We start from the raw sequence: 57671 nt of genomic DNA, 5'->3' as shown, positions 1-57671 counted from the left end.
TGAATTATGGATTAAATACTAGCCTGTAATCTTCCGTTACTTTGTTTGCACTTTAGTAAAAACATTCTTACGAATAAAGTCGGTTGTTGCATCTGGCAGGGGCACATACTCTAATTCGGTAGCCATTTTCTTGCCATCTTTAAAAGCATAATCAAAGAACTTCAAGACTTCTGCTGCATTTGTTTTATTTTCAGGATTTTTGTAGACCAAAATAAACGATGCGCCAGTGATCGGCCACGATTTCGCGCCAGGTGCGTTGGTAATAAAAGTGCCCATTCCAGGAATCTTCGCCCAATCGGTACCCGCTGCTGCGGCTGCAAAGGTCTCATCATCTGGCTCAACATACTGCCCTGCGATATTTTTCAGCGAAATATACGTGAGCTTATTTTTCTTAGCATAGGCATATTCAACGTAGCCAATCGAATTTTTTACTCTGGTTACATTAGCGGCAACACCTTCATTACCCTTACCACCAACGGTGGATGCTGCAGGCCACTTTACAGAAGAACCCGAACCTACAGCATCTTTCCAAAGCTTACTAGTCTTGGCTAAATAGTCCGTAAAAATTGCGGTGGTGCCTGAACCATCGGCACGGGTAATCACTGTAATGTCACCTGCAGGAATTTTTACTCCTGGATTCATAATGGCAATACGCTTATCGTTCCAATTGCTAATATTGCCTTGAAAAATATCCGCTAAAGTGGGGCCATCCAATTTAATTTGACCCGACTTCACACCTTCGACGTTAATTACTGGCACTACACCGCCAATAATGGCTGGAAACTGCACCATGCCATCTTTTTCTAGCTCTTCAAATGCAACAGGGTTGTCAGTTGCGCCAAAGTCAACGGTTTTAGCCTTGATTTGCTTAATGCCGCCACCCGAACCAATTGACTGGTAGTTCATGCCATTGCCGGTTTTTGCTTTGTACGCTTCGGCCCATTTCGCGTAGACAGGGTAAGGAAAGGTTGCGCCGGCGCCAGTGATATCAAGCGCGAAAACAGGCACTGAAAAGGCGGTGGCAGAAACCACTGCACCTACTGTGATGGCTTTTTTGAGCAAAACATTCATTATTAATTAGTCCTTTAGAAGAGCTTAAGTGAGCAGATGAGGTTGAATCTTCTCAGTGAGCATAAGACTTCTATATGACCTTTTTATGACAGCCAAAACAAAATTGCTTCAATCGATAAATAGGTATATAAATCAGTTATTTATCGTTTCATCTTAAAATATTTTTTAGCTTGCCTTAGGCACTACAGCAGCAATCTGTTCAGCGCTACTTTGCGCCAGAGAAGCATCTTGCGCCTCCACCATGACCCGTAAAACCGGCTCGGTACCCGAGGGGCGGATTAAAACTCGCCCACGCTGACCCAAGGCAGCCTCAGTTGCAGCAATCTTCGCCTGTAGTTGCGTATCGTCTTGCCAGCGGTAATTGGCTGGGGTGCGAATATTGATCAGTACCTGCGGAAAAATTGATACTGCACTCAGTAATTGAGCCAAGCTTTGTTTCTTTTGCCGCATCGCTGCCAAAACCTGCAAAGCTGCAATCGTGCCATCGCCAGTAGTATGGTGGTCTAAACAGAGCAAATGGCCCGAACCTTCCCCGCCTAAGAGCCATTTTTTTTGTTTTAGCTGCTCTAACACATAACGATCGCCAACTTGCGCTCGCTCAAAATCAAGGCCCAAAGTCCGCAGGGCATTTTCTACGGCTAAGTTTGTCATAAGGGTTCCAACCACCCCACCGACCTGCATACCCCGCTCAAGCCGATCCTTGGCCAAGACATAAAGTAACTCATCGCCATTAAAGAGACGCCCACTAGCATCGACCATTTGCAAGCGATCGGCATCACCATCAAGGGCAATGCCAATATCAGCGCCGGTCTCGCGCACCTTGGCGATTAAAGCAGCCGGTGCAGTCGCGCCACAACGATCATTAATATTGCGACCATTAGGCTCAATGCCAATAGAAATCACTTCTGCGCCTAATTCATGAAAGACATTCGGAGCTACATCGTAAGCAGCACCATTAGCACAGTCGACCACAATTTTCATACCGCGCAAATTCAAATGATTAGGAAAGGTCGACTTACAAAATTCAATATAACGACCAGCTGCATCGCGTAGTCTAAATGCCCTTCCTAAATGCTCTGAGCTAACGCACCCCATCGGCTCTTCTAATAGGGCTTCAATTGCCAATTCAAACTCATCCGATATTTTGTCGCCCTGGGCAGAGAAAAATTTAATGCCATTATCTTGATAAAGATTATGCGAAGCCGAAATAACAATGCCTGCTGAAAGGCGTAAGGCATTCGTTAAATAGGCAACAGCAGGGGTAGGCATAGGGCCGCATAAACTGACATCGACACCAGCAGCAGAAAAGCCTGCTTCAAGAGCGGCCTCGAGTAAATAACCAGAAATTCGCGTATCTTTACCAATTAAAACGGAACAACGCTCGCCTGGCGCAAGATCACGACTAAGCACCTTGCCAGTAGCATAGCCCAAGCGCATCACAAATTCAGGGACGATAGGAAATTGCCCTACTTCTCCACGAATACCATCGGTACCGAAATATTTCTTTTTCATAGATTGATTATAAAACCCGCGCCGCTTCCCATAAGCGAAGTGCATCAAAGGTTTCTGGTACATCGTGAGTGCGAACCAGCGCTGCGCCCTGCTCAACCGCCATAATCGTCGCAGCAATGCCGGGGGCTAAGCGCTCATGCACTTCCTTGCCGCTAATTTTACCCAGCATCGATTTACGGGAAATGCCCAATAAAACTGGGTACCCTAACTCGGTAAATGAGCCAAATTCGCGTAACATGCGTAAATTATGCTCAAGGCTTTTACCAAAACCAAAGCCAGGATCGAGAATAATTTGCTCGGTACTAACCCCTGCTGCCTCTACTTCTTTGGCCCGTTCTGCTAAAAATAATCTCACATCTGTAACAACATCTAAATATTCAGGATTAAATTGCATGGTTTGCGGGTCGCGTTGCATATGCATTAGCACCACCCCACAGCCCGCTTGATGAACCACTTCTAATGCCCCCGGTTGGCGCAGAGCCCAGACATCGTTTACGCAATCGACACCTAGCTTTAAGGCCTCTAGCATGGTTTGTGGCTTATAGGTATCGATTGATAGGGCGGTGCCACAATCGCGCAATGCTTCAATGATGGGCAGTACCCGCTCAAGCTCAATATCTACTGGCACCGCTTCAGCACCAGGGCGGGTTGATTCGCCACCAATATCAATAATGTCAACGCCACTGGTAATCATATGCTCAGCTTGACGCAAAGCGGCATCACGACTAGCAAAACGCCCCCCATCTGAAAATGAATCGGGTGTCGCATTCAGAATCCCCATGACTAAAGGACGCATGCGTTTCTGCCAGTCAAAAAGAAAACGCCCACAGCGCCAAGCCGTGGGCAGATTTTGCACGTACATTACAGCGTAATTATTTCTTAAGCTGGTGCTGGGGCATTATCAGCTGTAGGACCTGATGCCCCACCAGCTGAGTTTCCAAAAGCGCTGGTAATTGGGGGTGGCTTAGGTGCCCGTGGTGGACGACCTGCCATGATGTCATTAATTTGCTCAGCATCTAAGGTTTCCCATTCCAACAAAGCAACTACCATGGCCTCTACTTTTTCGCGATTTTGCTCCAATATTGCTTTGGCTACACCGTACTGCGTATCGATGAGGGTACGTATTTCAGCATCGACTTTTTGCTGCGTCTCTTCAGAAACCGTTTTCACATTCATGCGCCCAAACATATTGTCTTGTTCGGTATCAACATAGACCATGGTGCCCAAGCTATCGCTCATGCCATAACGCGTCACCATATCACGCGCCAGTTTTGTCGCGCGCTCAAAGTCATTAGAGGCCCCAGTACTCATCGAGTGTAAGAAAACCTCTTCGGCGGCACGGCCACCAAACAAAATAGCCAGCTCTTCCAACATCCGATCTTTATACATATTAATGCGATCAAACTCAGGCAACTGCCAAGTAACGCCTAAAGCCATACCGCGCGGCATGATCGTGACTTTATGCACTGGATCGGCTTTGGGCAAGGTTTTCGCCACCACTGCGTGACCCGATTCGTGATAAGCCGTATTGCGCCGCTCTTCTTCACGCATAACTGCCGATTTACGTTCGGGACCCATATAAATTTTGTCTTTAGCGTCTTCGAAGTCTTGCATATCAACTGAGCGTTTATTACGGCGCGCAGCAAATAAAGCCGACTCATTCACCAGGTTCGCTAAATCGGCACCAGAAAATCCGGGAGTGCCACGCGCAATTACTGCTGCATCGACATCGGGGTTAATCGGTACTTTGCGCATATGTACTTGCAAAATTTGTTCACGGCCCCGAATGTCCGGCAAGCCAACGTGTACTTGGCGATCGAAACGACCTGGACGCAATAAGGCCCGATCGAGCACATCTGAGCGATTAGTCGCAGCAACGACAATTACGCCGCTATTACTCTCAAAGCCATCCATTTCAACTAACATTTGATTGAGGGTTTGTTCGCGCTCATCGTTACCACCGCCCATACCAGCACCACGATGGCGACCAACGGCATCAATTTCATCAATAAAAATAATGCATGGTGAATGTTTTTTAGCGTTATCAAACATATCGCGCACACGCGATGCGCCCACACCAACAAACATTTCCACAAAGTCGGAACCCGAAATCGAAAAGAACGGTACCTTAGCTTCACCAGCAATGGCGCGCGCTAATAAGGTTTTACCTGTACCTGGAGGGCCAACCAATAACACACCATGCGGAATTCGCCCACCCAGTTTTTGAAATTTTTGCGGGTCTTTTAAGAAATCGACTAATTCAGATACTTCTTCTTTGGCCTCATCACAACCCGCCACATCATTAAAGGTCACGGTATTGCTATTTTCATCAATCAAGCGCGCCTTCGATTTACCGAAAGAAAAGGCACCGCCCTTGCCGCCACCTTGCATTTGGCGCATCATAAAAAACCAAAAACCAATAATCAATAAAGTGGGTCCGAGGTAATACAAAGCAGATACCAATAAATTTGGCTCATCTTCCGCTTTACCGGTTACTTGCACGCCAAACTTCATCAAGTCGCCTACCATCCAAATATCGCCAGGCGAAATAATCGAATACTTAACGCCGTCGCTAGGCGTTACTTGAAGGGTACGGCCTTGTACATCCACGCGTTTAATTTTGCCGCCCTTGGCGTCATCCATAAATTGCGAGTAAGTAACCTGCTCTTGTGAGCGCGGCTTATCAAATTGCTTGAAAACGGTGAATAAAACCAGACCCACAATGAGCCAAACCCCAATTTTCTGGAACATATTGCTATTCAAATGCACACCTTTGCCGAATTAATTCGGGAGTAAAAACCTATAAAACCCCAATAAACACCGTAAACCCCATGAATACCCTATGTATATGATTCTACTACTCCCTATATTCAAGGGCTGAGAACAAATAAATCCAATAAACTACTGTTGTTATTAGGGTTAATCAAGCCCTAAGTCCCTGAGGATATAGCGGCAGGCTTTAAATTTCGACCCAAGAGAAAGGTTTCAGCCGATTTATCTCGCGAGGCCTTAGGCTTTCGAGGGGTTACGGTTTTAAAGACCTTTTTAAAAGCCTCGACAATTTGGCTGTAGCCACTGCCATGAAAGCTTTTAATCAATAGAGCGCCATCGGGCTTTAAGCGTGCCACGGCAAAATCAAGGGCTAATTCAGCCAAATACGCCATGCGGGCAGCATCGGCAACCCCTACCCCTGATAAATTGGGCGCCATATCAGACAGTACCAAGTCAACCTTGCTATCCACTCCCCCCGGTAGCAAAGCAGTAACGGCAGCAATTCCCGCGTCTTCACGAAAATCTCCTTCGATAAAACTAACATCAGCAATGGCTTCCATGGGCAGCAAGTCAATGGCAATGATGCAGCCGTCCGGCTTGCCCGACTCAATTTTGGGATTGCTTTTGCCTAGCTCAACTAAGCGGGTACGTACGTATTGAGACCAGCTGCCTGGAGCACTACCTAAATCGATGACCACCATACCTGCTTTAATTAAATGATCTTGCTCGTCAATTTCTTTAAGCTTATATACCGCCCGTGCGCGATAGCCATCTTTTTGGGCCATCTTTACATAGGGATCATTTAAATGATCTTGTAACCAGCTTTTATTAAATTTATTTTTTGCCACGATGGGCTATTTTCGCTGATTTCTTTGTAGCAGTGCAAATGCGTGTAATTTCGAATGCACTATCATCGCAAGCTATGACTAAATTAACCATTACCCCTGCCCAACGCAAATCGCTTAAAGCCAAAGCCCATGATCTTAATCCTGTTGTCATGATTGGCAATGCTGGCTTGAGTGCCAACGTCATCAAAGAAGCGCAATTGGCACTTAAAAGCCATGAGCTGATTAAAATTCGGGTGCTGGGCGATGATCGTGAATTACGTGCCGAGATGTACGCCAAGCTTTGCGACGCTTTGCACGCAGCTCCAGTACAACAGATTGGCAAACTATTCGTAGTCTGGCGCCCCAAACCTACTGCCGCAGAAGATGAAGCTTTTGCACGCTCGGCTAAAAAGACCAAGAAAAAAATTCAAGCCCCACGAACTGCGCTCAAGACAACGCGCAAGACCGCAAGCAAAAAAGTCAGCACGCCACCAAAAACAGTTGGCAAGGGCTCGAAAGCGCCGGTACGTGAATCTAAAATTGGCTGGACTTCGGCAGGCTACACCTCGCGCAAATTAAGCGCGCCAGCACCAAACCCTAAGCGGCGCAAAGTGCGCCAAAGCAGCACTAAGAAAAAATTATTGGGGTAATACAAATGGTTTAGCTGAGTTTATTGGTTTAGCTGAATCTATTCCGCTTTTCCACTCAACCGCCATACCAAGACTAAACCCAAAACACTTTGGCATAAAAATAAAATGCTCGACATGCCATGAAGCCTACTAAATAAAGTAGCTGATGGTGAAAGCATCACTGGCATACCCTGCTGTAAAGCCTGGTCGCGTATCATTTCTAACCAAGGAATGAGAATAAATGTCGCGCATAAAGTACAAATCAGCATGCCTAGTAATAACCAGCGAACGAGACGAAATTGATTCAAGCCGCGATTGATCAGTAAATTGGCAAAAACCAAAAGCCCTACAGATGTCACCAAACTTACATAAGCCTCGACCCGGAAAATTGCGCCAGCCATCATGCCAGCGGCTTGCCGATCAAAGAGTTGGGAAAAAATAGTTGGAGCGACCAAGTAACCGACGGTTAATATACTGCCAACCCATAAATTGCTGAGTATCATGAATAGGCGCCGTGCACCAGCATAGCTTGAATTTACTGGTACCACTTCGACCATCGGCATAGCTGAAATAAATTAAATATACCGTACAGCTAAAATTTCAACTTCGCGATTGCCGCCAGGCGCTTGCACTTTAACCACGTCGCCCTCTTCCTTGCTGATTAAAGCCCGCGCAATAGGTGAGCTAATAGAAATTTTATTGACCGCGATATCAGCCTCATCATCACCCACAATTTGGTAGGTAAACTTCGTGCCATTTTCTAAATCTTCTAAATCGACCGTGGCTCCAAAAACAACTTGCCCATTGACGTCTAAGGTAGCAGGATCAATAATTTGGGCGGCGGCTAATTTACTTTCCAGATCTTGAATCCGACCCTCAATAAAACCTTGCTTTTCTTTTGCGGCATCGTACTCGGCATTTTCAGAAAGATCGCCTTGGGCACGGGCTTCTGAAATTGCGTTAATCACCGCTGGGCGCTCGACGTGCTTCAAGCGCTGCAGCTCTTCTTTCAAAAGTTGCGCGCCAAGCTTAGTTAATGGAATTGTGCTCATAACCCTAATTCTAAGCTATGGCAGTGAGCGGTGTAAATCCTGCAAGGAATAGACCGCTAAAGCATCTTTGCCGCTATCTGAACTCTTACTAAAACTTAATAAACCTTCCATGACAGCTCTAGCTGCGCTAATGGTAGTGTAGTAAGTCACATTATTTGCCTGGGCACTGGTGCGAATCGAGCGAGAATCGGCAATGGCGGTACGGGTTTCATCAACGGTAGTAAAGACCAAGGAGATTTCCCCGTTTTTGATCATGTCAACAATATGGGGTCGACCATCTTTAACCTTATTCACCATCCGCACAGGTAATCCAGCAGCCGTAATTGCTGCGGCAGTACCTTTGGTCGCCACCATGGGAAAGCCTAATTCATGCAAGATATGGGCCACTTCTACTGCAACTGCCTTATCGCTATCTTTCACAGTCAATACGACCGTGCCACTTTTAGGCAACTTAATACCAGCGCCTAATTGCGATTTAAACAGCGCTTCACCAAAAGTTCGTCCTACCCCCATTACCTCACCAGTAGAACGCATCTCGGGGCCCAAAATAGGGTCAATACCAGGAAATTTATTAAAGGGAAAGACCGCTTCTTTAACTGAGAAGTAAGTTGGAATAACCTCGGCCACAATACCTTGCTGAGCTAATGTTTGACCAACCATACAGCGCGCGGCAATTTTTGCTAATTGCAGCCCTGTGGCCTTCGATACATAGGGAACAGTGCGCGAAGCACGCGGATTCACCTCCAGAACGTAGATGACATCTTTACCAGCTACATTCTGAATCGCAAACTGCACATTCATTAAGCCCACTACATTGAGGCCTTTAGCCATCGCTGCAGTTTGACGTTTTATTTCAGCGACTGTTGAGGGTATTAAGGAGTAAGGCGGTAAAGAGCAGGCGGAGTCACCCGAATGCACTCCAGCTTGTTCAATATGCTCCATCACCGCGCCAATAAAGACTTGCTGCCCATCGCTAATACAATCGACATCGCATTCAATCGCATCATTTAAAAAACGATCTAGTAAAACCGGTGAATCGTGCGAGACCTTCATCGCTTCACGCATATAGCGTTGTAAATCGCGGCCATCATGAACAATTTCCATTGCTCTACCACCCAATACATACGATGGCCGCACCACCAGAGGATAGCCAATTTCTTCAGCTAATATCAAGGCTTCATCTTCAGCGCGCGCGGTTCGATTTGGTGGCTGGAGCAAACCTAGGGTTTGCAACAATTTTTGAAAACGCTCACGATCTTCAGCCGCATCAATCATATCGGGTGAGGTACCAATAATTGGCACGCCGTTCGCCTCTAGGTCTAACGCTAGCTTCAACGGCGTTTGGCCGCCATATTGCACAATGACACCTAGCGGCTTTTCTTTGGCAACAATTTCTAATACGTCTTCTAAAGTAAGCGGTTCAAAGTACAAACGATCGGAAGTATCGTAGTCGGTTGACACGGTTTCAGGATTGCAATTCACCATGATGGTTTCATAGCCATCTTCACGCAAGGCTAGCGCCGCATGCACACAGCAATAATCAAACTCAATCCCTTGGCCAATCCGGTTAGGGCCACCACCTAGCACCATGATCTTGTCACGTTGACTTGGGTTAGCTTCACATTCACCGTGCTCGGCCTCATAGGTAGAATACAAATAAGCAGTATTAGTAGAAAATTCGGCAGCGCAAGTATCGACCCGCTTATAAACTGGCAATACTTTTAAGCGCTGGCGTGCGGCGCGCACCGCAGCAGTATCGACTTGCATTAATCGGGCTAAGCGACGATCAGAAAAGCCTTTTTGCTTTAAGAAACGTAATTCGGCAGCCTTTAGGGAATCAAGCTGGCGCAGCTTGACGTCTGCCTCTAGCTGGATGAGTTCCTCAATTTGTTCTAAAAACCAAGGATCAATTTTAGTTTCGTCATAAATTTCATCAAGGCTCATGCCTAATCGAAAAGCATCGCCCACATACCAAATACGCTCTGGGCCAGGTTCACCAATTTCTTGAATGACCTCCTCTAATTCAGTCGATTTTTCATCGAGTCCGTCGACCCCAACCTCTAAGCCACGTAAGGCTTTTTGAAATGATTCTTGAAAAGTGCGGCCAATTGCCATGACTTCACCAACCGATTTCATTTGCGTCGTTAAGCGTGAATCGGCTTGGGGAAATTTTTCGAAAGCAAAACGGGGAATTTTAGTTACGACGTAATCTAAGGTAGGCTCAAACGATGCTGGCGTAGTGCCACCAGTAATATCATTTTGTAATTCATCTAAGGTGTAACCCACTGCTAACTTGGCAGCAATTTTGGCAATCGGAAAGCCAGTAGCCTTTGAGGCCAAGGCCGAAGAACGCGAGACCCGGGGATTCATTTCAATAACAATCATGCGTCCATCAACCGGGTTAATAGAAAATTGCACGTTCGAACCACCTGTATCAACACCGATTTCTCGTAAGACCGCAATTGAAGCATTACGCATCAATTGATATTCTTTATCCGTTAAAGTTTGCGCTGGGGCAACGGTAATTGAATCACCAGTATGGATGCCCATCGGATCGAGGTTTTCAATCGAGCAAACAATAATGCAGTTATCTGCTCGGTCACGCACCACTTCCATCTCAAACTCTTTCCAACCCAATAATGATTCTTCAATTAATAATTCATTAGTGGGTGATAGCTCGAGACCACGCTTACAAATTTCTTCAAATTCCTCGCGGTTATAAGCAATACCGCCGCCAGAACCACCCATCGTAAATGAAGGACGAATGACTACTGGAAAACCGGCACTATGGGTTTCAGTTTGAAGGCGTTGTTGCACTGCTAAGGCTTCTTCCATGGTATGGGCAATGCCTGATTTAGCCGAGCCTAGGCCAATTTTCGTCATGGCATTTTTAAACTTCTGCCGATCTTCTGCTTTATCAATCGCTTCGGGAGAGGCGCCAATGAGTTCGCAACCATATTTTTCTAAAACCCCGTGACGATGCAAATCAAGTGCGCAATTTAAGGCAGTTTGGCCGCCCATTGTTGGCAAAATGGCATCGGGCTTTTCTAGCGCAATAATGCGCTCAACTACTTCCCAGGTAATGGGTTCAATGTAAGTTACATCGGCCATATCGGGATCGGTCATGATGGTCGCAGGATTACTATTAACCAAAATAACTTTGTAACCTTCATCACGCAAAGCTTTGCAAGCTTGCGCACCAGAGTAATCAAACTCACACGCTTGACCAATCACAATCGGACCAGCGCCAATAATTAAGATACTTTTTAAATCGCTACGCTTAGGCACGGGTAACCTCCTGCTGCTTAGGAGCTTGCATTAAATCTATAAAGCGATCAAACAAGTAAGCAATGTCATGGGGTCCGGGCGATGCTTCAGGGTGACCTTGGAAGCAAAAGGCCGGCTTATCTTTCCAAGCTAAGCCTTGCAATGAACCATCAAATAAAGACACGTGAGTAATGCGCACATTAGCTGGTAAGGTTTTTGCATCAACTGCAAAGCCGTGGTTTTGTGAAGTTATGGCAACCTTGCCACTCTCGAGATCTTTAACGGGATGATTTGCACCATGATGACCAAATTTCATTTTGAGGGTTTTGGCCCCCGCCGCTAAACCCATGATTTGATGCCCCAAACAAATACCAAAGGTAGGAATTCCAGCGTCGATAATGGTCTTGGCAGCTGTAATGGCGTAATCGCATGGCTCGGGATCACCTGGGCCATTCGATAAAAATACGCCATCTGGTTTCATCGCCATCACTTCAGCGGCACTCGTTTTAGCTGGCACTATCGTTAATAAGCAGCCGCGCTCAGTTAGCATTCTTAAGATATTACGTTTCACACCAAAGTCGTAGGCCACGACATGTTTTAATTTGCCTATATTTTTTGGAGGTTTATCTTCATCAAGCAGCCGATAGGCTGGCTTACCAATGGGGCCATGCAATTCCCATTCACCTTCACGCCATTCATAGGCATATGGAGTGGTAACCACTTGCGCTAAGTCGAGACCAGCCATACCTGCAAACGATTTTGCTAACTGCAAAGCTTGTTTACTTAACTCCGCCACATTATCGCCAATACGACCGGCCACGATGGCGCCTGACTGTGCACCCTTATCGCGCAATAATCGCGTTAACTTACGGGTATCGATACCAGCAATACCCGGAACCTTGGCCTCTTGCAAATAATGTTCCAAACTATCTTCAGCACGGAAATTCGAAACCCGCCGCGATAAATCTTTCACTATTAAACCTGCTGCGTAAACCTGCGCCGATTCTGCATCTTGCGCATTCACCCCCACATTACCAATGTGTGGATAAGTTAAGGTAACAATTTGCCTTGCGTAACTGGGATCAGTCAAGATTTCTTGGTAACCTGTCATGGCGGTATTAAAAACAACTTCACCAGAAGTTTCACCAGGGGCGCCAATACTGTAACCAGCAAAAACGCTGCCATCTGCGAGCGCCAGTACCGCGGGAGGAAAAGAAGGAAGTAAGGGTGACAAAAATTCTCCAATCCCTACTGCCATCCGACCCTGCTCGCCCCAAAAGACCTACCCGGGACAATTTGCGGGAGGTGAGTGTCTTTAAGCGCTAGGGTAATTTATGAGTTACGAACCCCACTATCATACCAGCTTGCCTACAGACTAGCCGCGCTTTTGCTCAATCACTTCTTTAATATGCGCCAAAACCGCTTGGTCTTCCATAGTGCTGATGTCGCCAGGATCGCGCCCTTCAGCCACTGCTTGTAAAGCACGTCGCACAATTTTTCCTGACCGCGTTTTGGGTAAAGCATGAACGATGTAGACTCTTGCTGGGCGAGCAACGGCGCCTAACTGGGAATCCACTGTTTTCATCAGTTCGGCTTCTAAAGTAGCAGTTTGTGAAGCATCCTTCGGAATAGCAAAGCCAATCGCAACTTGGCCCTTCAATTGATCAGCAATACCAACTACGGCAACCTCGGCTAAATTCGGGTGACTAGACAAACTTTCTTCAATTTCACGTGTTCCTAATCGATGGCCAGCCACATTAATTACATCATCGGTACGCCCAAGAATAAAAAAGTAACCATCACTATCTTTAATACCCCAATCGAAGGTCGAATAAATTAACTTGCCAGGAATTGATTCCCAATAGGTCTTCACATAACGCGCATCATCTCCCCAAATCGTTTGCATACAACCCGGTGGTAAGGGGCCCTCAATAGCAATTACGCCTTTGGCGTCGGCGCCTAACTCAGCGCCAGTAGCATCATCGAGCAATTTCATGTTGTACCCAAAGGAAGGTAAGCCAGGCGAACCAAATTTATGGGGCATGACCTCAACTCCACTTTGAATTGCCAAAATAGGCCAGCCGGTTTCGGTCTGCCAATAGTTATCTACTACGGGTTTATTAATGGCGCCATGAATCCAATTCGCAGTGGGTTCATCAAGTGGTTCACCAGCCAAAAATAAATAGCGCAAGCTCGACAAGTCATATTTGCTTAAAAAACTAGGGTCTTGTTTCTTCAGCACGCGCACTGCCGTTGGCGCAGAGAACATCACCGAGACTTTATATTTTTCAACTAAACTCCACCAAATTCCTGCATCGGGTCGTAACGGCGTGCCTTCATACATGATGGTCGCCATACCGTTTAAAAGTGGTGCATAAATAATGTAGCTATGCCCTACTACCCAGCCAATATCCGATGTAGTAAACATCGTCTCACCTGGCTTGCCACAAAAAATATGCTGCATGCTCGCTGTAAGGGCCACGGCATAACCACCCGTATCGCGCTGCACGCCTTTCGGTTTTCCAGTTGTGCCAGAGGTATATAAAATATAGGAGGGATGCGTGGCATCAACCCATTCCACGGGAACTTGTGCAGCGATGTTTTTTTCCCGCTCGGCAGCGTAATCTAAATCGCGCCCCGCTACAGCTGTGTATGGAGTCAACCCCCGATTCACAATGAGCACCTTGGCTGGCTTTGATACAGCTAAAGCAATCGCCTCATCTAATAAAGGCTTGTAAGGTACGCCTTTACCCATGCGCATGCCAGCCTCAGCTGAAATAATCATTTGGGGTTGCGCATCATCAATTCGCGCTGCCAAGCTATGTGAGGCAAAACCCCCAAAGACCACTGAGTGAATTGCCCCAATTCGCGCGCAAGCCAGCATGGCAAAACAGGCTTCCGCAATCATCGGCATATAAATTAAAACGCGATCGCCTTTATTTACCCCATTAGTTTTTAAAATTGCTGCCATGCGATTCACTTCCGCATGCAACTCTTGAAAGGTGTAAGTTTTTTCTTGGTTGGTTTCGGTGGAAACTGCCACCAAAGCAATTTGGTCGCCACGTTGCGCTAAATGCCGATCGACTGCGTTGTAACAAAGATTGGTTAAGCCGCCCGCGAACCATTTACTAAAGGGCGGATTGGAATAATCCAAGACTTGATTAAACGGCTTTTCCCAATGAATAAGCTTGGCCTGCTCTCCCCAAAATTGAATTGGATCAGTAATTGAAGCTTGATGCACAGTTTTATAAGAAGTGTGTTGCTTGCTTGCCTGCACCATAGTAGTTCCGACCCCATTACGTTAGTTTTTAACAGTTACCTTGCCACTGCTAGTTGTCGCAGTTAAGGGCTTATTGGGTATATTTTTCGCAGATTTCGCTGTCTCTGTCGATGGGGATTTACGCTTAGTTGCCCCGTTTTGCGAGGCCGCCTTAGAATGCGTACCCGCTTTTTTGGGTTTTGGGGGTGGTGGCGGCTTTTCTAGGCTCAGACTTGCATTTTCAGCTAAATTCACAGAAATATCGCTGGTTTTATTGGCCAACTTTGGAACTAAAACCGTCGACCCCCCTTTAATGCGCATGCCCTTTGGAATGCCGTTTACCTCACGTAATTGCGTCACATCCACTCCAAGGGTCTTCGCAACTTGCTCGGGTGATTCTGATTTTGAAATAGTGACAGCCGTCCAAGATGCTAATGGTTTTTGATATTGTTTTAAATTCGCTTGAAAAATTTCAGCGCGACTAAACGGTAATAAAATTTGTTGATTAGCGGCGCTTAAAATAACTGGCTTATTAAATGAGGGATTTAAATTTAAAAACTCCTCAAGCGGCATCTCGGCTAAATTTGCCGCGAGTTTGACATCAATATCGCGAGTAACATCCACGGCCACAAAATACGGATGATTCTCTAATTGCGGCAAAACAATGCCATAGGCTTCTGGCTGCATCACAATATTGCGGTAGGCCATGAGTTTAGGTACATAGTTGCGCGTTTCATTCGGCATACTTAAATCGCTGTAGCCAATGGGTAAGCCCGCTGCCTGATTTTTACGAATTGCGCGTTGCACATTACCTTCGCCCCAGTTGTACGCAGCTAAAGCCAGTTGCCAATCGCCAAATTGTTTATATAAGCGCTGCAAATAATCTAGAGCGGCGTCAGTAGACTGCAATACATCGCGCCGTTCATCCCGAAATACATTTTGGGTTAACTTAAAGTCTTTGCCTGTTTTAGGCATGAACTGCCATATACCCGAGGCCTTAGCAACGGACTTAGCCTGCGGATTAAACGCGCTTTCCACAAAAGGTAAGAGGGCTAACTCTGTAGGCATGCCCCGTAAATTAACCTCTTGCACGATATAAAACAAATACCGCGATGAACGTGCCATTGAGCGCTGTACATAATCAGGGCGTGCCGCAAGCCAAACTGTTTGCTGAATGACTAATGGGCTTTCGAGCTCGGGCATTTGAAAGCCATTACGAATATGAATCCACAAATTATTACTAGGTGCCTCTAAACTACTAACCGACTGTTCATTTAAATTAATGCGCGGGGCTTTTGCAGCGCGCGGGTCTTTAGAAATTGCGCCTGTGGGCGTGTCAGAACTCCATTGGGGCCCTGTTGCACAGCCCCCCAAGGCTAGGGCAGCAAGGATTGCTAGCCCGTATAACTGTAAGCTATAGCCCGTTGCACTGCGCACTAAAACTGATCTTTCCAAGCACGAATCGCTGCTAACACAGTTGCCGGGCTTTTTAGAGCGGGTTGCTGAGCAATCTTGCATGCTGCAGCGATAACATCCGCTTGATCACAACGCATAAAAGGATTAGTTTTCATTTCTTGCGCAATGGTTGTTGGTACGGTGGGTAAATGTGCTGCTCGTAAGCCCTCTGCCCGTTTGGCCCAAGTAATTAAATCAACGTTATGCGGTTCAACTGCCAAAGCAAAACGGATATTCGAAAGGGTGTATTCATGGGTACAGTACACCAAGGTGTTGCCTGGTAAGGCAGCAAATTTTGCTAAAGATGTCTGCATTTGTGTGGGTGTGCCTTCAAATAAACGACCACAACCAGAAGCAAATAAAGTATCGCCACAAAATAGCCGTGGCGGCTCTGCTCCCTGCTGCGCATCCTCGCTGGCCTCTTGAACTTGTATTGCGGGGGCAAAGTAGGCAATATGCCCCAAGGTATGACCAGGCACCTCGAGAACCTGAAAATGAATCGCAGGTGCAGCGATGGCAAACTCATCCCCCTGCATTAAAGCGTGGGTTCGTTCAGCAATCACTTCTGCCGCAGGCCCATAAACTGGTAAAGCGTCGCCATTGGGAGTGGCACTTAATAAATCGGCAATCCCGCCGATATGATCAGCGTGATAATGAGTGATCAAAATTCCGCTTAACTGCAACCGATTTTTTTGCAGATATTGAATAACGGGGGCCGCATCACCCGGATCAATAATCAGTGCACTATGACCATCGTGAATGCACCAGATATAGTTATCACTAAAGGCAGGAATCGGCCAAACTTGCAATGCTGTACTCTTGACCATGAGACGAAAACCTCGGATACAAACAAGACCTAATGATATCAACTCCCCCACCCTCCGCGGCGCATGACGCCCCACCGTGGTCTTCATGGGAACAATGGCTAAACTCGCCACCGGGCCAATATGTCTTAGCTTGGGAAGAAAAACGCTTCGCAGCCGCCGTGGGTGATGTCTTTGGCTTTCATGCTTTGCAAATTGGCTTACCCCAGCTCGACGGCTTAAACGCCAATCGGATGCCCTTGCATGTGCTCTCTGTTAGCCCTGGTGAGGTTGGCATCAAAGCGCAGAGCCAAGAGTGGCATATCGTCGAGGGTTTACCTACCGAACTCCCATTTGCTAGTCAAAGTATTGATTTAGTGCTGCTGCCCCATGTGTTGGAATTTGCGGCCGATCCCCACCAAATTTTGCGGGAAGTCGATCGTATTTTGCTACCCGAAGGCCGGGTGATTATTTCAGGATTTAATCCAGCCAGCATTTGGGGTGTCAGGCAATATTTAAGCCATTTATTTGGCACACCCTATTTACCACGAACCGGGCAATTTATTAGTCTGCTACGCCTGAAAGATTGGCTAAAATTACTGGATTATTCAGTTGATCGAGGTCATTTTGGCTGTTATAAATTTCCCTTACAAAGTTCCGCCGGCATGACAAGAATGGATTTTTTAGAACCGATGGGGAATCGCTGGTGGCCTATTTTTGGGGCCGTCTTTTTGATTTCAGCTATTAAGCGAACTCCTGGCATGCATCTGCTTGGGCGCATTCCCGCCAAACGACTTAAAGCCCTTACCCAACTTACCCCCGCTGTCGAGCAGCACGCAAGGCCACCAGGGAATGAATAAAAAAACCGCTTTACCGCACATTACGATTTATACCGATGGCGCCTGCAAAGGCAATCCTGGTCCAGGTGGTTGGGGCGCAGTTTTACGCTCAGGGCACCATGAAAAGCAATTGCATGGCGGGGCTTTGCTCACTACCAATAATCGCATGGAAATTAGCGCCGTTATTTATGCGCTACGGGCCCTCAAACAAGCTAGTTCGGTTGCCCTTTATACCGACTCTCAATACGTGCAAAAAGGGGTTACAGAGTGGCTAGATGGGTGGAAAGCCCGAAATTGGCGCACTGCCGCAAAAGCCCCAGTAAAAAATGCCGATTTATGGCAAGAACTCGATTCTTTATTGCCAGAACACACCATTTCATGGCATTGGGTGCGGGGCCATAACGGCGACCCAGGCAATGAGCTGGCCGATCAATTGGCCAATCGCGGGGTTGAAGAATTTTTACCCTAGTCAGCCCGGAAACCACGATCTTCAGTAAATTCCAGCTTATGCGAAAATGTGGCGAACACTTGCTGGATAGAAAAAATAGGCACTGCAATAATTCAATTTGCCTTTACCTTTAACCAAGATATAAATTTAAAAACTGTGCTGCAAAAAAACTGGCTTTCCTCCACATTAGATGCTTTAGGCAAACGCACTAAAAAAACAGCCTGCGCAGTTTGGCAAAGTATTCAAGCGCTGCTGGCTCGCCCCACTGCTCAAGTACTGCTCGCGCGGTTTAAAAAAATTAATCTGGCTAGTGTCAAGGCATTTATTCGTCAATACAAATGGCGTCTTATTGCCTTGTTGATTTTGATTTACGTAGGCTCAAAAGCCTATACCTATTTCTTTCCGCCAGCAGATAAAGTAGGTGGACCACAAACCATTACCTCGGTTATTGTGCAAGCTAAAAATGTACCCTTGGTAATTGAAGCAACCGGCACCATTGTGGCAAACAGTATTGTCGATATTCGCCCCATGGTTACCAATACGGTAAGCAAAATTTTCATTAAAGATGGCCAAGAAGTGAAACAGGGTGACTTATTATTTTTGCTCGATGATCGTGTAGATAAAGCAAACTATGAAAAACTGAAGTCGCTCGCAGATGATGCGCAAAAACAATATTTACGCGCTAAAGAGCTAATGGATAAAAACTTTATCTCTAAAGCGGGGCTCGATACCTCTCTAGCCAATGCAAGATCGGCTCAAGCTGCTGCTAACGCATCACAAGTGCAGCTCTCGTTCGACTCGATTCGCGCTCCCATTAGTGGGCGCACCGGCATTATTAATGTTTTTCCAGGCTCATTGGTACAAGCCAGTAACACCGTAATCACTGCGACCAGCTCAACTGCCACTACCACCACTGGAGCCATGGTTACCATCACTCAACTTAACCCCATCAATGTGCAGTTTGTGATTTCGGAAAAAGACATTCCCATTATTCTAGAAACTCAAAGCGCGGGAACCCCTATGCAGGTTACAGTCACTGTAGGAGACTCAAGCAACAAAAGTTATGTCGGTAACGTTTTAGTGGTTGATAACCAAGTCGATCCTGTCATCGCAGCGGTACGTGTGAAGGCGCAAATCCCTAATGAAAAAGGGATCCTATTGCCAGGAGAATTTGCCCGTGTGAAGCTCAATGCTGGCGAACTGAAAGATGCATTAGTCGTACCTTCCCAAGCGATCATTATTAGCCCTAAAGGTCGCATTGTGTATATCGTTGAAGCCGGTGATAAAGTGGCTGTTAAACCCATTTCTGTGGTTTATGAATATCAAGGCCAGTCAGTTATTACTGGCGTTGCGCCCGGCAGCCGAGTGGTAGTTGAAGGCAAACAAAATTTACGTCCGGGCACCAAAATTCGTGAAGCTACACCAGCTACTGGCTCTACTCCAGTAAAAAGTGCTGCGCCTACCACAACCCCTGCCGCGCCTGTCGCCGCACCTGCTGCCGCTAAATGACACTTTCCGAGTTATGCATCCGCCGGCCAGTCATGACCGTCTTGCTATCCGTGGCTATCGTAATCGCTGGCGTCATTGCCTATTTCAAAATTCCAGTCGCAGCGTTGCCGAGTTTTAATACCCCCATTATTTCTGTCAGCGGCACCTTGCCAGGTGCTTCGCCAGAAAATATGGCTTCTTCAGTCGCGCTACCCTTAGAAAAAGAATTTTCAACGATTGACGGCATTAAAGTCATTAGCTCCAGTAATTTCTTAGGTGTTACGAACATTACCCTAGAATTTAATAACAACCGCGATATCGATAAAGCCGCTGTCGATGTGCAAGCTGCCCTACTACGCGCACAAAAACGCTTGCCAATTGAAATGACGGTGCCGCCCTCCTATCGCAAAATTAATCCTGCCGATACCCCCGTCATCGTCGTGCGTATGAGTTCACCTTCAATGAACCTTGCTGAGCTGAATGATTACGCTGAAAACTTACTTTCGCCCACAATCTCAACGATTACTGGGGTGGCACAAGTCTTAGTCTATGGAGCGAAACGCTATGCCATTCGAGTACTTGCTCGTCCTGATGCCTTAGCTAGCCGCAACCTTACCTTAGATGAAATCGCAATCGCTATAAATAAAGCAAACTCAAATAGTCCAGTGGGTGTTCTTGATGGTCCGCGTCAAGGTATTACGATTTATGCAAATGAGCAAATGCTCAAGCCCGAGCAATTTGCCAATTTAGTAGTTGCCCAACGGAATGGCCTACCGGTGTACTTAAAAGATGTAGCCAATGTCTTGCAAAGTTATGAAGATATTAAAACCTGGGCTACTGCCGATGGTGAGCGCTCGATTGCAATTGCAGTTTTACGGCAACCTAATGCCAACACAGTTGAAGTTGTTGACGCAGTAAAAAAACTGCTGCCCCAATTTCAACAACAGATGCCCGCTTCAATTAAGTTGCAATTATTAAACGATCGCTCGCTCTCAATTAAAGACTCAATTCACGATGTCAACCTCACCTTAGGCCTGACTATTTTTCTCGTGGTGTTGGTCATCTTTCTCTTCCTAAAGCACCTTTCTGCCACAATTATTCCGTCGATTAGCATGCCAATTTCACTCATTGGCGCTTTCTTTTTGCTTTATATATTAGGCTATAGCCTAGATAATATCTCGCTCCTTGGTATTACCTTAGCAGTGGGGCTCGTAGTCGACGATGCTATTGTGGTACTAGAAAATATCATGCGTTATGTTGAGAAAGGCATGGATCCTCTAAAGGCGGCACTCATTGGTAGCAAAGAAGTGGGCTTCACTATTATCTCAATCTCGATTTCTCTAGTGGCCGTATTTATTCCCCTATTCTTTATGCCAGGCCCCATTGGACTGTTATTTAATGAGTTTGCAATTGTAGTGACCTTATCCATTTTAGTTTCCGCCCTAGTGTCGTTAACTGTAGTGCCCATGCTTTGTAGTCGCTTTTTACCAAAACCAGGTGAGCACTCCATCGACAATGCCTTGTTGAGGCAATTTGACAGAATATTTGCATGGACGTTGAAGACCTACTTGCATTACCTTGATTTAGCATTACATCATCGTAAAATCGTCTTGTGGGGAGCGATCTCGACCTTTGTTATTACGGTGCTCTTATTTATGTATAGCCCTACTGGCTTTTTTCCTGAAGAAGATATTAGCCAAATTACCGCTACAACCGAAGCGGCAGAAGATATTTCTTTTACTGCCATGTTAGATTTACAAGATCGTGCTGCAGAAATTGTGCGCAAAGATCCCAATGTAGAGAGCTCAATTTCAATCATTGGTGGCGGCCTGAGTACTGGCACAAATACAGGACGCTTCTTAATTATCTTAAAACCAAAGGGTGACCGCCTCCCAATGCCTCAAGTACTTGAGGGCCTCAGAAATCAGTTTAAGCAATTACCTGGTTTAAATATTTATATGCGGCCGGTTCAAAATTTACAATTGGGTGGTCGCGTTAGTAAAAGTCGCTATCAATTCACCCTACAAAGTGTTGGGTTTGAGGGGGTTAACCAGTGGGCCGAAAAGTTACTTGAAAAAATGCGTAGTAATCCGATGTTTCGCGATGTTACTACTGACTCGCAATTAAAAGGACTCAATGTTCAAATTGACATTGATCGTGAAAAAGCAGCAGGGGCTGGAGTCAATATTGCTGATATTCGTACTGCGCTGTATAGCGCCTTTGGTCAACGACAAATCTCCACAATTTACAGCAGCGTCAACACCTACTACGTAATTCTTGAAGCTGCGCCCGAAGATCGCCAGTTTGAAACGGACCTCAATAAAATATTTGTGCGCGGGCGTGCTACCGATAAACTCATTCCACTTTCAAGTCTTGCTAGTTTTAAACGTACTATAGGCCCTACTGCAGTAAACCATCAGGGACAAATTCCGGCAGTCACGATTTCATTTAACTTGGCACCAAATATATTCTTAGGTGATGCGACCGATCAAATCGAAAAATACGTGAAAGCCATTGAATTGCCACCTTCTATTATTACGAGTTATGGCGGCGACGCCGCAGTTTTTAAAAATAATCAATCGGGACAAATCATTTTAATTTTGGCGGCGCTGGGGGTTATTTACGTACTACTCGGAGTACTTTATGAAAGCTATATTCATCCCCTCACTATTTTGGCAGGCTTACCCTCTGCAGCGATTGGCGCCTTACTCGCTCTACGCTTGTTTGGCTTTGAGCTAACGGTGATAGCTTCGATTGGTATCTTGCTGCTCATTGGCATTGTGAAGAAAAATGCGATTTTGCTAATTGACTTTGCCCTTGAGGCGCAACGTAACCATGGTATGACCCCCGAGCAAGCGATTCGTGAAGCTTGTGCCTTGCGCTTTCGCCCCATTATGATGACCACCCTAGCTGCTTTAATGGGCGCCTTACCAATTGCCTTTGGTTTAGGTGCTGGTGCAGAATTAAGACAGCCATTAGGCATTTCAGTAGCAGGCGGCCTCATTTTTTCGCAATTTGTTACTTTGATTATTACGCCCGTTATTTATCTTTACCTCGATAAATATGCTGGTACTGGGCCGATGGAAATCCCGCCTGAAGATTTGGTGGCTACTTAATCTTGCGCCAAGTTATTCTCGATACTGAAACTACTGGGTTGAATGCCGCAACTGGCGATCGCATTATTGAAATTGGTTGCGTGGAGCTAATTAATCGCCGCCTTAGTAATCGCACCTTTCATCGCTATATTAATCCTGAGCGTGAAATTGATGCGGGGGCCTATGCGGTTCACGGCCTATCACGTGAATTTCTGGCAGATAAACCCCTCTTTGCCCATATTGCCGATGAATTAATGGAATTTTTGGCTGATGCTGAAGTCATTATTCATAATGCCCCTTTTGATTTAGGTTTTCTAGAAAGTGAATTTAATCGCTTAAAGCGGGCAAGCTTTAAGGCGCAATTGAGCAATGTGATTGATACCTTGGTTGATGCTAGACAAATGTTTCCAGGTAAACGTAATTCACTCGATGCACTCTGTGACCGCTTTGCAATTAGTAACGAGCACCGCACTTTACACGGCGCTCTGTTAGATGCGCAGCTTCTTTCTGAAGTTTATTTAGCGATGACCCGTGGCCAAGAAGACCTCACCATCGATTTAATTGATTACGATAGTAAAACCGATGCTACTGGACAAGCCCGCGCACTACCCACAGACTTAATTGTCTTACAGGCTAGTGCTGCAGATTGCGAAGCACATCAAGTTGTCATGACAGAAATCGCTAAGAGCAATAAAAAGGAGCCCGTCTGGGGCAGCTAAATAATTACCCCCTAGCCCGCAATTAAATTGCTGCGGCTATTGCCTTGCCTAAATCTGCAGTACAAGCCTTACCACCTAAGTCGGGTGTTAATGGGGCATGGTTTGGTCCAGCCGCTAAGACTTTTTCAATTGCTGAGAAAATTGCTTTGCCCGCAGCGGGGTATCCCAAATGATCTAGCATCATCGAACCACTCCAAATTTGACCAATCGGGTTCGCAATATTTTGACCAAAAATATCGGGGGCTGAACCATGAACTGGTTCAAACAATGAGGGATAAAGTCCCTCAGGGTTAATACTTCCCGATGGTGCAACTGCAATCGTGCCAGTGCATGCTGGACCCAAATCAGACAAGATATCGCCAAATAAATTGCTTGCTACGACCACATCAAAGCGATCGGGATTCATCACAAACTGCGCCGTGAGAATATCAATATGATATTTATCCATCCTTACATCAAGGTATTTTTTAGCCATTGCTTCTACTCGCTCATCCCAATATGGCATCGTAATAGCAATACCATTCGACTTCGTTGCCGACGTCAGGTGTTTCTTAGATCGGCTTTGCGCTAGATCAAAGGCAAACTTTAAAATCCGATCGGTTCCAATGCGCGTAAAAACCGATTCTTGTACGACAAATTCGCGCTCGGTATCGGGGAACATTTTGCCGCCCACGCTTGAATATTCACCTTCGGTATTTTCACGCACCACAAAGAAGTCGATATCACCAGGCTTACGGTTGGCCAAAGGACAAGGTACACCGGGCAATAATCGTACGGGGCGTAAATTCACATATTGATCAAAACCCCGTCTAAATTGAATTAAGCTACCCCACAAAGAAAGGTGGTCGGCTAAAATATTAGGCATACCCACCGCACCAAAGAAAATAGCATCGTATTTCATTAAGGTATCAAACCAATCATCGGGCAGCATCTTGCCGTGCTTCAAATAGTAGTCACAACTTGCAAAATCAAAGTGATCAAACTGAAAGTTGATACCAAACTTACTGGCTGCGATCTCTAGGGCTCTAACCCCCTCAGGCATGACTTCCTTGCCAATGCCGTCACCAGGAATAATCGCGATCTTTGGATTTTGAATGATTTTTTGTGCGCTCATAATGATGATTAATTTTAGTAAGGTAGTAAATTAGGGAAGCATTCTTAGAGTAATAACAAATGCGGTGTAGAAATTATTGTTAGGATATTTTAGCGCTTAGCTAATGGCGCGTCGAATTTCATCGGGCTCTTGTACTAGCTCGGTAAGGGTGGTATTTTCAATTGTTTGAGGCATGGCCTCGACCATTCTGAGCGAGTCTTTTGGGCAAATCGGGGCGCCATAACTAGCCCACTTCTTCAGTAAAGTGACCTCGTAACCACATTGAGGGCAGGTAGCCTTATTACGGCTGGCGTTACTCGGCCGTGGCGGTGGAAATACGATAGCTTGATGTGGATAAGGGCCAAGCTCTTGACTAATCATCATTAAACGCACTACCAGGGCCTCATTCGCTTTTGCCATTCGCGCTGGTCCTTCAAGCCCTACTGTTTGGGCGATACCTTTAAAATCTTCGCCATGCCCGCTAAAACAATCATCAACAGCATGACATAACTCATGCACCAGTGTATCTAACAAAGCTACGGGTTCATCAATTTTGGGCGAGATAAAAATTTCATTAACACTAGCGCCCGAACGTTCCCGTGGCCAACATTGCCCTAAGGTCGTACGCGGGCTACTCGATGCCGGAAATCCGCATGAGACTCGCACGGGGGGAATGGCATAACCTGCTTTAGAAAAAATGGGCTCTAAATACTTCACTGCTGCTTCTAACCACGCTTCACGCAGGGTATAAGCCTGCGGATGTTCTTGCTGGGACATTGCTACTTCTTTCTATTTAATCAAGCTTAATATTAGCGGCTTTAATCACCTTGTTCCAATAGGGCAATTCTTTTTTCAAGAGCGCATCCATTTGCTGGGGGTTGAGGTAACGCACTTCAACGCCTGCGGTATCGGCCCGTTGCTTGACTTCTGCCTGCTCTAAACTTTTTTTCACTGCCTCACTTAGCTTGAGAATGACTGGTGCCGGAGTAGCAGCAGGAGCATACAAAGCTACCCACGACTCGAGCTGAAAGCTTGGCAAGCCAGCCTCAGCCGTAGTGGGTACGTTGGGCATCGAGGGGTGACGGGTTTTGCCCGTCACTGCTAAACCTTTTAATTTGCCACTTTGCACGTGCTGCATCACCGATGGCGGTGTCGTTATAAATACCTGTACCTGTCCAGCCAAGACATCTTGAATTGCGGGTCCAGAGCCTTTATAAGGCACGTGCACCATTTCAATTCCGGTGGTTTGTTTAAAAATTTCCGTACCAATATGTGAAACCGAGCCATTACCCTGCGAAGCATAATTTAACTTGCCTGGATTGGCTTTCGCATAAGCAATCAGTTCTTTTAAGTTATTTACTGGAATTGAGGGATGCACCGCAATCACATTAGTTGAGACGGTAAGTAACGCAATTGGCGCAAAATCTTTAAGCGGATCCCACGGTAATTTATCCATTAAGGCCGGATTACCAACGTGGTATCCCGAATAGGAAATCAACAAGGTATACCCATCTGGCTTAGCTTTAGCCACAAACTGGTAAGCTGTATTGCCACTTGCTCCAGGTTTATTTTCCACAATCACCGTTTCGCCAAGAACGCGGGCAAGGGGTTCACTCAATAAACGCGCCGATGTATCGACCAAGCCACCAGGCGGATTGGGCACGATTAAAGTAATGGCGTGATCAGGGAAAGATTGCGCAACAGCAGCTTGGGTCACTGCTAGCCCTACTAATCCGCTCAGACCTAGGCTGAAAATCATTGCTAGTCGCTTAAATAATGGCATATAAACCCTTTAAATAAAAATGCTGGTTATAAATTAGCGCTGGCCAATACGTACTGCGCCAAAAACAGCTTGCGCCTCACGCGGTAAACAACGCCAATATTGACTACTAGCAGTAACTTCACCTTGTAAAGCGGCGGCAGCTTCCCAAGCCCAACGCGGTTTATAGAGGAAGGCGCGAGCCAGCGCAATTAAATCGGCATCACCAGCTTGCAAAATCGCTTCGGCTTGATGGGGATCGGTAATTAAGCCCACTGCCATGGTAGGTAAGCCCGATTTTTCTTTAACTAATTTGGCAAATGAAACTTGGTAATTGGGACCAATAGCAATTTTTTGTAAATGCGAAACGCCCCCTGATGAAACATGGACATAATTACATCCTAGGGTCTTCAGACGCAAAGCTAATTCAGCGGTTTCTTCAGGGGTCCAGCCGCCCTCAACCCAATCGCAAGCAGAAAGGCGAATGCCTAAAACGCCTTGATAAGCTGCTCTGACAGCTGTGAATAACTCAATTACCAAACGAATCCGATTCTCAAACGAGCCCCCATACTGATCAGTGCGATGGTTGGCAATAGGTGATAAAAACTGATGCAATAAATACCCATGAGCACCATGCAGTTCTACTCCATCGATCCCAATCCGCTCAGCACGTTGCGCGGCAATGACAAACGCTTGGATCAAGTCTTGAATTTCATCTGGGGTGAAGGCGCGGGGTGGTTTTTCATTGGGCAGTTGCGGCACGGCTGAAGGCGCTGATGCTTGCCAGCCGCCAGCCCCCTCATCAATTAATTGGCCACCGTGCCATGGCGAGGCGCTAGAACCTTTGCGGCCAGCGTGCGAGAGCTGAATAAAAACGGGTACTGCTGGTGCTAACGCCCTGGCCCGCGTAAGCTTATCTTTCAGCGCGGCTTCGGTACGCTCATCCCATAAACCTAAGCACACTGGTGTAATACGCGCTTCGGGTAAAACGCCGGTAGCCTCAATAATAAAAAGGCCTGCACCACTATTTAATAAATTACCCCAGTGCATGAGATGCCAGTCGGTGGCCGCACCATCAGCGGAGGAATACTGGCACATCGGTGCCACAACAATCCGATTACTTAGCTCTAATCCGCCCTTGGGCGAGCCTAAGGTGTATTTAGAAAATAACAAACTCATATGCACTTTCAACAAAAAATTGGCCAAACCGATAGAATAACGAGATCCCCATGAGGGTTCTTATTTTCGCAGGTTTTTGCCTGTAAACCCTTCATTTCAACTCCATACAATAACTAGGGTAAAACTTGATGAATGCACCGCAAGCCTTTGAAATTAAAGAAGATATTGGCCACTTTGTTGGCGGTAAAATCCTTCAACCTGGAACGGGTCGCTTTGCAGATGTGTATAACCCCGCTACTGGCGCAATTGCCAGGCGAGTTGCCTTGGCTAACCGTGCCGAGGTTGATGCGGCTGTTGAGCTTGCACAAGCTGCTTTTCCTGCATGGTCGGATACCTCGCCCCTACGGCGCGCGCGCATTCTTTTTAAATACCTCGAGCTGCTAAATCGCCATAGCGATGAATTGGCCGCCATTATTACTGCTGAGCACGGCAAAGTCTTTACAGATGCCCAAGGCGAAGTCACTCGCGGAATAGAGATTGTCGAATTCGCCACAGGTATTCCCGAGCTACTCAAAGGCGACTACACCGAGCAAGTCTCGACAGGCATCGACAATTGGGTCATGCGCCAGCCTTTAGGAGTAGTTGCTGGAATTACTCCATTTAACTTTCCGGTCATGGTGCCAATGTGGATGTTTCCAATGGCAATAGCCTGCGGCAACACTTTCATCCTCAAGCCGAGCCCTACCGACCCATCGGCTTCTTTATTCATGGCGCGCTTACTCAAAGAAGCGGGTTTGCCTGACGGTGTCTTTAACGTCGTACAAGGCGATAAAGAAGCAGTTGATGCCTTGCTTGAAAATCCTCACGTCAAGGCCCTAAGCTTTGTTGGCTCAACCCCAATTGCCAACTATATTTATGAGCGTGGCGCCCATTTTGGCAAACGCGTTCAAGCCCTCGGGGGAGCTAAAAATCACATGGTCATCATGCCCGATGCCGATATCGACAAAGCGGTTGACGCCTTAGTTGGAGCTGCTTATGGCTCCGCTGGCGAACGCTGTATGGCTATTTCAGTTGCGGTTCTGGTTGGCGATGCAGCCGATAAAGTCATGCCAAAGCTGATTGAACGGACACGGTCCCTGAAAATTAAAAACGGGATGGAGCTCGATGCCGAGATGGGGCCGATAGTAAGTCGCGCAGCCCTTGAGCGCATTACTGGGTATATAGAAAGTGGCGTAGCTAGTGGCGCCACATTATTGGTTGATGGACGCCCATTTAAATCTCCACAGTTTGCGCAAGGCTTCTGGATTGGTGGCACCCTCTTTGATCATGTCACTCCCGAGATGAAAATTTATCGTGAAGAAATTTTTGGCCCAGTACTTTCTTGCGTGCGGGTGGCTAACTTTGCCGACGCTTTGAATTTAGTCAATGCCCATGAATTTGGGAATGGCGTTGCCTGCTTTACCAGCGATGGTAATATTGCGCGCGAATTTGCCCGCCGTGTGCAAGTCGGCATGGTGGGGATTAATGTACCGATTCCTGTGCCCATGGCCTGGCATGGCTTTGGTGGCTGGAAGCGCTCCATCTTTGGCGATACCCACGCCTACGGCAAAGAAAGTGTCCGTTTTTATACTAAGCAAAAAAGTGTGATGCAGCGCTGGCCAGAAAGTATTAGCAAAGGCGCAGAATTCGTCATGCCAACCTCAAAGTAACTGCAAATCATTAACAACTTAATAGAAATTAAGTGGCTTACTGCAGGGTATTTTTAAGGATTGGAAGCGCGGGCAAAGCTAATACCTGAATGCCCTCTTCTCGTAATGATTCTGCTTCGTCTTGCGTTGTTTGGCCGCGAATATTGCGTTCGGGGGCTTCATGGTAATGAATGCGCCGCGCCTCTTCAGCAAATGCAGTGCCAACATCTTCTGCACCATTAATTAATTGGCGCACGCCCTTTAAAAAGGCCTCCTGCATTTGTGGTTCAAGCTGAGTCTGTGTTTGCACTGCATTGCGCTCGCCAAGCCGATCACCAATATGGGGTGCAGAAGGTAGCCGAATAACCTCATTGCTATTACATATTGGACAAGTTAATAGACCATTCGCCTGTTGTGATAGGCAATCTGCCTCCGAAGCAAACCAGCCTTCAAAAGAATGGGTCAGTGCACAAGAAAGGTTATAGACTTTCATACCAATAATAGATAAGGATTATTTGCATAAATTCAAGGGCTATAAATAAATATCTAATTATAAAGATTTTGGTAAAACTAAGCCGCGCCGATAACGCTCTAACCAGTAACTCGAAATAATCGTCTTCACATCGGTAATTTCGCCACGTTCAACCCACTGCAGTAAATCTTCTAGAGGCGCAGCAAATACGTCTAAAAACTCTTCTGCATCAAGCTGACTTTTACCCTCTATAAGCCCTTGTGCCAAGTAAATATCGATAAATTCTGTTGAATAGGAAATCACCGGATTAATGCGGCGAATAAAAGACCATGTACTTGCGGTATAGCCGGTCTCTTCTAGAAGCTCACGTTGTGCGCAAAGTAAAGGGTCTTCACCAATTTCTAACTTACCCGCTGGAATTTCTAAGCAAGCTTTAGCAATGGGGTAACGATACTGTCGCTCCATGAGCACCCGGCCATCATCCAATATAGCCAAAATGGCTACGGCGCCCGGATGAGTTAAATATTCACGCATTGCCTCTGCCCCATCAGGCAGGCGTACAACATCGCGTTTCATCTGCAAAAAAATACCATCGTAGATGGCCTCACCCGAAACGCGCTCTTCACGCAAATGGGCATCGCCAATGGCTAAATCACTGAGTGATTTTTCAGTCATTAAACGCCTAACAAAGTGCGACGCATAGCATCTAAACACAATGTTAATAAGCCAGCGGGGAAAATACCTAAGACTAAAACTAAAATGCCGTTCAGACTTAATATACTCCGTGCAAATCTAGAGCCGCTCACTGCATGTAACTCATGGATTGGCTCGTCGAAGTACATGACCTTAACTACCCGCAAATAATAAAAAGCGCCCACCAAAGACGCCAATACCGCAAGTACTGCCAAACCAGTATATTGTGCATCCACCAAGGCTTCAAGAACGGCTAGCTTTGCCGCAAAGCCAACAGTAGGCGGAACCCCAGCAAGCGAAAACATCAAAATTAAGCCGATAAAAGCATACCAAGGATGTTGTTGATTTAAGCCCTTTAGACCATCTAGCGTTTCGCAGTCATAGCCTTTGCGCGAAAGCAGCATTAATAAGCCGAAGCTGCCTAAAGTAGTTATGACATAGGTTAAGGCATAAAAAAAGGCGGAACTATAAGCATGCTCATCAAATACGGCCAGCATCCCTAATAAAACAAAACCCATTTGCGCAATCGCTGAATAAGCTAGCATCCGCTTGAGATTAGTTTGGGCAATTGCGGTGACATTACCTAAAACTAGTGACAAGATCGCTAGCAGAATTAACATCGGCTGCCAATCACCCATTAAAGGTAATAAAGCATTTACCAGTAAACGGAAGAGCAAAGCAAAAGCGGCTAATTTAGGGGCTGCCGCAATAAGCAGTGTTACAGCGGTAGGAGCACCTTGATACACATCGGGTACCCACATATGAAATGGTACTACGCCCATTTTAAAAGCTAAGCCAGCGACAATAAAAACCACTCCAAAAGCCAAGACTAAATGATTAATGCGCGGGTCAGCAACCGCCTGAAAAATTTCGAGCAAATCTAATGAGCCCGTTACGCCATACAGCATCGACATGCCATATAAAAGAAAACCAGAAGCCAAAGCACCCAAAATAAAATATTTCATTGCTGCCTCAGCACTCTTAGCACTGCTATGGCGCATTGCAACTAATGCATAGGTTGATAAAGCCATTAATTCCAAGCCCAAATATAAGCTCAGTAAATTTGCCCCAGAAATAAGTACCAATTGCCCGAGCAAAGCAAATAAACATAAAACAATAAAGTCGGGACGAAATAAGCCCCGATCTTGTAAATACTGTTTAGAGTAAATCAAGCTAATTAGCAAAGCTAAACAGCACCCTGCTTTGAGTAAATTGGCCATTGGATCAGACTGAAACAAGCCATTCATTGCCAATAGTGATACATCATCAAAGCGGCCAATAAATGCAATGGCAAGAACAGCTAATAAAATTATGGTGAAGAAATAAACAAACCCAACCCCACGGGGCGTATGAAAAATATCCGGTTCTTCGCTAGCAGCAAAAGCATTGCTGATTATTACTGGGCGCTCACGCACAAAAACACTAGCTACCAATAAAAAGCAGGCGGTTACCAGTAACAGTAATTCGGGGAAAATGGCAATAAGGTCAAGTGCTTGCATCTGTTCTATCCTACAATTTACTTACGGCAACATGTTGCAGCAGATTAATTACGGCGGGATGGATGATATCGGTAAAAGGTTTGGGATATACCCCCATCCACAACACACAGATCGATAATGCGCCCATCATGAAAAACTCACGCCCATTAATATCTTTCAGCGCGGCTACCTGGGGGTTGGCAATCGGACCAAAAAAGACCCGCTTCACCATCCATAAAGAATAAGCGGCGCCAAGAACTAAAGCTGTGGCTGCTAAGACCCCAATTAAGAAGTCGTAATCTACTGCCGCCAGAATCACCATAAACTCACCCACAAAGCCTGAGGTTGCAGGTAAACCGCAATTAGCCATTGCCATAAAGACAGCAAACACTGCAAATTTAGGCATCGTATGTGCTACACCGCCATAATCCGCAATTTGCCGAGTATGCATCCGCTCATATAAAACACCAATCGATAAGAACATGGCACCCGAAATAAAGCCATGTGAAATCATTTGCACAATTCCACCCTCAATACCAAGCGGGCTAAATAGAAAAAATCCCAGGGTTACAAAACCCATGTGCGCTACCGACGAGTACGCTACCAACTTCTTCATATCCTGCTGCACTAAGGCAACCAGACCAACATAAATCACTGCCACCAAAGATAAGAAAATAATAAAAGGGCCCAGATATTGGCTAGCATCAGGTGCTATTGGCAAAGAGAAGCGCAAGAAACCATACGCGCCTAACTTCAACATAATGGCTGCTAGCACTACAGAACCGCCCGTGGGAGCCTCAACGTGCACATCGGGAAGCCAGGTATGTAGTGGCCACATGGGCACCTTAACTGCAAAGGCCATGAAAAACGCCGCAAACAAAAAGACTTGTTCAACAATATCTAAGCGCGTCTTTTGCCAAACCAGAATATCAAAACTATTACTGACGTTATATAGATAGAGCAAGGCCACTAAAGTCAGTAACGAGCCCAGCAAGGTATACAAGAAGAACTTAAAGGCTGCATAAATACGGTTGTGCCCACCCCATACCCCAATAATTACATACATCGGAATTAAGGTTGCCTCAAAGAACACATAAAACAATAAAGCGTCAAGCGCTGCAAATACGCCAATCATTAAGCCCGACAAAATCATGAAGGCAGCTAGATACTGAGAAACCTTGACTTGAATTACATCCCAAGCGGCAATCACTATGAAGATATTGATGAATGCAGTAAGCACGATAAACCATACTGAAATCCCATCAACTCCTAAATAGTAATTAATATCGTAGCGCGGAATCCAACTGACCTTTTCCACAAATTGCATGCCAGCATTGGCAAGATCAAAATTTAAAATTAAAGGTAAGGTGGCAATAAAACTAATAACTGCACCAAAGAGCGCTAGATAGCGCAAACCAACAGTGGATTTATCTGAACCAAACATCAACAGCACAAGGCCGAAGAAGATTGGTGTCCAGATTGCGAATGAAAGTGTCATGAAATTAATACCTAGCGCACATAAGGTAAGTAAGCATATAAAACCCAAGCCAATAAAACGGCTAGGCCTAAAATCATCGCAAATGCATAGTGATATAAATAACCCGACTGCAAATGCCGCATTACTCCAGCCATGCGACTAACTAAATGCGCACTGCCATTAACCAGTAAACCATCAATTAGCCGTTGATCACCTCGATGCCATAAGCCGCGACCTAACATAATAGAACCCTTAGCAAAGATCAATTGATTGAGTTCGTCTAAGTAATATTTATGATCAAGTAATTTTTTCAATGGCGCAAAGGTGTGGGCAATTTTGCTTGGTAAGCTAGGCACCCATAAATAGCCTAGCGCTGCAGTTAACACCCCTAGGGCCACTAAGATTGTTACCGAAGAGGTCAGCGCATGAAGGGCCATCGCAATGGGGCCATGAAATTCATTCGCTAACTCTTCCATTACGGGATGCTGGCTCAGATCAATGAACATCGAGTCACCAAAAAAATCCCCAAACAACATCGGCTCAATGGCATAAAAACCAATGATGACGGACGGAATGGCCAATAGAATTAATGGCACCGTTACCACCCAAGGTGACTCATGCGGCACTTCACCAGCGGCTAAACCGTGATGATCAGCAATGTCTGCGTGTTCATCATGATGTTCGGCCTGGTGCGCAGCATGACTGGGTTGATGAAACCGCTCTTTGCCATGAAAAACATAAAAGTACAAACGGAATGAGTACAAAGCGGTAATAAACACACTTACCATGACGGCAAAATAGGCAAACCCTGAGCCAGGTATATCGCTGGCAGCAACGGCTTCTATGATCGAATCTTTCGAGTAAAAGCCGGAAAAGAATGGCGTTCCAATCAACGATAAACTGCCAATCAACATCATCAGGCAAGTAATGGGCATATATTTCCACAGGCCGCCCATTTTGCGCATGTCTTGCTCATGGTGCATACCCATAATCACGCTACCCGCCGCTAAAAACAATAAGGCCTTAAAGAAAGCATGGGTCATTAAATGAAAAATAGCGACTGGATAAGCCGATACACCCAAGGCAATGGTCATGAAGCCCAACTGTGATAGCGTGGAATAAGCCACTACACGTTTGATATCGTTTTGCACAATGCCTAAGAAGCCCATAAACAATGCGGTAATCGAACCAATGACCAAAATAAAGCTGAGGGCTGTCGTGGATAATTCAAATAAGGGCGACATCCGTGAGACCATAAAAATACCCGCTGTCACCATAGTAGCCGCATGAATCAAGGCAGAAATTGGTGTTGGCCCTTCCATTGAGTCTGGTAACCAAACATGCAATGGAAATTGAGCCGACTTACCCATCGCACCAATGAACAAGCAAATACAAATTACCGTCATTAGATTCCAACTGGTACCAGGAAGTGTTTGAGCAGCAAGCGCGGTATTTTGAGCAAAAATTGCGTCATAGTTCATCGAGCCGGTGTAAGCCAAAATTAAACCAATGCCCAAGATGAAACCAAAGTCACCTACCCGATTCACTAAAAAGGCCTTCATATTGGCAAACACGGCAGTTTGACGTTCAAAATAAAAGCCGATTAGCAAGTAAGACACCACCCCCACTGCCTCCCAACCAAAAAAGAGTTGCAAGAGGTTATTGCTCATCACCAACATTAACATCGCAAAAGTAAACAAAGAGATATATGAAAAGAAGCGGTTATAACCCTCCTCGCCATGCATATAGCCAATCGTATAAATGTGGACCATTAATGACACAAAGGTCACTACTACCATCATGGTAGCGGTGAGTGAGTCAATTAAAAAACCAATACCCAAATTAAGCTCGCCCAATTGCATCCAGGTATAAACCTCGCCATTGAAATAATCACCTGCCTGCACGTAAAAGAAAACTTGGCAGGACAAGGCAAAAGCAATAATGACGCCCATAATAGCGAGCGACTGAGAGCCTACTTTACTTAAACGATTGCCGAATAGCGCCGTACCAAAAAAACCAGTAATGATTGCACCGATTAATGGAGCAAGCGGAATGGCACATAAGAGTGGTAGGGTTAAATTCGTTTGCATTATTAACCCTTAAGCCGATCAAGATCTTCAGCATTAATCGTATCGAGTTTACGAAAGAGCACGATCAAAATTGCCAAACCAATAGCAGCTTCAGCAGCAGCCACCGTCAAAATAAAAAAGACGAAAACTTGCCCAGCCATATCACCCAGAAAATGAGAGAAGGCAAGAAAGTTAATATTGACTGAAAGTAGCATTAATTCAATTGCCATTAGCAATACGATTAAGTTGCGACGATTCAAGAAAATCCCCACCACACTGGTTGCAAACAGAATGGCACTCAACACCAAATAATGAGCCAAAGTAATAGTCATTCTTGCCTCCCGCGACGATTTTGCTCAGCATCTTGTTTGGCATCCATCTCGCTTGGCATCGTCACAATACGCAGGCGCTCGCTAGCCTTAACAGCAACTTGATCAGCAATATTTTGGGTCTTCGAATCTTTACGATGTCGTAAAGTGAGCGCTACAGCTGCAATAATGGCAACCAATAGAATAACGCCAGCTACTTCAAAGGCATAAACATAATCAACAAAAATTAATTTACCGAGCGCTTGGGTATTGTTGCTCGCTAGCTCCTCACTCATCACTTGAACTGGTGCACGAGTTCCAATAAAACTGCGAATTAATACGACTGCTAATTCTAAAACAATCACAATCCCCATTAAAAATGCCACTGGGAGGTATTTTTTAAAATCGCGGCGCAAATGGGCTAAATCTAAATCTAGCATCATCACCACGAATAGAAATAACACCATCACCGCCCCAACATAAACCAAAATTAGCGCTAGACTTAAAAATTCTGCTTGTAATAGCATCCAAATTCCTGAGGCACAGAAAAATGCCAGCACCAAAAAGAGTGCGGCATGCACTGGGTTGGCTGCCGTTACCACCCGCAAAGCAGAAATAATCAATAAGCCCGCAAAGGCATAAAAGAAAATTGCGAAGATAGTTGAGGGTTCGAGGGCCACGGGTTCTTTAATTATTCAGCATTAACGATAAGGGGCGTCGGCAGCACGATTAGCAGCAATTTCTTTTTCATACTCGTCGCCAACAGCTAATAACATTTCTTTAGTCATATACAGGTCGCCGCGTTTATCACCAAAGTATTCAAAAATATTGGTTTCCACAATCGCATCAACCGGACATGCTTCTTCACAGAAGCCACAAAAAATACATTTAGTTAAATCAATGTCGTAACGGGTCGTACGGCGGGTACCATCCTCACGCTGATCTGATTCAATTGAAATTGCTAAAGCAGGGCAAACGGCTTCACATAATTTACAAGCAATGCACCGCTCTTCCCCATTTGGATAACGCCGTAAAGCATGGAGGCCACGAAAACGGGGTGACAAAGGTGTCTTTTCTTCGGGGTACTGAATCGTAAACTTTGGTTTAAAGAGATAACGTCCCGTAATCGACATTCCCGTCAAAATATCTCTGAGCATGAGGCTATCGAAAAATTGACTAATCCGTTTGAATGATTTTTTGATCATGGCTTCAATTAATTCCAAATATTCCAAGGCGAAACAATCCAGGCGCCAACGACCACCACCCAAAAAACCGCGAGGGGGATAAAAATTTTCCAGCCTAAGCGCATAATTTGGTCATAGCGATAACGCGGTAAGGTGGCGCGCAACCAAATGAAGCAAGATAACAAGAAAAATGTTTTAGCAAATAGCCAGAAGAAGCCCGGAATATCGCGCAGCATCGGTAAATCAAGAATAGGCAGCCAACCGCCTAAGAATAAGACAGAAGCCATTGCCGCTATCAAAATCATGTTGGCATACTCGGCTAAAAAAAACATCGCAAAAGCCATGCCCGAATATTCCACCACGTGGCCAGCAACAATTTCCGACTCGCCTTCGACAACGTCAAATGGATGTCGATTCGTCTCAGCAATGCCTGAAATAAAGTAAATTAAAAACATTGGCAAGAGGGGCAACCAATTCCATGACAAGAAATTCAAGCCATAACTAGCAAAAAGGCCCGTGCCTTGACTAATGACGATAGTGCTTAAATTTAAAGAGCCCGACACCATTAGCACGGTAACTAAAGCAAAGCCCATCGCAATTTCATAAGAAATCATTTGTGCAGCAGCGCGCATCGCGCCTAAGAACGGATATTTCGAGTTAGAGGCCCAGCCGGCCAAAATAATGCCGTAGACGCCAACCGAAGTAATTGCCATGACATACAGCAGCCCAGCATTTACATTCGCTAACACCATTTCTGCCTGAAATGGAATGACAGCCCATGCAGCAAATGCGGGCGCAATTACCATCACTGGCGCAATCACGTATAAGGCTTTACTAGCCCGTGTAGGCGCAATAATTTCTTTTAATAAAAGTTTAAGCGCGTCGGCAATAGGCTGAAATAAGCCTAATGGTCCGACCCGATTAGGGCCTAAGCGAATGTGCATCCAACCGATCAGTTTGCGCTCCCACAAGGTGAGGTAGGCAACTGCGCCAAACATCGGCAAAACAATGATGACGATTTTGATTAAGGTCCAGACCAAAGGCCAAAATGAGCCAAAGATAGCGATGCCTTGCATTTCGATCAGGTTGAGAAAATTAGCCATCGCTTAGCCCACTTCTCCGGCAATCCGCGTTACCGTAATTGGGCCAAACATCGGCCCCAGCTGCATACTGGCTAGAGTAGTGCTCGCCAAGCGAACGACACCGGCAGCTAAATTAGGTATTTGCGTGGCAGTCATATTGACGCTCATGCCTGCTTGCGTCACTTGCACTATTTCGCCCTCTACCAAACCCAGTTCAGCAAAAGTATCTGGCCCTAAGCCTACCTTTGAAGCTAATTTTGCATCGGCAGTTAGTTGCAATGCGCTCGAACGACGGACAATAGCATCAACTCCATACAACGGCACCTCTCCTAAGCGCTCTAAACTCGCGGGCTGTGCTGGCACTGTTGTGCTCAAACTAAATAGTCCTGTAAATTGATTATTAGCGCGAGACACAGCGCTATCGTGCATCTCAGGTAAAGCTTCTGCACGCACTTCTTCAGGTAGGTTATATAAAAAGCCATCGAGCTTTGCCAGCGTTCCGAGGGTGCGTATCACTTTCCATGCGGGTCGCGAATCGCCGAGCGGTTTTACAGCAGGCTGAATGGTTTGAATTGTGCCAGCGGTATTCACATAGCTAGCCATGGTTTCTGTAAAGGGCGTAATGGGCAAAAGTACATCAGCCAACTCGAGTAAGTCGGGGCTGGTGAATGCGGTTAAGGCAATCACGGTATCAGCCTTAGTTAAGGCTGCGCGAGTTTGCTGTGGGTTCGGCAAGTCTGCCAAAGGCTCAACATGCATCAATAGATAAGCATGACGCTCTCCGTCGAGCAAGGAGTTGATACTACCCTCATTGCCCTGCACTGCATTCACTAGATGCGCACCAACACTATTACCACCCTCCTGCAGGAAACCAAAGCGTGCACCAGTCTGTTCGGCAATAAATTGCGCTAATCCATGTAAATCAGCCGCTTGTGGATGTGCGATAGCACTTGCACCTAAAAATATTGCTTGGGTTGGGCGAGCGTCTGAGCCTGTTGATGGGTTAAGCGCTGGTGTCTCTAATAGTGCTTGCGCAATCTGCATTGCTTCAGGTGAAACGGTTTGGCTGCGAATTCCTGTGGGGGCTGATACCCCTTTTGCCTGCGCAACTGCTAAAGCAATTTCACTAAGCCCCGTGACCCAAGCACTCGGTCGCATCGTTAAGCTACTTGCTAATGGCATCAGCCAATCGCTACCGCCTGCATCCAAGCGATGCATTTGTAAGCCTAGCTTAGTAGCAGTGCGCAAACGCGCGGCAAGAAGTGGCTGGTCTTTACGAAAATTACTGCCAATGATGAGCGCGCGTTTTAACCCGCTTAATTCATTGATAGCCATTCCCAAATAAGGCACAGTAGCAGCGCCACGGGTATCAACTTGGCGTAAACGCGTTTCAATTTGACTGGAGCCTAAACCACGAATTAATTTTTGTAATAGATATAACTCTTCAATACTCGAAATAGGATGGGCAATGGCGGCAATTGATTCAGCGCCATGTAAATTACCAATCGTTTGTAAAGAATGGGCAACATAATCTAGCGCCGACTGCCAATCGGTTTCTAACCACTTGCCATCTTGCTTCACCATCGGCTTTGTTAGCCGATCGGTACTATTTAGCCCCTCGTAGGCAAAACGGTCACGATCACTAATCCAACATTCATTGATTGCTTCGTTTTCTAAAGCGACTACACGCATCACGCGATTAGACTTGGTTTGCACCGTCGTATTACTGCCTAAGCTATCGTGCGGGCTTAGTGAACGCTTACGCGCTAACTCCCACGTTCGCGCGGCATAACGAAATGGCTTGCTAGTTAAAGCGCCAACTGGGCATATATCGATCATATTGCCCGACAACTCAGAGTCGATCGTACGTCCCAAGAAGGTGGTTATTTCAGAATGTTCACCACGGTTAACCATCCCCAATTCCATTACACCCGCAACCTCTTGACCAAAGCGCACGCAGCGCGTGCAATGGATACAGCGGGACATTTCTTCCATAGAAATTAAAGGGCCAACATTTTTATGAAATACCACCCGCTTCTCTTCGGTATAACGTGAACTCGATTTGCCGTAGCCCACTGCTAAATCTTGAAGCTGACATTCGCCACCCTGGTCACAAATCGGGCAATCCAGTGGATGGTTAATTAGTAAAAACTCCATCACTGAACGTTGCGCCTCAAGGGCTTTAGCTGAATGCGTAAATACTTTCATGCCTTGCGTCACTGGTGTGGCACAAGCAGGTAAAGGCTTGGGAGCTTTTTCAACCTCGACTAAACACATCCGGCAATTCGCCGCAATCGATAATTTTTTGTGGTAACAAAAATGGGGCACATAGGTACCCAAGCTATTCGCTGCATGCATCACCATCGAACCCTGTGGAACTACTACTGGCTTACCATCAACTTCAAGTTCGACCATGCTCATATACTTGAACTCCCAACCACTTCAGCAGTTTCTAGAGGATGACTCACGCCCTTGGATACAAGGCAACGCCCATGCTCGATGTGATAAGCAAACTCATCACGGAAATGCTTCAACATACCGCGTACTGGCATCGCTGCAGCATCGCCTAATGCACAAATTGTGCGGCCTTGGATGTTGTTGGCGACATCGTTCAATAAATCTAAATCTTCTATGCGTCCCTTACCATGTTCTATGCGATTAACAATTCGCCATAACCACCCAGTGCCTTCGCGACAAGGTGTGCATTGCCCGCAGGATTCTTCGTGATAAAAATACGAGAGCCGTAATAAGGCCTGCACCATGCAGCGCGTGTCATTCATCACGATTACAGCTCCCGAGCCTAACATCGAGCCCGCTTTAGCAATGCTGTCGTAATCCATCGTTAAATCCATCATCTCAGCAGCTGGAATAACGGGCGCCGAAGAACCGCCGGGAATAACTGCTTTTAAGGTAGAGCCATTGCGCATGCCGCCAGCCAATTGCAATAATTCTGCGAATGGTAAGCCCATGGGAATTTCATAATTGCCAGGCCGATTAACATCACCTGAAACCGAAAATATTTTGGTGCCACCATTGTTTGGCTTGCCCAATTTTAAGTACGCCTCGCCACCCATTGCCAAAATGAATGGCACGGCCGCAAATGTCTCGGTGTTGTTTATGGTGGTCGGCTTGCCATATAAACCAAAACTAGCTGGAAATGGCGGCTTAAAACGAGGCTGACCTTTCTTACCTTCTAAAGATTCGAGTAAGGCCGTTTCTTCGCCACAAATATAAGCCCCCCAACCTGGCGAAGCATGCAATTCAAAACTAAACTGACTACCTAAAATCTGATTACCTAAATAACCTGCGGCTCGTGCTTCGTCTAACGCAGCTTCAAAGCGTTTATAAACATCCCAGATTTCACCATGAATATAGTTATAGCCCACACTTATGCCCATCGTGTACGCACCAATAATCATGCCCTCAATTAAGGCATGGGGGTTATAGCGCATGATGTCGCGGTCTTTAAAAGTGCCTGGCTCGCCTTCATCACTGTTACATACTAAATATTTTTGCCCCGGAAATTGGCGTGGCATAAAGCTCCACTTCAAGCCAGTAGGAAAGCCCGCACCCCCACGCCCGCGCAATGCCGATAACTTCAACTCAGCAATGATCGCCTCAGGTGCAACAGGTTCGCTTAAGATGCGCCGCAATTGTCCATAACCGCCGCGCTTCACGTAATCTTCTAAATGCCAATTATCGCCAGTTAAGCCAGCTAAAATTAGCGGCTTCACATGATTTTTATGCAAGCTGGTCATGCTGCCGATCCTTCTGCATAATTTGTCTTGGCACTACGTAGCTCAGCTAATAAGGCATCAATTTTTTCATGACTCATAAAACTACACATGCGCTTATCGTTTACCAACATCACAGGAGAGTCGCCGCAAGCACCCATACACTCGCCTTCTTTAAGAGTAAAAGTACCGCAAGGCGTAGTTTCATTAAAACCAATACCCAGTGTTTGTTTCAAATATTCAGCAGCGTCAGCGCCATGACTTAATTGGCAAGGCAAATTTGTGCACACCACAATTTTGTATGCGCCGATAGGCTTAGTGTTGTACATATTATAAAAAGTAGCTACTTCATCCACCGCAATGGTAGGCATACCTAAGATCTGTGCCACTTCTTCAATCACGGCGGGCGAAATCCAGCCTAACTCGGTTTGCGCAGCAATTAAAGCCGCCATCACTGCTGATTGCTTTTGCTCAGGTGGATACTTCGCAATATTGCGCTCAATTTCAGCACGGCAGGCGGCAGAAAATAAAGTGGCCATTAGCGGTCGATCTCCCCAAAGACAATATCTTGGGTGCCAATAATCGTCACAGCATCGGCAATCATATGGCCCCGCGCCATTTCATCGAGGGCCGCTAAATGGACAAAGCCAGGCGCGCGAATCTTCATCCGATAGGGTTTGTTAGCGCCATCCGAAATTAAATAGACGCCAAACTCCCCTTTCGGGTGCTCGACTGCGGCATAAGCCTCTCCTTGAGGCACATGAATACCTTCGGTAAATAATTTGAAATGATGAATCAGCTCTTCCATATTCGTTTTCATATCTAAACGTGATGGTGGAGCAACTTTATGGTTATCGCTCATCACCGAACCCGGATTCGCTTTTAACCAGGCAACACACTGAGTAATGATGCGGTTTGATTGCCGCATCTCTTCCATGCGCACTAAATACCGATCATAAGAATCGCCATTGACCCCTACTGGAATATCAAAGTCTAGACGGTCATATACTTCATAGGGTTGCTTTTTACGTAAATCCCATTCAATACCAGAGCCACGCAACATAGGCCCTGTAAAACCAAGCTGTAGAGCTCGCTCAGGGGTAACCACACCAATGCCCACTAAACGCTGCTTCCAAATACGGTTATCGGTGAGAAGGTTGCAGTATTCATCAACATTAGCTGGAAAGCGTTGACTAAAAGCTTCAATGAAATCGAGCAAAGAACCAGTACGAGTTTCATTCAAACGCTGAATTGCTGACTCACTGCGCATTTTTGATTTTGTAAACTGAGGCATCTCGCTGGGCAAATCACGATAAACCCCACCAGGTCGATAGTAAGCTGCATGCATTCGTGCGCCAGATACCGCTTCATACATATCGAAGATTTCTTCACGATCGCGAAAAGCATATAAAAACACAGCCATTGCCCCTACGTCTAAACCATGACAGCCAATCCAGAGTAAGTGATTTAACAAGCGTGTTAATTCATCAAACATCACGCGAATATATTGTGCCCGCAAGGGTACATCTACGCCAATTAATTTTTCAATTGACATCACGTAGGCGTGCTCATTCACCATCATCGACACATAATCGAGGCGATCCATATACGGCACGTTTTGAATCCAAGTACGCGTCTCAGCTAATTTTTCAGTAGCGCGGTGTAATAAACCGATATGCGGATCAGCGCGTTGTATCACTTCGCCATCTAACTCAAGCACTAAACGCAAAACGCCATGCGCCGCGGGATGCTGGGGGCCAAAGTTGAGGGTGTAGTTTTTAATTTCTGCCATGATGAAGACCCTTAGGCTGGCCCTCCATAGGATTCTTCACGAACAATGCGGGGAATTACTTCACGCGGTTCAATCGTCACGGGCTGATAAACCACCCGCTTCAACTCGGGGTCGTATCGCATTTCAACTGTTCCCGAAATAGGAAAGTCTTTACGAAATGGGTGGCCAATAAAACCATAGTCGGTCAGAATGCGGCGTAAATCCTCATGACCGTCGAACAAAATGCCGAATAAATCAAAGGCTTCGCGCTCGAACCAATTAGCCGAGTTCCACACGGGCACCAGCGATGCGACTACTGGATAGCTATCATCGGGTGCATATACGCGTAAACGTAAGCGTTGATTATGTTGCAGGGAAAGTAAATGCGTAACGACACCAAAACGTAAACCAGTCCACGTACCATCGCCATAATCTTGGTAATCTACGCCACACAAATCAATTAGTTGCGCAAAAGCCAATGTCGGATCATCACGTAACATCAAGGCAGCCGCTAAATAATCGTCGGCACCAACCACTAAGGTCACCTCGTTAAGGGCCACCTCTACCGATTTAACCCGTGAACCTAAGACCTTTTGAATGGTTTCAGCAAGATGATGTAAGCGCGCAGACATAGTGGCTCGATTTACGCCTTACGTGCAATGGTGCTGGTGCGACCAATCTTGGCCTGCAATTGAATAATGCCGTAAATTAAGGCTTCTGCTGTCGGGGGACACCCGGGAACATAAATATCAACGGGCACAATTCGATCGCATCCCCGCACAACGGAATAAGAGTAATGGTAATAACCACCGCCGTTAGCACATGAACCCATTGAAATGACCCAGCGTGGCTCAGGCATTTGGTCATATACTTTACGTAAGGCAGGGGCCATTTTGTTACAAAGCGTGCCAGCCACAATCATCAAATCAGATTGCCGCGGTGAAGGACGAAACACTACGCCGAAGCGATCTAAATCGTAACGCGCAGCGCCTGCATGCATCATCTCCACTGCGCAACAAGCTAAACCAAAAGTCATAGGCCACAGAGAACCGGTACGAGTCCAGTTAATCAGCTGATCGGCTGAGGTCGTGATGAAACCTTCCTTCAGTACACCTTCTAAGGCCATAACATTTACTCCCAGTCGAGGGCGCCCTTTTTCCAGATGTAAACAAAGCCAACCACGAATTCCAAGAGGAAGACAATCATCGAAGCATAGCCTGCCCAACCAATATCTCGTAAAGCTACCCCCCAAGGAAATAGAAAAGCCGTTTCAAGGTCGAATAAAATAAAGAGAATGGCAATGAGGTAATAGCGCACATCAAATTTCATCCGCGCATCTTCAAATGCCTCGAAGCCGCATTCGTAAGGAGAGAGTTTTTCTGCGTTAGGGCTAGAGGGGGCGACTAACTTGCCTAGCAACATAGGCACTAAACCAACGGCAATGCCCACAAGGATAAAAAGCAAAACCGGAAAGTAGTTTGCGAGGTTCAAATTTAGCCTAAATCAGTTATCAAGCGAAGCCTAGATTGCTCTTCTGAAATACAGACAAGATTATAAGGGTTTTCCTCTAGACTAGCTGAAATTCGGGGGAAATAAGCCTATTCTTGGGGCCTGAATATGCGGCTTAAACCGCACCTAGCCAATACCCTTCTCACTGACCCCCTATAGTGCTCGGTGGCACCCATCACAAAGGGGGGGAGAGACGGTTTGTTTGCACCCGCAGAAATACATGACCTTACTTTCAGTAGCCGTAAATTCAAAGGGCATACAGTCGGTGATTTGATGCGAGTCATCACAAAAAGGCTGAGTTTTGCTGAGCCCGCAGGAACACCACGCATACGTTTTGCCAGCCTGAACTTCTACAGGATATGGCTCATTCTTGGCGATTTTTCTTTCCATTGCATGCCCCTATTCAATTAAACCAACGGATCATTCATCTGATCATGAAATTCAGCCAAACTAAGAGCATCACTAATTTCTCTCGGCAAGGCATCGCGTGCTGAAAAAACCCCTAATATTTTTCCATCATCAGCAACAATGGGTAAATGCCTAAAACCGCGTTCAATCATGATCATTACTGCATGTGACACAATCATTTCAGGGGGCACACAATGGGGATTAGGAGTCATCACCTGAGATACAAGCGTTTTTTCTGGAATCAAGCCCTTAGCTAATACCCGCGTCATTAAATCGCGCTCGGTCACAATACCCTCTAAGACGCCATTTGGTGAAATAATTAGGACGCTGCCACAGTTTGCCTTGGTCATCGTGCGCGCTGCATCTAGAATGGTCGCGCTCGGCGGCAAACGCACTAAGTTACTATGCACAATAGATTTGGAGACAGATCGTTCAGTCATCGTTCGCACCTAAAAAAATAAATGTTTTATCGTAAGGAGGCGTTTATTTTTGCCAAAGCCTCAGACCCTGGACATAGCTCAGCTACACCCAAAGAATTCAACGGTTCTACACACGTATTTAACGCTTCATGTAAATCGCTGGCAAGCGGATCTAAATACAGCAAACCCGTCACCACTTCGCCGCGTTCTTGATGTTCATTGATGTAGCTTAAGGCTGCATAGCGATTAGTGGGATCATAATTATCATCCAATTTACGCAACCTTAAATAACTACCATCATGCTGTAGTACTTCAACCACTTCGCCAGGGGCATACGCAGTGGTAATTTCCGAGTGCTGGGAGATAAAATCAATACGACTAACTGCTTCATTATGTTGCCTTACATAATCGTAACTTTTAGTACTACCGCCATGATTATTAAAAGTGACGCAGGGGCTAATTACGTCAATAAAAGCTGCGCCACCATGACCAATCGCGCCTTTAATCAAAGGCACTAATTGTTCTTTATCACCAGAAAAACTGCGCGCTACATAGGTCGCGCCCAACTGTAAAGCTAAGCCCACTAAATCAATTGGGCTATCGTTATTAACAATCCCCTTCTTGCTTTTCGAACCACGATCGGCAGTGGCAGAAAATTGCCCTTTAGTGAGGCCATAGACACCGTTATTTTCAACGATGTAAGTCATTCTTACACTCCGCCGCATGGCGTTGGCAAATTGACCTAAACCAATTGAAGCAGAATCACCATCGCCCGAAACGCCTAAATATAAAAGGTCACGATTCGCTAAATTAGCGCCAGTTAATACTGAGGGCATTCTGCCATGCACGGTATTAAACCCATGGGAAGCGCCCAGAAAATAGTCAGGAGTTTTAGAGCTGCATCCAATACCTGATAATTTAGCGACTCGATGCGGTTCAATATCCATTTCCCAGCAAGCCTGCACAATTGCTGCAGAAATTGAGTCATGCCCGCAACCTGCACATAAGGTAGAAATACGCCCCTCATAATCACGTCTGGTATAGCCCACCTTATTGGTACTTAAACTCGGGTGATGCATGCTCGGCTTAGCAATGTACGTCATGCTGATTCTTTCTTCATGATGATTCCTTCTCTAGGCGTGCATTCGATTTGGTGGAGGCCTCTGCTTTCAAATATTGATTGATCGCCGCCACTATAAAACGTGCGGTAATAGGCGTCCCGTCATAATGCAATATTTTGATGAGATGAGCTGGATCAATGGCTAATTCAGTCGTTAGCAAGGTATGCATTTGGGCATCGCGATTCTGCTCGACCACAAAAACTTTCTCATGCTGGGCAATAAAATCACTAACCACCTTAGAAAAAGGAAAAGCCCGAATTCGCATCGCATCAAGCACGATGTTATCAGCCCGCAGCACATCGAGCGTTTCTTGCATTGCTGGGCTGGTTGAGCCGAAATAAATTACTCCAAATTGGCTGGGGGTTTTGCCTTGCTCAATTATTGGCTGCGGCACTAAATTCGCTGCCACTTTAAATTTCTGTATTAAGCGCTCCATGTTGTAAATATAGTCAGGCCCTCGCTCAGAATAACGAGCATAGGGGTCACGGGTTGTGCCGCGGGTAAAAAAACTACCCTTAGTGGGATGAGTACCCGGTAAAGTACGCCAAGGAATACCATCGCCATCAACATCTTTATAGCGGCCAAAATCTTTCCCCGCTTCTAGGTCTGCGAATGACATCACCTTGCCTCGGTAATATGCTTCCCGTTCATCCCACGAAAATGGTTTGCTTAAACGCTGATTCATGCCAATATCTAAATCGGTCATTAAAAATATAGGGGTCTGTAATAACTCAGCTAAATCTAGCGCCGCGGCTGATTGCTCGAAGCATTCATAGGGATCTTCAGGAAAAAGTAAAACATGTTTAGTATCGCCATGCGAGGCATAAGCACAGGCCAGCAAATCTGATTGCTGAGTTCTAGTCGGCATTCCCGTGGAAGGCCCACCCCGCTGTACATCAATAATGACAACCGGAATTTCAGCAAAGTAAGCCAAGCCAATAAATTCTGTCATCAGCGAAATACCTGGGCCTGAGGTCGCAGTGAATGCCCGCGCCCCATTCCAAGCAGCGCCAATAATAATACCAATTGAAGCTAACTCATCTTCAGCTTGAATGATGGCAAAACGATCATGCCCAGTTTTTTTGTCGACTCGAAAACGTTCACAATATTTTTGGAAGGCTTCTGGAACCGAAGATGACGGTGTAATTGGATACCAAGCTGCCACGGTCGCGCCACCATAAACACAGCCCAACGCAATGGCGCTATTGCCATCAATAAAAATTTTCTCCCCGACTTGATCTTCACGGCGCACTTGAATACCCAAGGCATCTTTAAAATGCTTTTGAATGTAGTTATAGCCTAAATGAAAAGCTTTAATATTAGAATCAAGCAAAATTTCCTTGCCTTTATATTGCTCAGCAAACAATTTTTCAAAAACCGCAGTATCGACCTTTAACAAAGCCGATAAAGCGCCAACATAAATAATATTTTTAAATAATTGACGTTGGCGGGCATCGGGATAATTAGCATTACTAATTTCAGTTAGAGGTACGCCAATGGTATGCACGTCTTGGCGAAATTGAGTCTCAGGTATCGAGCGAGTTGAATCATAAAAAAGATAACCATTGGGCTCAATTTCGGCGACATCGGCATCCCAAGTTTGGGGATTCATCGCTACCATGATGTCAACCCCTCCTCGGCGCCCTAAATATCCTTTAGAGCAAACGCGCGCCTCATACCAAGTTGGCATACCCTGAATATTGCTCGGAAAAATATTTCGCGGGCTAACTGGCACACCCATCCGTAGAATAGCTTTAGCAAAGAGCTCATTGGCAGAAGCAGATCCAGAGCCGTTGACATTAGCAAACTTAATTACGAAATCATTAATCGCTTCAATACGCTTCATACCAACTCCACCGGGAGGTGCAATTTTTGGTCTCGGCATGCTGGGCCAGCCTGCGTCGTTTCTAACAAAAATTTCTGCATATCCCATGCGCCAGTTGGGCACCGCTCGGCACATAAGCCGCAGTGTAAGCAGACGTCCTCATCTTTCACCATCACTCGCCCCGATTTCAGATTCGCTGAGACATAAAGCGCTTGGGTGAGATTAGTAGCGGGTGCTTTTAAACGTAAACGCAAATCAGGCTCATCACCGTTTTCAGTGAAGGTAATACAGTCCATTGGGCAGATATCCACACAGGCATCGCACTCAATGCAAGTTTCACGAGTAAAGACAGTTTCGACATCGCAATTTAAACAACGATTGGCCTCTTTAAATGCAGTAGCGGCGTCAAAGCCTAATTCAACCTCAACCCGAATATTGGCTAATGCCTTTGCTGCTTCAGCCCATGGCACTGGAAAGCGTAAATCTACAGACACATCATTGTGATAGCTCCACTCATGAATCCCCATTTTTTGTGACATTAAATTGGTGCGGGGAGGCGGTCTAAGGTCTGGCGATTCATGATGTAGAAAACGATCGATTGAGACCGCTACTTCATGACCATGCGCTACTGCAGTAATAATATTTTTGGGGCCAAATGCGGCATCGCCACCAAAGAACACCAGCGGATTGGTTGATTGAAAAGAAATCGCATCTAGCTCTGGCAGGCCATGGCGATTAAACTGAATACCGCTATTTGCCTCAATCCAAGGAAAGGCATTTTCTTGTCCCACAGCTAATAACACCGTATCGCATTCAATAAAGATATCGGCCTCGCCATTAGAGATTAATTTCCGTTCGCCCTGTTCGTTATAAACCGCCTCGACTACCGCAAACGTCATGCCAATTAATTTACCGTTTTGCACCTCGAAAGTTTTTGGCACATGAAAGTTAATAATTGGAATCCCTTCATGAATCGCATCCTCTTTTTCCCAAGGCGAGGCTTTCATTTCATCAAAGCCGCTGCGCACAATGACTTTAATATCCGTGCTGCCTAACCGTCTAGCCGAACGGCAACAATCCATTGCGGTATTCCCACCGCCTAACACAATCACTTTTTTGCCAATGCTCGTAATATGCCCGAAAGAAACAGAAGCCAACCAATCAATTCCAATATGAATTTGCTCGGCTGCTGCTTGGCGTCCAGGCAGATCTAGATCTCTGCCACGGGGAGCCCCAGAGCCCACATAAACTGCATCGAAACCAGCGGCTAACAAAGCACTCATTGAAGTAATGCGCTCACCACCTTTAAAGTGAACCCCCAAATCGAGGATATATCCAGTCTCCTCATCAATTACCGATTCGGGCAAACGAAAACGCGGTATTTGTGAACGAATAAATCCCCCAGCTCGCTGCTCGCCATCGAACACTGTTACTTCATAACCTAAAGGTGCTAAATCGCGGGCTACCGTTAACGATGATGGACCAGCGCCCACACAAGCAATGCGTTTACCATTTTTTTTTGCTATCTTAGGCATCCGTGCCTTCACATCGTCTTTAAAATCAGCGGCAACGCGTTTTAAACGACAAATGGCTACTGGTTCAGGATCAGCGCCATTATTCTCTTCCACTCTACCGCGACGACAGGCGGGCTCGCACGGGCGGTCACAGGTGCGGCCGAGAATTCCAGGAAAGACGTTCGATACCCAATTAACCATATAGGCATCGGTATATTGACCCTGTGCAATGAGGCGGATATATTCAGGAACAGGGGTGTGAGCTGGGCATGCCCACTGACAATCGACTACTTTATGAAAATAAGCAGGATTATTAATATTAGTAGCTTGCAAAGCTATCCCCTATTCGTGGATTAATCAAGTTTTATAAGCGAATTTATAAATAGTATTATGCTTGCCCATTCTACCCATTTTCTGCGAGCTAAAGTAAAACCCTAACCGGCTAAAAATAGCAAAATATGTCCTTCAATTCTGATCTCTGTTTCCTTCCGGCTACGCAACTAGCAATGCTCATGCGTACCAAAAAACTATCAGCCACACAAGTAATTCAAGCACACTTAGATCAAATTGAACGCTTCAATCCTACCCTAAATGCTATCGTTACCCTCACTGCAGATTCAGCCATGCAAGAGGCTCACAGGGCCGACTTACAAATCGCAACTGGCGCACCTATTGGGGTCTTACATGGCTTACCAGTGGCCCACAAAGATTTATTTCTCACTAAAGGGGTGAGAACCACCTTTGGCTCGCTAGCCTTCAAAGACTACGTACCAGAAGTAGATTCATTGCCAGTTGAACGGCTTAAAAAAGCTGGCGCTATTAGTTTAGGCAAAACTAATACGCCTGAGTTTGGGGCTGGTAGTCAAACTTTTAATGCTGTATTTGGCGCTACCCCAAACCCTTACGATTTGAGTAAAACCTGTGGTGGCTCTTCTGGTGGGGGTGCCGTTGCTTTAGCTACTGGCATGATTGCTTTAGCCGATGGCACCGATTTAGGTGGCTCGCTGCGCAATCCAGCCAATTTTTGCAATGTGGTGGGTTTACGCCCCTCAGTTGGTCGCGTGCCCAATTGGCCCGATCAGTTAGGCTGGTACACCATGAGTGTAGCGGGACCCATGGCCCGCAATGTGCCTGATTTAGCCTTAGCGATGTCAGCCATGGCGGGGCCTGATGATCGCTCACCGATTGCGCTTGAGGCCCCTGGCACTATTTTTAACCAGCCACTAAGCCGAGATTTCCGTGGCGTCAAAATCGCCTTTAGCGCAAACTTGGGTGGACTACCCGTCGAGCCTGCAGTCGCTACCGTTTTAGAAGCTTCACGCTCGGTCTTTGAGGCATTGGGCTGTGAAGTAGTCAACGCCGAACCCGATATTGCTGAAGCAGATGAGATCTTTATGTTGTGGCGCGCATGGCGTACTGAGCTGCGCATCACCCCTTTGATGGCAGAACATGGTAAAAAATTCAAAGATACGGTCATTTGGAATGCCGAACAAGGCATACCCATCACTGGGCCCCAGTTGGCTCGTGCTGAAGCTAAACGCACCGAGCTCTACCACCGCATGCGCGAATTTATGGCTCAATATGAGTTTTTAATCTTGCCCGTTAATCAAGTTCTGCCCTTTTCGCTTGATCTCGACTATCCACGCGAAATCAATGGGGTGCCGATGCAGACCTATATCGACTGGCAGAAATCACTCTATTTAATTAGCGCTTTAGGCAATCCGGCTATTTCAGTGCCGGGCGGGTTTACTGCTACTGGGCTGCCAGTAGGCGTCCAAATTGTCGGGCGCCACCGCGCCGACTTTGACGTTTTGCAATTAGCGTATGCTTTTGAACAAAGCACCCAATTTGGTCTAACACGACCTCCAATTTGCTTGTAATATAGAAAAAATAATCAGGAGACCATATGACATCCCTTAGCAAAATTGTTTTAACGGGTATTTGTACCTTTATTGTTTTAATCAATCCAGCTGCGGCAGCCGACTATCCCGAGCGACCAATTAAATGGGTCGTACCTTATCCCCCTGCTGGCACTACAGATGTCCTTGCTCGCATTATGGCTCAACCATTAACACAACTATTAGGACAAAGTGTTATTGTTGAAAATAAGCCTGGTGGCGGTAATAACATTGGCACTGAATTTGTCATTAAGTCGGCGCCCGATGGTTACACGATGTTGCTCGTCAATCCAGCTAATGGTATTAATGCCTCGCTTTACAAAAATCTGAATTACAACTTTATACGTGATATCGCTCCCGTAGCTGGCATTGTGCGTACCCCGAATGTAATGGTCATTCCACCCTCATTGCCCATTAAAACAGTGGCTGAATTTATTGCTTACTGCAAAGCTAATCCCGGCAAAGTCAATATGGCATCCTCGGGTAGTGGCACTTCAGTGCATTTATCAGGCGAACTATTTAAATCGATGACGGGTTGTAATATGTTGCATGTTCCCTATAAAGGCGCAGGCCCAGCTTTAGTAGACCTGATGGCTGGTCAAGTACAAGTCTTATTTGATAACTTGCCTTCATCTGCAGGCCATATTAAGTCTGGCAGTCTGCGTGCCTTAGCGGTTACCTCTGCGGCGCGTGACCCTTCTTTGCCCAATGTACCCACGATCGCAGAAACTGTTCCTGGCTATGAAGCTACTGCTTGGTTTGGCATTGGTATGCCAAAGGGTTCACCACGCGCTGCAATTGATCGAGTAAACGCCGAAGTAAATCGCATTTTGGCAGAACCAAAAATGCGAGAAAAACTTGCAGAGCTAGGTGGAGTACCCATTCCTGGTACGCCAGAAGATTTTGGCAAAATTATTGCAGCTGAAACTCAAAAATGGGAAAAGGTGGTGAAAGCCTCTGGTGCGTCAGTCGATTAGCCTATCAAAAATTCAGGCTAGAATCACGCATCCCTTCTCATTAAAGCTGCCCATGCCCGCCAAGCTATTTAAAATTCTATCCCTCTTCACGGTTGGGATTTTGCTCACTGCCTGCGCAAGCCATGAAATTGTCATTAGCTCGGATGAAGTTGCCTCGGTAGCAAAAGCGACTCAAATTAAAACTTCGACTACTGATCAAAGTGTGACTTATATTGGGCCAGAAATTTTTACTATCGGCGCAGATAATACTAGTGAGCAGTTTGGTTTAGTAGCTACTAAAAATTCACATGGGCATGTGACCTATCGCGCAGTGGGAAAACTCATTTACTTGAATGGAATGCGTGAATATCAATCGGCTCAAATCGTGAATGGCGCAACTGTGCCATTTAAATCGCTTAATCGAATGGCCGGCCCATGCGGTTCTATGGGTTGCGAATTTGGTGAGGAAATTTCAATCGAGCTTAGCGAAGACTTTTTGGTTCAAAAAAAGAAAACAGGCTTTGAAATTAATGTCAGCTCTAAAAAAGGTATTACTAATACCCTCTTCTTTTCCATCTCTTATCTGACGGGCTATATGAGCGTGTTGGGTAAATAATGGAAGCCCTTGATACAGAGAGGTATAGTGTATTTTAAAACTGATTAAAAATATTGAGGGCATATAAAAATGTATATGCGTTCCCCTCAATATGATCCGTTGGCATGTATTTTAAAGCTGATTTATTGGTTGAGAGGGGAGAAACAACTTGAATCATTTCAGCCGGAATTTTAATAGCCGTTTTAATTTTTGCCGCATATTTTCCCAATAAAACATCATAATTATTAGGACTTACTACGGAGTCTTGGTCGAGCGTAATGATAGATACACTCCGATTCGGTATGTTACTTAAATTTACATCTGCTGCTACTAGCGCAGCATTGAGTTTAGCGCCAATTGCAGTGCTGCCATTAGCAAGATCCTCCGAACTCAGTAAAGAGAAGGCGCTATTATGCGACGATATAAAAAGCATTAATTCATTTTCTATAAAGGTATAGTTACCCATAGTTTTGCCAAAGGCACTATTAAGCACTTGAGATGCAGGAGAGGTAGCACTCAATCTAAAAGATTGGGCCAAATTATATTTTGTCGCACCAAATTTGCATTTAGCTTGATCAGCTAGTAATGAATTACCACAAGTCAGAGCATAAAAGGCAGGATTAAATAAGCTGAAATCAGCATTCAGTGAATAGGTAGCAAAAGACAACATCGCATCAGCAAATAATGCGGGTTTAACTCCATTAGTTAGCCATTGATTTTGAATATTAAATAAGTTTGGAGACTTACTCACATCTGCAAATAAAAAACTTTTTGTTACATCGGATGTGCTGTATGCACCCTCGGCGCCAACCGAATGGGTTAAGGTATAGAAGGCGTCTAACACTTTTGGGTTATCGTTTATATAAGCATTGAACCACAGAGAATATGCCCCACCTTCAGAATAACCGATTGAAAATAATTTTAACTTATCGGTGGCAACATAACCGTATTGACTTTGAATGCTTTGCTTGACTGCGCTTAGCATATCAATTGCTGTTTTAGCAGTTGCTTGTGGATAGATAACATATGGGTGTACATCCCCATAATTAGCTCCCTGACCAATATAGTCGGGTAGCACCACAATATAACCTTGCGAGGTGAACACAGATAAAGCCAGTAAAGTGTTAGGACTTGAAATATTTGATCCAACATCTTGATTATCTAGTTGAGTCCCATGAAAATAGGTGATAACCCCCTTGATTTTCGACTTTTCAATTCCCGTTGGCATAGCCAACCCACCAGAAACTGTAAATGTTTGGTTGCCATTCGGTAGAGGTACAGTAGTGGCGTAATTTATAGAAGAAAAATTAACTCCTGTTACTCCTACGCTATTATTCAGAATTGGTTTTTTGTTTAAATCAAAATTTCCAGTTTCAGGTTGACTGGCAATATATGCAATATTTGCTTGGCACTGGGCCGATGTAAGACTGCCTCCTTGATCAAGCTGGCAAAAATTTGATTCATAAACTCGCTCGAGACACTCTACAGTAGGCGAAGAACCGCAAGTTGGTGCGGCGCTAGAATAGTACCCACCTAGGTTAGGTCCCGCTGGATACCCTGAATTATTATTTCCTATAGTATCTACTGCGGCGGCCATAGGAATGGCTGAGGCTGCATTATTTGCAGGTGTAGTACTTGATATGCTGCCTTCACCACCACAAGCGGACACGATAAATACTGTACTTAAAGAAACTAGGTACAAAGAAAGTTTTGTATTCATTCGCTACTCCGCATAAATATGTTAATTTATTACACGCCTAATAATAGTAACAAATATTTTACAGTAGATGATGCAAAATATGAAGGTCAAGTCTACTTATCGGGGCAGCTCGATAACAATAATACTGAATGCTGCCAAATAGCATTTAAAAATCATTTGGTGCCGACGGCGAGACTCGAACTCGCACAGCCTAAGCCACTACCCCCTCAAGATAGCGTGTCTACCAATTTCACCACGTCGGCATATTACAAAATGACTGAACATCTAAAATTTTACAACTTCCTGTCAAAATAGGAATTACTTTGGTACTACTGGCTTACCGACATCTTTAGCTGCGGCAGGCTCTGTTGCTGAAGCTGGTGCGGCAGCATTTTTTGCTGGGCTAGCTGAAGGTGCATTTGGCGCAACAGGCGCTACTGGCACTGGCACATCACCAGTCGCAGGTAGCGAAGACCCTGAGAGTACGCCAGGCACGGTAGTTTTTTTATTGCCCACCCAAGTAAGCCCCAAAGTACTTAAGAAAAATACGGTGGCAAAAATAGCAGTGGCATGTGAAAGAAAATTAGCCGAGCCACTAGCACCAAAGACACTACCTGAAGCGCCAGAGCCAAATGCAGCACCCATATCAGCACCCTTACCTTGCTGCAATAAAACTAAGCCAATTACGCTTAAGGCAGAAACTATCTGCAATACAGTTAATAGAGTTAAAAACCATTCCATACTCAATCTCCAATAAAATATTTACGCTCTGCAAATCGCAAGAAAATCGTGTGCTATTAACGAAGCGCCGCCCACTAAAGCGCCATCAATATCAGGCATGACAAATAATTCCGCAGCATTCTCAGGTTTAACACTACCACCATATAAAATAGCTATATGTGAAGCGACTTCTTCATTAAATTCAGCCAATTGGTAGCGAATAGCGCGGTGCATATCTTGAGCTACTTGGGCTGTAGCTACTTTACCGGTGCCTATAGCCCATACAGGCTCGTAAGCAATTAAAGAGTCGACCAAGCGATCTTGCAAAACTGCAACTTGACGTGCAATTTGTGAGCGCACCACTTCTTCTGCTCGACCTGAATTACGCTGATCGGCAGTTTCACCCACACAAATTATGGGAGTTAAGCCATGGTCTAAAGCAAGTAATGCTTTCTCGGCAATATGTTCATCAGTTTCGTGGTGTAACTCACGCCGCTCGGAATGGCCAACAATGACATAAGAACAGGCAAGCTCAGCTAACATGGGAGCAGATACTTCACCGGTATAGGGGCCATCAAGATGAGCTGATACGTCTTGTGCGCCTAAGCTGAGGGTGGCAATTCCGCCGGCGCGAATTAACTCTGCACATTGAGCTAAATAAGGAAATGGTGCACATACCGCATACCGTCGACCCGAAGGCATGCCTTGCTCCATTGTGCGACATACCTCTTGAAACCAAGTTTGATTACGGCTAAAGCTGCCGTGCATTTTCCAATTAGCAATAATAATGAGTGGGCGCATATGCTGAATTAAGCCGAGAGAATAATTTTGCCCACATGCTCGCTCGATTCCATTAAGCGATGCGCAGCGGCAGCGTCATTCATGCTGAAGGTTTTATAAATTACAGGCTTTAATTGACCAGCATTTAGTAAAGGCCAAATTTGTGAATACAAAGCTTGCGCAATTTGCTTTTTAAAAGCAACTGGTCTCGGTCGTAAAGTAGAGCCGGTAATCGTTAGGCGCCGCCGTAAAATTTGACCCGTATTGACTTCTGCCTTCGAGCCACCTTGAATTGCAATAATCACAATGCGGCCATCATCGGCCAAGCAATCAATTTCGCGCTGTACGTAGGCACCTGTAACCATATCTAAAATTACATTCACGCCTTTGTCATTAGTCGCTTTTTTAACTTCTACAACAAAATCTTGGGTTTTATAATTAATGGCAACATCGGCGCCTAACTTTATACAAGCAGCGCATTTTTCATCGCTACCTGCAGTAACTAAAACCCGATGACCTAGAGCCTTGGCAATTAATATCGCAGTAACCCCGATACCGCTAGACCCGCCCTGCACTAATAAAGTTTCGCCCTTAGCCAGCGCACCGCGCATGAAGACATTGCTCCATACGGTAAAAAAGGTTTCGGGTAAGGCTGCCGCTTCTAGGTCGCTAAAACCAATTGGATAAGGCAAACATTGCGCAATGGGAGCCAAACATAAATCAGCGTAACCACCGCCCTGCACCAAGGCACAGACTTTATCGCCTAACTTAAGGCCAAAAGTATTGTCGGCATGCGCTAAATCGCCACCGATAATCTCGCCAGCGACTTCAAGGCCGGGGATATCAGAGGCGCCAGCAGGAACGGGGTAATGACCCTTGCGTTGCAATACATCGGGGCGATTAATACCAGCAGCTAAAACCCGAATTAACACTTCGCCAGAACCCGCCGCTGGTACAGCAGGATCAGGACGAGTGCTTGAAACTAAGACTTCAGGCGCACCGTGTTCACGAATTTCAATCACGCGCATCGGTCATCTCCGTTCACAATCAGATCATTTGTCTAA

General features: G+C 45.8%; 51 protein-coding genes and 1 tRNA gene. 10 read left to right on the top strand and 42 right to left on the bottom strand.

What is annotated here, in order from left to right; genetic code table 11:
• Positions 1–36: 36 nt before the first annotated feature.
• The 5 genes from pstS to LZG75_RS06310 form a co-directional block, all read right to left on the bottom strand.
• Positions 37–1071 (bottom strand): phosphate ABC transporter substrate-binding protein PstS, encoded by a 1035-nt coding sequence (pstS, locus tag LZG75_RS06330; RefSeq protein ID WP_233936339.1) that lies wholly within the window; start codon positions 1069–1071, stop codon positions 37–39.
• 165 nt (positions 1072–1236) lie between these two features.
• Positions 1237–2583 carry a phosphoglucosamine mutase gene (gene glmM / locus LZG75_RS06325; protein WP_233936337.1) on the bottom strand — a complete coding sequence of 449 codons (1347 nt, stop codon included), beginning with the start codon at positions 2581–2583 and terminating at the stop codon, positions 1237–1239.
• Between the two features lie 7 nt (positions 2584–2590).
• Positions 2591–3445: a dihydropteroate synthase gene (gene folP / locus LZG75_RS06320; protein ID WP_233924026.1), complete on the bottom strand. Its 855-nt coding sequence runs from the start codon at positions 3443–3445 to the stop codon at positions 2591–2593.
• 17 nt (positions 3446–3462) lie between these two features.
• Entirely contained in the window at positions 3463–5346 is a 1884-nt protein-coding gene (gene ftsH, locus LZG75_RS06315) for an ATP-dependent zinc metalloprotease FtsH (protein ID WP_233924025.1), read from the bottom strand.
• A 167-nt stretch (positions 5347–5513) separates the two neighbouring features.
• Positions 5514–6203: an RlmE family RNA methyltransferase gene (locus LZG75_RS06310; RefSeq protein ID WP_233924024.1), complete on the bottom strand. Its 690-nt coding sequence runs from the start codon at positions 6201–6203 to the stop codon at positions 5514–5516.
• A 74-nt stretch (positions 6204–6277) separates the two neighbouring features.
• Here LZG75_RS06310 and LZG75_RS06305 point away from each other — a divergent pair, with 74 nt between their 5' ends.
• Positions 6278–6832 (top strand): YhbY family RNA-binding protein, encoded by a 555-nt coding sequence (locus tag LZG75_RS06305; RefSeq protein ID WP_233924023.1) that lies wholly within the window; start codon positions 6278–6280, stop codon positions 6830–6832.
• 38 nt (positions 6833–6870) lie between these two features.
• Here the strand turns inward: LZG75_RS06305 and LZG75_RS06300 are convergent, their stop codons facing one another.
• The 7 genes from LZG75_RS06300 to gloB all read right to left on the bottom strand — a co-directional run bounded on the left by LZG75_RS06300 (position 6871) and on the right by gloB (position 16671).
• Entirely contained in the window at positions 6871–7374 is a 504-nt protein-coding gene (locus LZG75_RS06300; protein ID WP_233924022.1) for a DUF4149 domain-containing protein, read from the bottom strand.
• Positions 7375–7386: 12 nt separating this feature from the next.
• Positions 7387–7863 (bottom strand): transcription elongation factor GreA, encoded by a 477-nt coding sequence (gene greA, locus LZG75_RS06295; protein WP_233924021.1) that lies wholly within the window; start codon positions 7861–7863, stop codon positions 7387–7389.
• 15 nt (positions 7864–7878) lie between these two features.
• Positions 7879–11151, bottom strand: a complete 3273-nt coding sequence (gene carB / locus LZG75_RS06290; RefSeq protein WP_233936333.1) for a carbamoyl-phosphate synthase large subunit — start codon at positions 11149–11151, stop codon at positions 7879–7881.
• Positions 11144–12364, bottom strand: a complete 1221-nt coding sequence (gene carA / locus LZG75_RS06285) for a glutamine-hydrolyzing carbamoyl-phosphate synthase small subunit (protein WP_233936320.1) — start codon at positions 12362–12364, stop codon at positions 11144–11146. Before carA ends, carB begins: the two co-directional genes overlap by 8 nt.
• Positions 12365–12505: 141 nt before the next feature.
• Positions 12506–14410, bottom strand: coding sequence for a propionate--CoA ligase (locus LZG75_RS06280; RefSeq protein WP_233924018.1), 1905 nt, complete (start codon positions 14408–14410; stop codon positions 12506–12508).
• A gap of 21 nt (positions 14411–14431) precedes the next feature.
• The gene (locus LZG75_RS06275) at positions 14432–15844 is read right to left on the bottom strand and encodes a transglycosylase SLT domain-containing protein (protein WP_233936312.1); all 1413 of its coding nucleotides are present in this window, start codon (positions 15842–15844) and stop codon (positions 14432–14434) included.
• Positions 15826–16671, bottom strand: a complete 846-nt coding sequence (gene gloB / locus LZG75_RS06270) for a hydroxyacylglutathione hydrolase (RefSeq protein ID WP_233924016.1) — start codon at positions 16669–16671, stop codon at positions 15826–15828. Before gloB ends, LZG75_RS06275 begins: the two co-directional genes overlap by 19 nt.
• A gap of 32 nt (positions 16672–16703) precedes the next feature.
• Between gloB and LZG75_RS06265 the strand changes: the two genes are divergently transcribed.
• The 5 genes from LZG75_RS06265 (at position 16704) to dnaQ (ending at position 23236) form a co-directional block, all read left to right on the top strand.
• Positions 16704–17507: a class I SAM-dependent methyltransferase gene (locus tag LZG75_RS06265; protein ID WP_233936303.1), complete on the top strand. Its 804-nt coding sequence runs from the start codon at positions 16704–16706 to the stop codon at positions 17505–17507.
• Positions 17500–17955: a ribonuclease HI gene (gene rnhA, locus LZG75_RS06260; protein ID WP_233924014.1), complete on the top strand. Its 456-nt coding sequence runs from the start codon at positions 17500–17502 to the stop codon at positions 17953–17955. Before LZG75_RS06265 ends, rnhA begins: the two co-directional genes overlap by 8 nt.
• Before the next feature lie 135 nt (positions 17956–18090).
• Positions 18091–19443: an efflux RND transporter periplasmic adaptor subunit gene (locus tag LZG75_RS06255; protein ID WP_233924013.1), complete on the top strand. Its 1353-nt coding sequence runs from the start codon at positions 18091–18093 to the stop codon at positions 19441–19443.
• A complete protein-coding gene (locus LZG75_RS06250) occupies positions 19440–22538 on the top strand; it encodes an efflux RND transporter permease subunit (RefSeq protein WP_233936301.1) in 3099 nt (1032 codons plus the stop codon). The genes LZG75_RS06255 and LZG75_RS06250 overlap by 4 nt, the downstream gene beginning before the upstream one ends.
• 2 nt (positions 22539–22540) lie before the next feature.
• Positions 22541–23236 (top strand): DNA polymerase III subunit epsilon, encoded by a 696-nt coding sequence (gene dnaQ / locus LZG75_RS06245; RefSeq protein ID WP_233924011.1) that lies wholly within the window; start codon positions 22541–22543, stop codon positions 23234–23236.
• A gap of 22 nt (positions 23237–23258) precedes the next feature.
• On the opposite strand, the gene LZG75_RS06240 is transcribed toward dnaQ, so the two are convergent.
• The 4 genes from LZG75_RS06240 to LZG75_RS06225 all read right to left on the bottom strand — a co-directional run bounded on the left by LZG75_RS06240 (position 23259) and on the right by LZG75_RS06225 (position 27267).
• Positions 23259–24332 (bottom strand): tartrate dehydrogenase, encoded by a 1074-nt coding sequence (locus tag LZG75_RS06240; protein WP_370635190.1) that lies wholly within the window; start codon positions 24330–24332, stop codon positions 23259–23261.
• Between the two features lie 114 nt (positions 24333–24446).
• On the bottom strand, positions 24447–25106 hold the full coding sequence (locus LZG75_RS06235; RefSeq protein ID WP_233924010.1) for a SprT family zinc-dependent metalloprotease: 660 nt from the start codon (positions 25104–25106) through the stop codon (positions 24447–24449).
• A 16-nt stretch (positions 25107–25122) separates the two neighbouring features.
• Positions 25123–26112, bottom strand: coding sequence for a Bug family tripartite tricarboxylate transporter substrate binding protein (locus LZG75_RS06230; RefSeq protein ID WP_370635186.1), 990 nt, complete (start codon positions 26110–26112; stop codon positions 25123–25125).
• A 33-nt stretch (positions 26113–26145) separates the two neighbouring features.
• Positions 26146–27267 carry an NADH:flavin oxidoreductase/NADH oxidase gene (locus tag LZG75_RS06225; RefSeq protein ID WP_233924009.1) on the bottom strand — a complete coding sequence of 374 codons (1122 nt, stop codon included), beginning with the start codon at positions 27265–27267 and terminating at the stop codon, positions 26146–26148.
• Between the two features lie 128 nt (positions 27268–27395).
• On the opposite strand from LZG75_RS06225, the gene LZG75_RS06220 reads away from it, so the two are divergent.
• Positions 27396–28916: a CoA-acylating methylmalonate-semialdehyde dehydrogenase gene (locus LZG75_RS06220; protein WP_233936293.1), complete on the top strand. Its 1521-nt coding sequence runs from the start codon at positions 27396–27398 to the stop codon at positions 28914–28916.
• A gap of 37 nt (positions 28917–28953) precedes the next feature.
• Here LZG75_RS06220 and LZG75_RS06215 read toward each other — a convergent pair whose 3' ends face one another.
• From LZG75_RS06215 to LZG75_RS06115, 21 genes are all read right to left on the bottom strand, one after another.
• A complete protein-coding gene (locus LZG75_RS06215) occupies positions 28954–29388 on the bottom strand; it encodes a DUF1178 family protein (protein ID WP_233924007.1) in 435 nt (144 codons plus the stop codon).
• Positions 29389–29445: 57 nt separating this feature from the next.
• Entirely contained in the window at positions 29446–30042 is a 597-nt protein-coding gene (locus LZG75_RS06210; RefSeq protein WP_233924006.1) for an NUDIX domain-containing protein, read from the bottom strand.
• The gene (gene nuoN / locus LZG75_RS06205; RefSeq protein WP_233924005.1) at positions 30042–31559 is read right to left on the bottom strand and encodes an NADH-quinone oxidoreductase subunit NuoN; all 1518 of its coding nucleotides are present in this window, start codon (positions 31557–31559) and stop codon (positions 30042–30044) included. The genes LZG75_RS06210 and nuoN overlap by 1 nt, the downstream gene beginning before the upstream one ends.
• Positions 31560–31569: 10 nt before the next feature.
• A complete protein-coding gene (locus LZG75_RS06200) occupies positions 31570–33036 on the bottom strand; it encodes an NADH-quinone oxidoreductase subunit M (protein WP_233936291.1) in 1467 nt (488 codons plus the stop codon).
• A gap of 11 nt (positions 33037–33047) precedes the next feature.
• The gene (gene nuoL, locus LZG75_RS06195) at positions 33048–35105 is read right to left on the bottom strand and encodes an NADH-quinone oxidoreductase subunit L (RefSeq protein ID WP_233936272.1); all 2058 of its coding nucleotides are present in this window, start codon (positions 35103–35105) and stop codon (positions 33048–33050) included.
• A gap of 2 nt (positions 35106–35107) precedes the next feature.
• Complete coding sequence (nuoK, locus tag LZG75_RS06190; protein WP_233936269.1) at positions 35108–35416, bottom strand: NADH-quinone oxidoreductase subunit NuoK; 309 nt, start codon at positions 35414–35416, stop codon at positions 35108–35110.
• The gene (locus tag LZG75_RS06185; RefSeq protein ID WP_233924001.1) at positions 35413–36072 is read right to left on the bottom strand and encodes an NADH-quinone oxidoreductase subunit J; all 660 of its coding nucleotides are present in this window, start codon (positions 36070–36072) and stop codon (positions 35413–35415) included. Before LZG75_RS06185 ends, nuoK begins: the two co-directional genes overlap by 4 nt.
• Positions 36073–36093: 21 nt before the next feature.
• Entirely contained in the window at positions 36094–36597 is a 504-nt protein-coding gene (gene nuoI / locus LZG75_RS06180) for an NADH-quinone oxidoreductase subunit NuoI (protein ID WP_233924086.1), read from the bottom strand.
• An 8-nt stretch (positions 36598–36605) separates the two neighbouring features.
• The gene (gene nuoH, locus LZG75_RS06175) at positions 36606–37679 is read right to left on the bottom strand and encodes an NADH-quinone oxidoreductase subunit NuoH (protein ID WP_233936266.1); all 1074 of its coding nucleotides are present in this window, start codon (positions 37677–37679) and stop codon (positions 36606–36608) included.
• A gap of 3 nt (positions 37680–37682) precedes the next feature.
• On the bottom strand, positions 37683–40073 hold the full coding sequence (gene nuoG / locus LZG75_RS06170; RefSeq protein ID WP_233936445.1) for an NADH-quinone oxidoreductase subunit NuoG: 2391 nt from the start codon (positions 40071–40073) through the stop codon (positions 37683–37685).
• 2 nt (positions 40074–40075) lie between these two features.
• Positions 40076–41416, bottom strand: coding sequence for an NADH-quinone oxidoreductase subunit NuoF (gene nuoF / locus LZG75_RS06165; protein WP_233923999.1), 1341 nt, complete (start codon positions 41414–41416; stop codon positions 40076–40078).
• Positions 41413–41931, bottom strand: coding sequence for an NADH-quinone oxidoreductase subunit NuoE (nuoE, locus tag LZG75_RS06160; RefSeq protein ID WP_233936263.1), 519 nt, complete (start codon positions 41929–41931; stop codon positions 41413–41415). Before nuoE ends, nuoF begins: the two co-directional genes overlap by 4 nt.
• Positions 41931–43184 (bottom strand): NADH-quinone oxidoreductase subunit D, encoded by a 1254-nt coding sequence (locus tag LZG75_RS06155; RefSeq protein ID WP_233936261.1) that lies wholly within the window; start codon positions 43182–43184, stop codon positions 41931–41933. The genes nuoE and LZG75_RS06155 overlap by 1 nt, the downstream gene beginning before the upstream one ends.
• 11 nt (positions 43185–43195) lie before the next feature.
• The gene (locus tag LZG75_RS06150) at positions 43196–43795 is read right to left on the bottom strand and encodes an NADH-quinone oxidoreductase subunit C (protein WP_233936258.1); all 600 of its coding nucleotides are present in this window, start codon (positions 43793–43795) and stop codon (positions 43196–43198) included.
• An 11-nt stretch (positions 43796–43806) separates the two neighbouring features.
• Positions 43807–44289: an NADH-quinone oxidoreductase subunit B family protein gene (locus tag LZG75_RS06145; RefSeq protein ID WP_108468834.1), complete on the bottom strand. Its 483-nt coding sequence runs from the start codon at positions 44287–44289 to the stop codon at positions 43807–43809.
• A 5-nt stretch (positions 44290–44294) separates the two neighbouring features.
• Positions 44295–44654, bottom strand: coding sequence for an NADH-quinone oxidoreductase subunit A (locus tag LZG75_RS06140; RefSeq protein ID WP_233936256.1), 360 nt, complete (start codon positions 44652–44654; stop codon positions 44295–44297).
• Between the two features lie 171 nt (positions 44655–44825).
• Entirely contained in the window at positions 44826–45062 is a 237-nt protein-coding gene (locus LZG75_RS06135) for a CDGSH iron-sulfur domain-containing protein (RefSeq protein ID WP_233936254.1), read from the bottom strand.
• A 17-nt stretch (positions 45063–45079) separates the two neighbouring features.
• Positions 45080–45520, bottom strand: a complete 441-nt coding sequence (locus tag LZG75_RS06130) for a cyclic nucleotide-binding/CBS domain-containing protein (protein WP_233936252.1) — start codon at positions 45518–45520, stop codon at positions 45080–45082.
• Positions 45521–45546: 26 nt separating this feature from the next.
• Complete coding sequence (locus LZG75_RS06125; RefSeq protein WP_233936243.1) at positions 45547–46602, bottom strand: 2-oxoacid:ferredoxin oxidoreductase subunit beta; 1056 nt, start codon at positions 46600–46602, stop codon at positions 45547–45549.
• A gap of 13 nt (positions 46603–46615) precedes the next feature.
• Positions 46616–48466 (bottom strand): 2-oxoacid:acceptor oxidoreductase subunit alpha, encoded by a 1851-nt coding sequence (locus tag LZG75_RS06120; RefSeq protein WP_233936444.1) that lies wholly within the window; start codon positions 48464–48466, stop codon positions 46616–46618.
• A complete protein-coding gene (locus LZG75_RS06115; RefSeq protein ID WP_233936242.1) occupies positions 48463–50292 on the bottom strand; it encodes an FAD-dependent oxidoreductase in 1830 nt (609 codons plus the stop codon). The genes LZG75_RS06120 and LZG75_RS06115 overlap by 4 nt, the downstream gene beginning before the upstream one ends.
• Positions 50293–50417: 125 nt before the next feature.
• Between LZG75_RS06115 and LZG75_RS06110 the strand changes: the two genes are divergently transcribed.
• From LZG75_RS06110 to LZG75_RS06100, 3 genes are read left to right on the top strand one after another with little or no spacing between them, the layout of a single operon-like run.
• Complete coding sequence (locus LZG75_RS06110) at positions 50418–51839, top strand: amidase (protein ID WP_233936239.1); 1422 nt, start codon at positions 50418–50420, stop codon at positions 51837–51839.
• Positions 51840–51865: 26 nt separating this feature from the next.
• Positions 51866–52834, top strand: coding sequence for a tripartite tricarboxylate transporter substrate binding protein (locus tag LZG75_RS06105; RefSeq protein WP_233936237.1), 969 nt, complete (start codon positions 51866–51868; stop codon positions 52832–52834).
• Between the two features lie 52 nt (positions 52835–52886).
• Positions 52887–53429 carry a hypothetical protein gene (locus LZG75_RS06100; protein WP_233936234.1) on the top strand — a complete coding sequence of 181 codons (543 nt, stop codon included), beginning with the start codon at positions 52887–52889 and terminating at the stop codon, positions 53427–53429.
• Between the two features lie 34 nt (positions 53430–53463).
• On the opposite strand, the gene LZG75_RS06095 is transcribed toward LZG75_RS06100, so the two are convergent.
• The 5 genes from LZG75_RS06095 to LZG75_RS06075 form a co-directional block, all read right to left on the bottom strand.
• The gene (locus tag LZG75_RS06095; RefSeq protein WP_233936226.1) at positions 53464–55128 is read right to left on the bottom strand and encodes a prolyl oligopeptidase family serine peptidase; all 1665 of its coding nucleotides are present in this window, start codon (positions 55126–55128) and stop codon (positions 53464–53466) included.
• 157 nt (positions 55129–55285) lie between these two features.
• Positions 55286–55370 (bottom strand) — tRNA-Leu (locus tag LZG75_RS06090).
• A 55-nt stretch (positions 55371–55425) separates the two neighbouring features.
• A complete protein-coding gene (secG, locus tag LZG75_RS06085; protein ID WP_233936223.1) occupies positions 55426–55848 on the bottom strand; it encodes a preprotein translocase subunit SecG in 423 nt (140 codons plus the stop codon).
• A 21-nt stretch (positions 55849–55869) separates the two neighbouring features.
• On the bottom strand, positions 55870–56628 hold the full coding sequence (tpiA, locus tag LZG75_RS06080) for a triose-phosphate isomerase (protein WP_233936221.1): 759 nt from the start codon (positions 56626–56628) through the stop codon (positions 55870–55872).
• Between the two features lie 8 nt (positions 56629–56636).
• Positions 56637–57635 (bottom strand): NAD(P)H-quinone oxidoreductase, encoded by a 999-nt coding sequence (locus LZG75_RS06075; protein WP_233936214.1) that lies wholly within the window; start codon positions 57633–57635, stop codon positions 56637–56639.
• Between the last annotated feature and the right edge of the window lie 36 nt (positions 57636–57671).

This window comes from Polynucleobacter sp. IMCC30063 (assembly GCF_021395235.1).
Taxonomy (GTDB): Bacteria; Pseudomonadota; Gammaproteobacteria; order Burkholderiales; family Burkholderiaceae; genus Polynucleobacter.
The sequence above is the reverse complement of the archived record's forward strand: the minus strand, read 5'-3'. Positions and strand labels throughout refer to the sequence as shown.

Excerpts from the sequence above, each read along its gene's own strand:
- pstS (WP_233936339.1), bottom strand. The coding sequence starts at position 1,071 with ATGAATGTTTTGCTCAAAAAAGCCATCACAGTAGGTGCAGTGGTTTCT.
- glmM (WP_233936337.1), bottom strand. The coding sequence starts at position 2,583 with ATGAAAAAGAAATATTTCGGTACCGATGGTATTCGTGGAGAAGTAGGG.
- folP (WP_233924026.1), bottom strand. The coding sequence starts at position 3,445 with ATGTACGTGCAAAATCTGCCCACGGCTTGGCGCTGTGGGCGTTTTCTT.
- LZG75_RS06305 (WP_233924023.1), top strand. The coding sequence starts at position 6,278 with ATGACTAAATTAACCATTACCCCTGCCCAACGCAAATCGCTTAAAGCC.
- LZG75_RS06300 (WP_233924022.1), bottom strand. The coding sequence starts at position 7,374 with ATGCCGATGGTCGAAGTGGTACCAGTAAATTCAAGCTATGCTGGTGCA.
- greA (WP_233924021.1), bottom strand. The coding sequence starts at position 7,863 with ATGAGCACAATTCCATTAACTAAGCTTGGCGCGCAACTTTTGAAAGAA.
- LZG75_RS06280 (WP_233924018.1), bottom strand. The coding sequence starts at position 14,410 with ATGGTGCAGGCAAGCAAGCAACACACTTCTTATAAAACTGTGCATCAA.
- gloB (WP_233924016.1), bottom strand. The coding sequence starts at position 16,671 with ATGGTCAAGAGTACAGCATTGCAAGTTTGGCCGATTCCTGCCTTTAGT.
- LZG75_RS06265 (WP_233936303.1), top strand. The coding sequence starts at position 16,704 with ATGATATCAACTCCCCCACCCTCCGCGGCGCATGACGCCCCACCGTGG.
- rnhA (WP_233924014.1), top strand. The coding sequence starts at position 17,500 with ATGAATAAAAAAACCGCTTTACCGCACATTACGATTTATACCGATGGC.
- LZG75_RS06250 (WP_233936301.1), top strand. The coding sequence starts at position 19,440 with ATGACACTTTCCGAGTTATGCATCCGCCGGCCAGTCATGACCGTCTTG.
- LZG75_RS06235 (WP_233924010.1), bottom strand. The coding sequence starts at position 25,106 with ATGTCCCAGCAAGAACATCCGCAGGCTTATACCCTGCGTGAAGCGTGG.
- LZG75_RS06230 (WP_370635186.1), bottom strand. The coding sequence starts at position 26,112 with ATGCCATTATTTAAGCGACTAGCAATGATTTTCAGCCTAGGTCTGAGC.
- LZG75_RS06225 (WP_233924009.1), bottom strand. The coding sequence starts at position 27,267 with ATGAGTTTGTTATTTTCTAAATACACCTTAGGCTCGCCCAAGGGCGGA.
- LZG75_RS06220 (WP_233936293.1), top strand. The coding sequence starts at position 27,396 with ATGAATGCACCGCAAGCCTTTGAAATTAAAGAAGATATTGGCCACTTT.
- LZG75_RS06215 (WP_233924007.1), bottom strand. The coding sequence starts at position 29,388 with ATGAAAGTCTATAACCTTTCTTGTGCACTGACCCATTCTTTTGAAGGC.
- LZG75_RS06210 (WP_233924006.1), bottom strand. The coding sequence starts at position 30,042 with ATGACTGAAAAATCACTCAGTGATTTAGCCATTGGCGATGCCCATTTG.
- nuoN (WP_233924005.1), bottom strand. The coding sequence starts at position 31,559 with ATGCAAGCACTTGACCTTATTGCCATTTTCCCCGAATTACTGTTACTG.
- LZG75_RS06200 (WP_233936291.1), bottom strand. The coding sequence starts at position 33,036 with ATGACACTTTCATTCGCAATCTGGACACCAATCTTCTTCGGCCTTGTG.
- nuoL (WP_233936272.1), bottom strand. The coding sequence starts at position 35,105 with ATGCAAACGAATTTAACCCTACCACTCTTATGTGCCATTCCGCTTGCT.
- nuoK (WP_233936269.1), bottom strand. The coding sequence starts at position 35,416 with ATGACTATTACTTTGGCTCATTATTTGGTGTTGAGTGCCATTCTGTTT.
- nuoI (WP_233924086.1), bottom strand. The coding sequence starts at position 36,597 with ATGATCAAAAAATCATTCAAACGGATTAGTCAATTTTTCGATAGCCTC.
- nuoH (WP_233936266.1), bottom strand. The coding sequence starts at position 37,679 with ATGGCTAATTTTCTCAACCTGATCGAAATGCAAGGCATCGCTATCTTT.
- nuoG (WP_233936445.1), bottom strand. The coding sequence starts at position 40,073 with ATGGTCGAACTTGAAGTTGATGGTAAGCCAGTAGTAGTTCCACAGGGT.
- nuoF (WP_233923999.1), bottom strand. The coding sequence starts at position 41,416 with ATGACCAGCTTGCATAAAAATCATGTGAAGCCGCTAATTTTAGCTGGC.
- nuoE (WP_233936263.1), bottom strand. The coding sequence starts at position 41,931 with ATGGCCACTTTATTTTCTGCCGCCTGCCGTGCTGAAATTGAGCGCAAT.
- LZG75_RS06155 (WP_233936261.1), bottom strand. The coding sequence starts at position 43,184 with ATGGCAGAAATTAAAAACTACACCCTCAACTTTGGCCCCCAGCATCCC.
- LZG75_RS06150 (WP_233936258.1), bottom strand. The coding sequence starts at position 43,795 with ATGTCTGCGCGCTTACATCATCTTGCTGAAACCATTCAAAAGGTCTTA.
- LZG75_RS06145 (WP_108468834.1), bottom strand. The coding sequence starts at position 44,289 with ATGGCCTTAGAAGGTGTACTGAAGGAAGGTTTCATCACGACCTCAGCC.
- LZG75_RS06135 (WP_233936254.1), bottom strand. The coding sequence starts at position 45,062 with ATGGAAAGAAAAATCGCCAAGAATGAGCCATATCCTGTAGAAGTTCAG.
- LZG75_RS06130 (WP_233936252.1), bottom strand. The coding sequence starts at position 45,520 with ATGACTGAACGATCTGTCTCCAAATCTATTGTGCATAGTAACTTAGTG.
- LZG75_RS06125 (WP_233936243.1), bottom strand. The coding sequence starts at position 46,602 with ATGACGTACATTGCTAAGCCGAGCATGCATCACCCGAGTTTAAGTACC.
- LZG75_RS06120 (WP_233936444.1), bottom strand. The coding sequence starts at position 48,466 with ATGAAGCGTATTGAAGCGATTAATGATTTCGTAATTAAGTTTGCTAAT.
- LZG75_RS06110 (WP_233936239.1), top strand. The coding sequence starts at position 50,418 with ATGTCCTTCAATTCTGATCTCTGTTTCCTTCCGGCTACGCAACTAGCA.
- LZG75_RS06105 (WP_233936237.1), top strand. The coding sequence starts at position 51,866 with ATGACATCCCTTAGCAAAATTGTTTTAACGGGTATTTGTACCTTTATT.
- LZG75_RS06100 (WP_233936234.1), top strand. The coding sequence starts at position 52,887 with ATGCCCGCCAAGCTATTTAAAATTCTATCCCTCTTCACGGTTGGGATT.
- LZG75_RS06095 (WP_233936226.1), bottom strand. The coding sequence starts at position 55,128 with ATGAATACAAAACTTTCTTTGTACCTAGTTTCTTTAAGTACAGTATTT.
- secG (WP_233936223.1), bottom strand. The coding sequence starts at position 55,848 with ATGGAATGGTTTTTAACTCTATTAACTGTATTGCAGATAGTTTCTGCC.
- tpiA (WP_233936221.1), bottom strand. The coding sequence starts at position 56,628 with ATGCGCCCACTCATTATTATTGCTAATTGGAAAATGCACGGCAGCTTT.
- LZG75_RS06075 (WP_233936214.1), bottom strand. The coding sequence starts at position 57,635 with ATGCGCGTGATTGAAATTCGTGAACACGGTGCGCCTGAAGTCTTAGTT.